Origin of the sequence: Chitinophaga sp. H8 (assembly GCF_040567655.1) — a bacterium.
GTDB lineage: Bacteria > Bacteroidota > Bacteroidia > Chitinophagales > Chitinophagaceae > Chitinophaga > Chitinophaga defluvii.
On sequence record NZ_JBEXAC010000004.1, the window covers coordinates 115343 to 173013 of the forward strand.

Genomic DNA, 57671 nt, shown 5'->3' on the forward strand with positions numbered 1-57671 from the left:
GCTTTTTTATAAAACAATAATCCTGAAGATATATTGTACACCGGGACCATCATGGCTGCATTACCTTATTCAATGCACCGGGTAACTGCAGCAGGTCAAAATCATGCTCATATACCAGATACTTATTTGTCCACATAGTGGCATACTTATCTTTAAACTCCCGTAACCCTTTATAATGCCGGAAATGTTTCAGCTTTTCATAAGCAAACTTCACCACTTTTTCTGCCGTGTTTTGCGGTTGTATAATTCCCGACATAGGTACCAAACCCAGATTAAGGTATTGCATTCCCTTTTCCTGCGCATGCTGTACCAATGCAATGATCAATGCATCCATACACCCACCGGGCGCATCTGTCCTTTTCCGGATAAGGTCATAGGTACATTCCCCTGGGGCATAGCTGGGTATGATATTTAAAAAAGCAACCACCTTGTTTGTTGCGTCTGTAACTGTAATCACATCCTGCTGCCGGATCATGTCCTCATCAAACCAACCCTGCGAAAAGGTCATTTCTTTCACTTCATACTGTTCCAGCCATTCTGCAGAAACCGATTTTAGTGCCGCCAGCATAGCAGCCGATTGGGGAGCAGGATGCAAAGTGGTAACATATCCCTTATTCATCAAGCTGTTTAACCCATTGCGCAAAGACTTCTTATCCTTACCACTCAGGGTAAAAGTGCGCAGGTCCATAATCGCTTCCTGCCCTATCAGTACCGTTTTCTTTTTAAGCAGATTAAAGTAATAGGTACTGTCTTCTGCTACCCGGTAAAAAGCTGGCTTTAATCCCATCTTCCGGCATTGCTGATCAAATTCCTGTAATAATGCCAGCTTATTCTCCTCGCTGCAAACAGGCTCCTCCAGCACTATCGCAAAACCATTGGCTATCCGGTAAGCGATAAATCCCTCATAAGCATCTGATATGAATAATAACTTATCTGCTCCCATTTTAAAATAATCCATCGCAGAATCACCATACTGACTCAGGTAAAACCGTGCTTTCTCCCACGCACTATTGGATTGCCGGGTTACATGAAGATAGGGGCGTATGATCGTATAAAATAAAAAAGCCCAGGCACTCACTCCCAGAAAATGAATCACCGACATAAACTCTTTTCCGAAACGTGTTATCGGCAATAACCCATCATCTTCCAGTAATAAAAAACCATGCAGCGCATGACGCAGGGACTGTATCCAGGTAAACTCCATCCCAAAGTGCCGTACATTCAGAAAATAAAAACCTATTGTCCCAAATATCAGTACCACCATAAAAGTGGCCAGTGCTGTCACGATACCAATATTCATCAGCTGAGGATTGCCTTTTACCCGGTACTGACCGGCAGTAATCAACAGGATAATACAGGTAATCAATGCCAGGGATGCTTCTTCATAATCTAATGCTTTACTGATATGACCAAAAGCGGAAAGCAAGGATACCAGCAAGGCTACTACCCAGGCACTGCGCAATCCCCTGAACAGAAAGGTAGCCGTTACCAGCAGCACAAGCCCCGAAAATACCACCAGCAAATTAGACGCATGTATGGAAGTACCAGGTATATAAGCCCTCAATAAATGCATACGGCTGGACAAAGGCGGGGTAAGTACAGAGAACATGTTGACCAGCCCCAGTAAAAAAATAAGCACCGGCGGCACCAATCGCAGTACGAGGTTACGTCCTTTTAATCCAAAGGCCAGCAACCCTCCGATCAGCGGTAACCAGAATTCAAATAGCCGGAACAAAAGCGTGATTTCCAATGCTTCCAGGGTAGTAAAACCATAGCCGGTCAGCAAATAGGCCAGCGACAGCTCTATAGCACCCAATCCGCGTAAAAAAGGAGAGATGATCAGAAAAATGGTGGCTACGATATACCCCACACAAGCCGCTTCCAGGGAAGGGTGTACCCCTACGGCCAACATGCTGATATATAAATGCGCAACGCCTGCTATTTCTATACACACTGATGCCAGTACCGTTTTTACAAAAGCACCTCCTGCAAGCTGGAAACTGAACAGTTCATCGACCTGTAAAGCTACCCTCGGAAAATATTTTACCAATTGCCGGTAAGCCAGCCCCCTGGTTTGCATAGAACGTACCATCCACACTACCGCCAGCAATAATATGCTGATTACAATCAGCCCCCATATTGCATCTTTCATCGCGGCTGCGTGCAGCATAGCATATACCACTACCGGAATCCCTACTACAAACACAGATAAAATGCCAACAAAACCGTAGATGCCCGACGCCTGATGCACTTGTTGTTTATTCACCTGCGTACGGCGTATATTTTCCGGCAGATAAGCCAGGGAACTAATGCCGCCGGCAGGCAGGAAAACAGATAATAAATTGCGTTTCAGGAATAATTCGGCCGACTTACCCAATCCCAGCTTTCCACCCACGGCACTGAAACTGTACACATACATCAGCGCCTGCAATAAAATATAGACAGCAGTAACAAAGATACCTATCCATACCCAGCTACGGTCGGCCTTCCTGATAGCAGGGAGCAGGGAAGATAATTCATGCCGTTGCGACCTGAAAAAATAAATAGCCAGCAACAGGAACAATATGGCCAGCAATTCTTTCCAGTGAAGTTTTTTTATAAATCCAGCATTCATAAACTTAATTTTCGCAGGCATAATGGTTATTACAGGTAATGGTTAACCATCAAAGCTAAAGCCATATTTATGGGTAAAACGCAGCCTGACAGTATTTTAAGGGGATTTTAAGGCCAACCGGACACCGCTGCTGCCTTCATCAGTTTTGAATAACAATGATCTTTTCTGCATGTATGATATTATTCGATTCATCCAGGAACTGAAGGAAATACACCCCTTTAGCCAGGTTAGGTACTGTCATCTCGTAATAATTCCGGGCTTGTAATGGCTGACTTAATGTTTGTGTCAGCAAACGGCGGCCAAGTACATCTATAAGACCAATCGCTTTTATATGAACGGCTGCACCATAATAGATATGTATGGTATTTCCTGCCAGTGGATTAGGCCATACTACCACATCGCCCCTTGTCCGGGTACCTTTTACCACTCTTATCTGACTGTAAAAGAAAGTACCATCTTTCATCTCTACCTTCAGCCTGTAAAAGATAAATCCTTCACTGCGTTGCGGATCTTTATAATCATATCCCAACGGAATACTGCTATATCCTCCGGGTGCAGTACTGCGCACATAACCAATTGCAGTAAAGCCGGTATCTGCCGGAAATCTTCTTTGCACTGTAAATCCTGCACAGTTATTTTCCTTGCCGGTAATCCATTTTAACAACACAGTGTCTTCCGATGTTCGGTAAGCCTCAAAAAAATCAAGCCGGGTTGCTTCAGGGCTGCGTACTTTATCAGCTATCAGCTTAGTGAAGTAATGGTTGCTGCCCAGGTCATTTACCTGCCGGACATTCATGGCTCCCTCAGCGAGCGGGGTACCTGTTGTAAGCGTATTAGGTGATACCGGCGTACCATGTTCCTGAATAAGGTCCCAGGCGCCGTTATTAAACCGGGCAATATAACTGCTGTTACGATTTGCAGCAAACAAAGGACCTTCCTCTCTCACCAAATGTGCCAACGTTAATGTAATGCTGCTGCCCGGCTGGCTGCTGCCTGTTTCCCAGGTTTTATTCACACTTCCGGTGATGAGCGAATCCCCTGTTGTAAGCCCTGCCAATACACCATCGGAAACCCCTACGTTAAAAGTAGCTGGTTGTCCGTTGTTATGAACTCCTGCGGGGGTGTAGCTGTCCGGACGGGTACCCACAGGAAACACAACAGTACCACTGGCGCCGGTAATGTTGCTCCGGTATAAACGTCCGCCACCAAATGCGCCACCGGTAACAATAAAGTGTTGGCCGGAATAATGCAGGATATTGCCGGGAGTATGATGCCCCACTACCAGATTCCAGCCATTCAGGAAAACATGCCCTTCCTGCAGGTCCAGGGTATTCACCACCTTCAGGTCACTTAAATCGTCCAGCACGATACCAGGGCCGGATTCAACCCTGATATTCGGGAAGCTGCAGCCCCGCTGTGCAGCAGCATTATACCCTCCCTTTATAAGCTGATAGAGGATATTCCCGCTGACCGGATCAGGCTGTATAAAACGAAAGATGCCGCCATCTCCGCTATACCCATCACTGCTGCCATCTTTAATAGTAGCGGCCTCATCATTACGCCACTTTAAGCCGTAGAAGTTGATCACCGCTCCTTTTGGCGCAGTCATGTTCCCCTCGTTGATCATGTCTCCGAAAATAGCGAGGGTGTCATTCCCGTAAATATATACGTTTCCGTTAGCAGGCACATAGGTAGTAGATTGTGCATACAAAAGCTGCACACTGACAGTGAGTAAAAGAAGGAGTGATATGGAATGTTTATAGCGGATAAGTACACTTTTATTAATACCCAATAATCGTAACAGCAATACGCGTAGTAGTACGGTTATCTACAGCGATTTGCCCAATTGTCAATCCAAGTAAGCTAAGCAGCGTTTGCGTGCTTTTTCCCACGATCAGGGAAACACTGGTATTGGTGTAAGACGCTACTGCTACAACAGGCATATCTGTTGAATTAGTTCCTCCAATCGCGGTTGCATTTACATTTAATACTTTGGTGAATATTCCTGCCGGAATGGACACTACTGGTAACCCGGTAGCAATATTGGTAATGGTATCCGCCCATATTACCATCGTGTTATTCACCAATCCTGATTTGTTATAAAGCACCGGCGCAGCTGCTGTCCGTACTACTACGCCCTGCGCATCCACCCCTAACCCTCCCGCGCCGGCAGTAACCGGGGAAGTGCTTGTCAGGTTTTCTATCCTCACACCCGACTGGTTAGCTGTAGTGCTCTTAATGTGCAGGGTAGTAGAGGCAGCGGATGTACCTATACCCAGGTTACCTCCTGCCAGTAAGCGCATCCGTTCTACATTGTTTGTGATTACAGGCAGATCAGCATTACTGGTAGTGCCAAAATTTTGGGCAGGACTTACCGCATTCCCCCCATAGTTCCAGGAATTAGCCGTTACAGCAGTGATATCTATCAGCCTGCGCCAGAAACCGCCTTTGCGGATAAGCAGGGTTTTATCCACCGTAAAATAAATGAGCATCCCATCCGGTGCTGTATTTAGCGGAGCGGCTGTGGTGTCCGACACACGGGTTAATAACAGCCCCTGTTTAGTACTCTCCAGCTCTAATACGGAGGCCTTGTTAATTCCCGAGGGGTTAACCCCCAGCTTTAGCTGTTGCGCAAATGCTGGCAATAACCATAACAGGAGCCCTGTTATCAGCAAACACTTTTTGAAATAAAATTTGCACATGGAACCATTGATTATAATAACTAATTACAATACCGCTCATTACAGCAAGAGGGCTGTAATGAGTACACTTCCATGATTGTTTTATTTCTTGATCACATACCAGTCAGTACCATCTGTCTGAAGCGTTACAAAGGTCCAGTCGTTATAAATAACATAATTGTTGCCACCATCTATAGTACCGGAAGAAGGGGTAATCATAATGGCATTATCAATACCACCGTTACCTACTTTCTTGATGGTATATATCCTGCCAGCAATGGTGGAAGTAGCTGGTAAAGAGATGGTAAACCCACTGGTGGAAGCATCCGCCAGTATGGTATTATCCGCTACGGAAGCATTATAGGCCGCGTTTACTTTGGTAATATTGGTAGACATGGAGCCATTCAGTTGCAGGGTGGAATTTCCTTTGGTCCCTTCTGCCACACCTATGCCCAGGGTGTCCCGGATATTTTTAGCTCCCCCAAATGTTTGGGCGGCGGTAGATATACCACCGGGAGTACTGGCAGAAGCCGCATGGAGGGTCAGTGTACTGTTGTTAATACTGATCCCGTTGGGATTGGCAGTGTTATCAAATAATGTATGCAGGATCTGAAAACGGGCAGAAGAATCAAATCTTAGCCAGTCTTTCTGGGAAAGCAGCCCGCGGGAAGTAATACTGGTTCCTGTCTGGGTAGGAATATTAAAAGTATGTTTTCCACTGGCAGAGGAAATGGTAAAATCAACTGTTACCGCACTATCCACAGCAAAGGTCTGAACAGAATCTCTTAGCCCGTTCAGGGAAGTAATGGCAGTACTGAAAGCAGTGGCTGCAATCTGCCGCTGCAGCAGATTGCCGGTGGCGGGATCAATTACCAGCACCTGTACCTGGTCTGTACCCGCAGGAATAGTACCCGGAGCAACTTTAATGCTTCCTCCTGCCGTGATCCTTACCCTTTCTACATTATTGGTTTTCAACAACAGCGCCTGCTGATCGATAGTACCCAGGAAGTTTTTGGTGGAGTCCAGTCCGGTGTTTCCGTTAATATTCCAATTGCCGGTGTTGGATACACTATCTGCCGACATCCGCTGCCACAGGTTATGCTTACGGATAAACAGGCTGGCAGAGTCCACCACATAAATGATCATCCCATCAGGGGCCGTATTTAATGGGGACAGGTTCAGATTACTGCCGGGTATGCGGGGTAATAAAAGCCCCTGCCGGGTGCTTTCTAACTCCAGGATAGATGATTTGTTGATCTGGCTGGGATTGGATCCGATTTTCAATTGTGCAAATGCAGTGCTGCCAGCTAAAAGCAGCATAAGGGAAAGTAACGCGTTTTTCATAAGTCTTTTTTTATTGGATGTAGAATAATGATACAGCCCCTCAGGAAAGGGCGATGGTTGATGCTTTGGTGTTATACGGCATAAAAACTAACTAACAAGTACTCAGTGACATCAGCATTTAAAGCGTAATAATAGGATTCTGATAGCATGAAAACATTGTTCTGGTGAAGTAACCAAAATGGGGCAATGGGGGGCTTAAAGCGCGGTTATTTTATTGTACTCGCTGTAAATTTAAGGGATTCCTGCATGTAATCGCTCACATCTTTGTTGGACCCGCAAATTCAGTGGCATCCACCGGTTTTTAACCGGGAATAACCTGCAGGCAGCTATTCCCGGTCGGCTTATATTTTAATGTTTTCCTTTGTTAAAAGGCACTACCAATACGGGTATTGTGGAGTGACGAATGATGTATTCTGCGGTACTGCCCATTAGCATGTGCTCCAGGCCAGTGCGGCCACGGGTACCTATTACCAGCATCTCTGCCCCCTTTTCCCGTGCTGATGCCAGTGTATCCTCCTTTGGACGGCCCAGCATCACTTCTGCCTTTATATCCACACCGGCATGCTCCCGGGTAAAGTCCTTCATCCGCTCTTCTGCGAGGCGAAGCCGCTCTTCCCAGTCATCTATAAATGCGGGACCTGCTTCCGGCAAGGCTACGCCCAGCGACTGCTCCACAATTGTCAGCAAGGTAACCGGCAATTGTAACTTGCGGGCCAGCTCAACGCCTGCGTTAACTACATCTACAGAAAATGGGCTGAGATCTATCGCAATCATTATTCCTGACATATCCTTAAGTTTTTAGGTTCCAAACGCTTTTCAGTACACTTCAAAGGTAAGTATCCTCCGGCTTTTTTAGAGGTTTAACCAATATACCAGTTTAAGTACCAATGCCCTGTTCTTTACAAAGAATGGTTCGGGCAGGTAGTTATCCGTGTATACGATAAACAGATCGGAAGCAGGCCGATAACGCCATTGGAACCTGGTATTGAGGTTAATATTTTTTTGCTGTTCATTATACTGCATGAACCCGGTAAAGAACAGCGTATTGGTCATGGTTACATCCAGCCGGGGCCCCACCAGCCAGAAAGAAGTATTTCTCCAGGGTTGGGGAAGATCAATATTATTGTATACTGCAGTCATGGCAATGCTTACATAAGGCTGGAAACGGTATCCCAGTTCACTGCTGGCCATAAAACGTTTTCCATCTGCATAATAGCCTCCATAACGGGTAGAGAAAGCATAAGTGAATAAACTCTGCGGCATGGATACATAATCCGCTCCTACGGTGCTCCAGCTATGTTCCGTACCTACGGCCAGACTGTCTTTTCCGGTATTGGTGGGATCAAAACGCTGCAACAGCTTTATATAAGTATTGGAAGACCATAAAGTTAAGGTGTTCCTTTTACGGAATACAAAAGCATAGGACAACTGTGTTTCATTGTCTGTCCGTTTCATATGCTCATCAAAGAAATTGGTGGACATTATCTGCGGACCATGACTCAGAATATTACCGCTTTTAGGAAAGAACAGTCGTGTTACCTGCGGTGCCATTTTAATATACCCGGTACGTGGCACATATCCCACCTCTGCATTATAATTACGGCCTACATATTCATGCTGCCAGCCAATGTTCCAGGTACGGCTGGTATACTGCAGATTAGCCGCATGTGCAATGTCCTTACCGGTTTTATCAGGGCTGAACGATTTCAGCACCAGTGCCTTGCCCGTCCAGAAGTTGTTGGAGGATGCCAGGTTATATTCCACTCCCATGTTACGGTTGTACCTGGAATAGATAGGTACATCAGGTACTTTGCCCGGTTCATAATTCAATGATTCTTTGTTGATAAACAGGAATCCGATATTAGAGCGGGAAAACACCCGGCGTTGTAAGGCTGCTACGGTAAAGTTTTGTGCAGGCAATCCGGTCTCTTCCTGTTTGCCGGTTTGCATATTCATCAACCCCATACGCCAATCTTTGTTCAGCTTTCCGCTCAGGCGGGCGCCAAAGTGAATGGGTACCCCCAGCCCAATACGCCGGGAAAAGAAAGGCCGCAGGGTAGCATAACCGAAATTGGTAAACTGGTCTCCGTTTTCCAGGAAGAACTGCCGCTTTTCCGGGAAAAACAGTTCAAACCTGTCCAGGTTAGTAACCTGCTTATCCACATCTACCTGGGAAAAATCCGGGTTTACTGTAAGGTCCAGGTTAAGGGAAGAAGTAACCGCTACTTTGGCGTCCATACCTACATCACGGCGCCACTTGGGGGATGAGTTGGCTATATAATCCTTCGCTACCCCACCCAATGCATATGGGATCAGGGAGATATTGGGGCCCGCATCCGGAGGAGGCGCATCCCATTCCAGGATACCGGTATAAGCCAGGGAAGCGCTGGGAAACTGGCGTGGCACCGGTGCCCAACTTGACTTCTCGGTTGTTCTCAGGTCATTCCTGCCAAAGTTAACTCCCCATTGACGGATGCCCTTTTTATAACGGATGCTTTTAAACGGGATCACCGCCTCAAATACCCATTTATCATCGTAGTTTTTTACTACAGAATGCCATTTATTATCCCAGCTCAGGTCTACTTTTCCACCATCATACATCAGGCCATCCCATTGCGCTCCTGCAGCATTGGCCCCAAAAGCAAATCCATTGGTCTGGTCATCAAAAGGATCCATGAACATGAGGAAGTTATCATTCTTCAGGAAAGCAAAATCACGGCGCAGCGATTCCACCATATAACCTTTGGCAGGGATATAGTTTTCTACCAGCAGGTAAATGTTCTTATCATCATAGGCCATGCGCACCGTAGTACGTAAATTGGCATAACTGGTATCCATGGGCAGGATCATGTAAAAATCGGATCCCATCTCTGCATCTGCCCAGGCTTGTTCATCCATTACACCATCGATCTTGATCGCACTGGTAGCTCTCTTAATATGTAATTTATAGGATGCATTCTTTTTTTGGGCCAGCAGTGGTAAACTAATCAGGCAACAACAAAGTAAAAGTAAACGTGGTATAATCTGCACAATTAAAAGTTTCCGGGTTTAGCGGGCCAATATACAAATTGACATCAGAAAAGGAAGAGATTAAATGATGAGCGCGCACCGGCCGGTATGCCACTAATAAAGCGGGGCTGCACCAGTTGGTACAGCCCCGCTTTATTTTAATATTTGTGTTTATAGCAACGCTGCTATTTCAGATTATTTGTTTTAAGTTCTGTAACAGGTACCGCCTTCACCTCCACACTACGGCTGCTTCTGCCGCGTACATCAAATACTTTCAGCTTTACCTTACCAGTAACTGGTACAGGTCCTGTGTATGCTTTACTCTTCAGGGAAGGCTCCTTCCCGTCTGTAGTATAGCGGATAACAAAACCTGGCAGTTGCACGTTAGCTTTCAGTACCCCGTTTTCTATTACCGCCCCTGCTGTAGGGATGCGGTAGTTGTATCCACCATTCATATAAGCCAGTCGGGGCAGCTCCCGTTTGCCCAACACATTGGCAAATATGCTCCAGGCTTCTTCATACATTTTTTCTGACTTCGCCGCGTCTTTCTCGGTAGCCCAGGCAGGATCCTGTGCCCACGCACGCTCTGCCAGCCCCAGCAATTTAGGCAGGATCATATACTCCATCCGCTGGGGATTGTTCACCGTTTCACTCCACAGCAGCCCTTGTATACCAATGGTATTAGAAGCACCATAAGCAGTCAGCCTGTCTTTACCCACAAACAGTTCTGGGGTAACGGGATTGCCGGTGGCATCCACTTTGGAATTCTTATAATAATCTAATGGAATAAAATAAAAAGGCTTGTCTACATCTACAAAACCTCCCCAGTAAAATCCGGGTTCATCAAATGACTTCATATAAGCCATATCAAAATAGAAGTTGCTGACACCAGATAGTACCACTTTATAACCGGCATTAGCCATGCGATAGGCCAGGTCTTCCGCCCCACCGCCAATTACATTATTCCACACATTTATCTGGAAGTTATCGTTTACAAAGTCCGGGTTGGGAATACTTGCATTTTCACCGTTGATCTTTGTTTTACGCATGCCGGCCTCTTCCCAGCCTGCCAGCTGTATACCTTTGGCCTTTAGCATAGTATGCAACTTGCGGTAGTAGTAATACCACAGGTCATTTACATTTTCAATGCTTTTATCTTTCTCCATCAGCGCCAGGCAGGCAGGAGATTTTTCCCAGGCCCCTCCAGGTACTTCATCACCACCCATATGTACGGTAGTCAGCTCAATACCGGCCTCTTTATACATCTGCTGCATTTCATCCACCACTTTATCCATAAAGCGGTATACAGAAGGGAGGGCTACGTTCATCACGTTATCATTCCAGTATTGTACGGAGCGGTACTCGGATTTATCTGCTGCTTCGGAAAGTACATATTCTTCCGCGGCTTCCTTATTACCAGCCTTCATCAGCCTGTTGTAACGGGCATCCATTGATTTTACTGCTGCACGGGCATGGCCTGGGCTTTCTATTTCCGGTATTACACGTATGTGCCTGGCCGTTGCATACTTTAATATTTCGATAAAATCCTGGCGGGTATAATATCCGGTACCGGCATTGTTCGCCGTGTCCGGACCGGAGCCATAAGATGGCGGCAGGCACAGGTCAGGGTCTGTGCTATGACCCCGTTTGCCTCCTACCTGCGTCAGTTCGGGCAGGGAAGGAATTTCCAGGCGCCAGCCTTCATCATCATTGAGATGAAAATGCAGTACGTTCAGTTTGTACGTAGCCATCACATCCAGCAATCGCAGGATATCACGCTTGCTGTGAAAGTTGCGCGCCACATCTATCATAAAAGCACGATAGCCAAAACGGGGTGCATCCTTCACCTGCAAGGCCGGCATGCTGATAGACTTTTGCACGCCGGCCCAGGCAACAGGTGTTATGAGGGAATTCAAGGATTGTATAGCGTAAAAAGCACCTTCATTGCTGCTGGCACTTATAGTAATATTTTGTGAGGTAATTTCCAGTTCGTAGGCAGGAGCAGCCAGTGCGGCGTCTACCTTAAAGCGGATCGCACTGTTGCCGCTATTGTCAATGGCCGGGCGTTTGCCCAAAAACCGCGCCAGCTCTCCCGCCAGGTAATCGGCTGATTGCTGCAGCGCTGCATCCGTTGAAATACCCGCAGCACTGGTCAGGGTAAATGTACCGGTACCAGCCTGATAAGATACCGGGCTGGGGAAAATCGGAGGCAATGATGCCGCCGGAATATCCCGGGTAGTTTTATTCTGGTTGTAAATATCTACAGGGGTAATCAGCCCTGTCTTATCTCCGGGAAAACGCAGGTATTGTTTGGGTTGAGTAGATGGCCGGATGCTGTAATTGGTAATGGAATAACCTTTCTCTGGCTGCTGGTCCCATACCATATACAATCCCGAAGGCGCATCTGTAAAGTTGACCGCCCAGGCATCCCCTACCAGCTCTACTCGCAGGGAATCGCCGGGAGCTACCCCTGCAAAGTCTGCCGCCGGTACCAGCTTGTAAAGATCGCCATTGATATGCGACACTTCCAGGTTTCCTTTTACCCGACCAGGATTTACAGAACGGATAAAGTTAAAATATAACTGCCATCCCTTTGCCGGCAGCGCTGTACGTCCCGTATTTACAAAAGTGAGTGCACTCAGAAATTCCGTTTTACCCTGATGATTATTTTCTACTACTTCCCAGGTAGTTCTTAGTTGTGCAGCGTTATAGGGCACGCTTGTTTCCTGGGCACTTACAGACAGGGCCATACACATCAGCCAACAGCCTATTGTTAATTTTTTACTGAAATAAAGGATGCTCCTCATTAATTAAAAGTTGCTAGGGTATTGAAAATGAATACTATACTGAAATTATAAACAACAAAACAATTGACATTTCCCGTTATCTGACTCCGTGTTCAACGTATAAAACAACTACAACGATACGACATAGTTTCTTTGATCATAACGGGGTGGGATACTGCTACAAACATCTGCGGGCGTAAGTTAATTATATTTTTGTGGAGTTGGTAATATTTGGAAGGAGAACCACAAAATATTGTAGGGTTTATAGTGTCATAAGTTAATTCCTTAACTTTAAATATCAAATCTGAAGCTATGGTTAAAGCATTTATCGCATTTTCATGTGTCAGTATTCTATTGATTGCGGGGTTAGGCTTGTTGTTTCCCTGGGTATGGTGGTTATACATCCTGGTACTGCCGGTAGTTATTATGGGATTCCTGGATATGATGCAAACCAAACATGCCATTATCCGCAACTATCCGGTAGTAGGACGTATGCGTTACTGGATGGAAGCATTAAGACCCAAAATTTACCAATACTTTGTAGAAAGCGATATAGATGGCAGTCCGGTAAACCGGGTAGACCGCTCTACCATTTACCAGCGGGCCAAACGGGAGCTGAACAGCCAGCCTTTTGGCACCCAGTTTAACGTATATGCGGAAGGGTATGAATGGATGGCACATTCCATACAACCAAGAGCATTTGAAAAGATGAATAAAGATCCCCGGGTACAGATAGGCGGACGGGATTGCAAACAACCTTATGCTGCCAGCATCCTAAATGTGTCGGCGATGAGTTATGGATCACTCAGCCCCAATGCTGTAGAAGCATTGAATGGCGGTGCCAAAATTGGCAACTTTGCACATAACACCGGTGAGGGAGGGATCAGTGAATACCATTTAAAGCAGGGCGGAGATATCATCTGGCAGATAGGTACCGGCTATTTTGGCTGCCGGGATGAGGCCGGTAATTTCTCTGATACGTTGTTTGCCGAAAAAAGTGCCCTGCCACAGGTCAAAATGATTGAGCTCAAGCTTTCCCAGGGAGCCAAGCCTGGTCATGGCGGTATCTTACCTGCAGCCAAGAACACAGCAGAAATTGCCGCTATCAGACACGTCACACCACATACGACGGTATTTTCTCCACCATATCATAGTGCTTTCAATACCCCCAAAGAGATGATGCAGTTTATTGCCCATCTGCGCCATCTTTCCGGTGGCAAACCAATAGGTTTTAAACTTTGTATAGGTCAGAAAAGGGAGTTCTATGCAGTATGTAAGGCCATGATCGAAACCAATTGCTATCCGGATTTTATCACCATTGATGGTGGTGAAGGCGGAACAGGTGCAGCACCACCGGAGTTTTCCAATTCAGTAGGCATGCCGCTGATGGATGCACTTTCTTTTGTACATGACACCTTAACAGGGTTTGATATCCGTCATCATATTAAGCTGATTGCTTCCGGCAAAGTACTGACCGGTTACCATATTCTCCGTGCCATTGCACTGGGGGCAGATACCTGCAACAGTGCACGTGCCATGATGATGGCCATCGGATGTATACAGGCGCTGGTGTGCAATACCAACAAATGCCCTACGGGCGTAGCCACACAGGATAAATGGCTGGCTGCAGGGCTGGTGGTGGAGGATAAAAAACACCGGGTAGCCAATTACCATCGTGACACGATAGAGAGTGCAGTGGAGCTGACTGCCGCCGCAGGGCTGACAGATCCGCACCAGGTAACCCGCCAGCATATTTTCCGCCGTATTTTTATGAACCAGGTACGCAGCTTTGAAGAAATATATCCCAGCACTTCACAAGGTTACCTGCTGGACGGACAAATGCCTGAAAACTTAAAGAAAGAAATAACTGCGGTGAGCACCAGCAGCTGGAATTAATACTTATCATGTTGATGATCTCCTTGCGGTAAACATGACCATAAACGAATAATACGTAATTTCGCGCCTTGCGGAACTGGCCATGCTATCAAAAACCAGCGTATACCTGAGTACCATGTAGCTTCATACTATACTGGACTTGTTAATCCATTCCGCCCCTGTATTGTTAAATAACAATGATTAATATGACCAAAACACTCCTATTATTCATCCTGTTGTCAGGAGGAATAATAAACGGCGCATTTGCCCAACAGGACACCAGCAAGACGGCGCTCCGTGATAAAGGCCGCAAACTGACCAAAGGTACCTGGCATGTTGGGGCTACCTTGTCTTTGAAGTCCAGGGATTTCAGTAATACCGACCTGGTACTGGTGAACATTATCAATTTTAAACAAAATGCTTTCGTTATCAGAACAGAGGCCGGGTATTTCTTTAAAGAAAACCTGAGTGCGGGGCTGGCAGTAGAATACGGACAGAAATTGTTTGACATCAAAGGCAACGTGTATAATGATAACGACATCAAAGGGTATCGTGATTTCAGCCGCAGCTTTGCGATAACACCGTTTATCAAAAACTATATTCCCATGTCGGCCAACCACACGTTTTTTATTACCAACCAAACGGAACTGCAATACCTGCACCGGGAAGGCACTTCCGAGAATTTAAAAAGCGATAACCTGAACCGTACTTACACTACCCGCAATCAATATGGGATAGGCATCCGGCCAGGCATCATGGTATTCTTTACCAAAAATCTCGCCTTTGAAACCAACATGGGCATACTAGGGCTTTATCATTCCAGCGAAAAAGCCACCCATACCGACAAAGCTGACAGTAAAAGAACGGAAACCAGTGTGGACTTTAAATTCGACCTGCTGAAACTGGGTTTTGGATTTTCTTATTACTTCTAGTAACCATTAACGACAATCATCATGAAGAAAAATATTACACTTTTTGTCAGTGCTGCCTGTATTTTACTGACTACATCCTGCGTAAAGGAAGATCACTTTGGCCCTACTGATGGTAAAAAGATCAAAGAATTTGTATTGGAAGAGCAGGCTGGCAATGCCAATATAGATAATGATGCCAAAACGATCAGCATCACTGTTTCGGCAGATGCCAACATTAAATTCCTGAAAGCTACGAAGATCGCCTTATCTTCTTTTGCTACGGTTAAACCTGCTGCAGGTGAGCCACAGGATTTTACCCAGCCGGTCACTTATACCGTCACCGGAGAGGATGGCAGTACCGCAGTTTTTAAAGTAACGGTGAGCAGACAGGGTGGTAATCCACAAATTCCTAACTCCGATTTCAACAAATGGTATACCATTGCCAACGAGTATCAGGGAGATGAGTACCAGGAGATCGGAGAAAATGCGAATGATAAAACCTGGGGCACCGGTAATGTAGGTGCAGCCATGATGGGCTTATATCCTACCAAGCCACAAACCATCAGTGGCAATATCGCTGCCTCGCTGACTACTACAGACATGGGGGCACTGGCGGGTTTCCTCGGCAAACAAACCGCTGCCGGCAATCTCTTTACTGGTTTCTTTGATGCCTCCGGCCCAGGTGGCGTGATCACCGGCAAACCCGCTTTTGGCATTCCTTTCAGGACCACTCCCAACGGATTCCGGGTTAAATACCAATATGCTCCCGGAGATATTGTACGAGACGGGAAAGGCCAGGTAGTCCCTAATATGAAAGATTCCTGCGACATCTATGTACTACTGGAGCACCGCGAAGAAAACAAAACCAAACGCCTGGCTACGGCCTGGTTCAGAGGTGGTGATGTACAAACCGGTTGGAAAACATTGGATATGCCGCTGGTGTATGGAGAACTACCTGCTGGTACTCCTGCTTATATGCTACTTAAAACAGGGGAAACCTGGGGTGATATCACCAAAGATAAACCTACCCATATTACAGTAGTGTTCTCTGCCAGTTCCCGTGGAGATGACTTCATCGGCGCCTGGGGGAGCAATTTGATTGTGGATGATTTTGAGTTGGTGTATTAAGGAAGAATTTGCTGTTTCAGCTTAACCATATCTATAGTAGTATGGTTAAGCTGAAATTATTTTAAAGAGAGAAATTATCATAAGTAGGTACCCTCTAAGTTTAGCATTTAATCCTTCACATCCTTAAATAAAAAGCCTTCTACATTGTTACTTAAAATAAAATCTTGATCTTCAGATGCTATTATCTCATCCTCACTAGCCGGATCTAAACTTATATAGAATCTTTCCTTATCTCTGAAAAACTTATAACGCTCAATATTACCAAAATAACATGTGTGATGATAGTATAGAGAAAACTCTTCAATCCCACTAAATACAAGCTTTACGTGATTATCTCCCTTGGCATACAACAGCTCAATATATAACTCAATCGTCAAACCTAAAACAGCATCATCGTGAATATTAATTCTATAAAAATTAGCACTTAGTAAAGTAAAATCAAAAGATAAAAACCTAATTAATTCATCATTTTTTCCAATACTTTTCATATTATCTATTTAAAGTCCAAAATCTTTTTTTGCTTCATTCTTTTTAGGAGGTCGTCCTGGTTGTCTTTTGCCCCTACCACTAGGATTTCTAGGATCTGGTTTATAATCATGCACATGATCACGGCGTTCGTTTTTAGGTACATTTTTTCCCGGATGTCCTTTATTATACTCTTTTTGAGTGTTTCCATCCGGGCCATACTTTTTTGTCGTTGTTCCAGGTGCATTAGTCTGAGTTGAGTTAGGCTCACCTTTGTCTGATAAACGATGCTGGCGTCTTGTTCCTTCAGTTGTATTGTTAGATACATCTGTATTATTAGAAGTAGGAGCATCTGCACTACCATCAGCCGGGGGAGCGGGAAGCACAATAGTTTCCGGCCCTTTTTCTAGTTCATCCTTAGGTATATCTTTAGCAACTACTGTATTATCCGCTGGTGCGGGATTTACCATTTGCATAGGTGTTCGAACATCCCCCCCTTTACCCGCAAGCTCAGACATTACGTTTAACACAGTTTGCACAGCTTTTGCTGACCTTCCCGCACTCCATGCTATTTCAGCTCCCTCAATTATATATGGAATAACCGGGCAAATAGGACATTTCCCATCCGGATCATTATATCTTATTGGGTTATTAAGCGAAAACTGATATGGCGTCAATATTTCTTGACTACCAAATTCTATCCAAGGATCGATTTGTTGAAATCTTCCTATTTGTTGATCATATAGTCTTGCGTTAAAATCATACCACTCTAGTCCGCTTTCATCACTGAACTCTTTTGTCTGTAATTCATTCCCATTATACTTTATCCGATTCTCCGGATAATTCGTCCCCTTCAACGCATTGGAGCTAATCCCCGCCATCGTCAACCCAAACGGATAATAATGTGTTTCCTCCAGAAATGGCCCATTGGCTAGCGCTACTGTTACATTATCAAAGAACACATCTTGTGGGCTTTCATTGCTGGTGTATACATACAGGAAACCACTCTGTTGCACCACCATCTTATCCTTAGCAAGTGTCTGTAATTGATCTGGCTCTCCTTGTACCTGTTTTACCCCACTATTCTCTTCTACTAAGTTAAACTGATCATTGAACAGTACAAAATTCAGGTAGGCTTTTGGCTTATCCTGTTTAAACTACCATCACGGCTAAATACCAATATACACCCTGCGATATCGTACGTGATGGAAAAGGCCTGGTAGTACCCGATATGAAAGACTCCTGCGACATCTATGTATTACTGGAACACCGCGAAGAAGGAAAAACAAAACGCCTGGCTACGGCCTGGTTCAGAGGCGGTGATATACAAACCGGCTGGAAAACATTGGAAATGCCACTGGTGTATGGAGAACTGCCTGCCGGCACTGCCGCTTATATGCTACTTAAAACAGGGGAAACCTGGGGTGATATCACAAAAGAAGTACCAGTGAGGAGCCAATCTTCCTCCATCCTTGGCATTCAGTTTGGCTACGAACTCATTCTGTGGAGTAGTCTGATTTTCCGGGCACCCTACCGGATTTTGGAAATTCCCGATTTGTATACCCAACATAGCAGAAATTCTGCAAATTCACTCATATTGTTTTAGTACAGTTCGCTCTGTATGCGTGTCTGGCCACACTTCTATTATGTAATAATCATTTCCAGCGTCTCCCTCAACGCTATTAAGATTTAAAGAATAAACCCTCACTCTATAAATTCCTGGATTTAGTTTCAACTCCAATTCGACATTTAAATTAGGACAATCTAACACTTGCAATATCCCCGATCTTACATTCAGCCCGCCTTCTACAATATGATCATATTGGCTATATTCTACACCATTCCTTTTTTTATCTAATAAAACAAGTTCTCCTTTGAATGGCCCATAACATTCCAACCCTATACCTAAAATACCTTCACCAATGGCTAGTCTTGAATCAGTTGCATCTTCCGTCCAAAAATTACCATCATCTGTACCCTGAGGAGATTCTTTATCGCCTATATAAAGCTGATGGTATTGAGTATAAAAATCAAGTTTATGATTCATGGGTGCAAAAATTTTATGTTTATGAAAAATGTTGCATTGAAATAAAATACAACATATAAAAAATAATATTTCATCAATTATGGTATGGGGATTAAATTTCTTGGGGGGAATAACCTGCTTCCTTCTGATATTATAAGGCATAAGGTTGGTGTATTAAGGGGAATAAGACCCATAACTCTTAAGTAGAAAAGCCGCAGCCTAATGGTTACCGCTTTTTCTATTTTCAAGTATTATTCATACTGATAAAGCCTAGCATCATCTTGGAGGTATAAATCTATAAATACAACAAGTGAAGTGGTTATTGATTTAAATCGCTCTTTATCTGGTATGATGCCGATCTCATAGGTATCATTCATATCATTCAGCTTCACCCCATACCACCAACTTTTGTGCATATATTCTGCAAATATATAAGTACGGTTTAGGCCGGCATTTTCAGGTTTAACCATAAACTCATCTTCGAATGAGATAAAATTCTCTAATGGATAAAACAAAAAGCCCTCCGCATCAGTATCGTTGGGATAATAAGACTTCATCCCATTGGCTCTTTGATAATATTCTTTAAAGTCATTCGGAAGCCTTATCCTTCGCCATTTTTCAAATGCTTCAATTTCATACGGACTTAATTTATCAACAGCTATTTCCTGATCATTCCAATAGACAATTAATCTTTCAATATTAGCTATAAGGTTATTTCTGGTGCTCATTATCTTTCCAAAATGTGGGTAATATCTTGAAATAGAGTTTAGTATTAGATGGCAGCTTACATAACATTAACTTGTGTCTCATTGTAAAATGCTTTAAACTTATGCGTTTCTGCACAAACAACAATGTAAGGTTTTGACCCATCCATTTTAAACGCTATGCTTACCCAATGGGTACCTAAGCCACTATCTGGATCATAAGGAATAATTCTAAGTAATTCATTAGCTGGCAAAACAAATGTATCCCCTATTGGCTCAAAAACGATTAACATACTTTCTTCATGACTATTTAAAAGCTTAAATCCTTCCATATATTAATTAAATAAAGTTAAAATCTCTTTTAATTGCTGAAAGCGTATGTATGCGCTAGGATTACTACCACTATACTGAGCTACCTGGAAGCTTTCACTTCAAGACTTATGGAGCAACGCTGCCTTTCAGCTCAGGAGATACCTCTCTATAAATTGATTGTTCCAGCATATCTGGCAAAATAGTAGACGCTATTTGCTTCAGTTCTTCATCAACAATTTTCTTATTTGCAGATTCACTTCTCAGCACTTTAAATGCTATTAGCTCCCATTCACTTAACGGAATGTTTAAGTTTTGGCGTTTAGCTTCAAGCTTCAGCAGCTCTACCACTATTCTAAGCTTTGTTGAATTCTCCCCATAAACATATGACCATTCCAAATGTGCAACTTTTTCTTTTGTGGACTTTATACCAGCAAATGCATGGTAAACACCATCCTTAAGATAGAACCAACTATCTTTACCGAATTTCAAATGAGGCAATCTAATATCCACAGAGCCAATTGGCTGTTTTCCTATAGTACCCCATTTGCCTTCTTTCCGTAAGGGAGGATTAAATGAAAGCACTTCCCCAAACAACCATTCCTGATTTAGTAAAACCGAGTAATCTGCAATGGGTTCATTACTGAAATAATCATAAACCCCCAAAATATTAAAATCTTGTTTCTGTTCGGTTAACATTAAAGTATTGAAGAATCTACAGTAAGCGTATTTATAACTGATCTGAAGAGGAAATTCTTCAAATGGGATATTATGTAATGGTATCCTGAAATAAGATACTTCTGAAACGTTTAAAACACTCATTATAACCTATGTTTTCCATAATTTTCAGTTCAATATAATTTTATATCACCCTGATCAACAGCATCCGATCACAAAGCACATTGCTGAATTCACGGTATGATCACAAGTATAATTTTGGATCATCATGAAGATATAAATTCATAAATTCCGTAAGATACATTTTCATTTGTTGCAAGTACAGAAAGTTGAATTCCCTCTTTCTTCCAACTTTCCCTTATTTTATAAATGTAACTATCCATAAATATTATTTCATCATCTCTAATACCTTGTTAATTTGTTCCAACCTTTTTTGGGGCTTATAATAACGCTGAAATAGAAAATACCATTATACTACTCTTCAGTCAATTCAATTAAATTAAAGTCTATAATCCTATCTGATTGAGATTGCTTATCTATAGATGGAATAAAATACTCCTTATTAAGTAAGCCCTGTATATCTTCCAGCTTATTATCATTAAAAATAAACATATTCCGTTGGTCTACTCTATAACGAGTACCGTCCTCTTTTATAGTTGAAATACCATTTCTATTACAATAGGCTGCAATTATTAAGCTTTCAAAGATATTTACAAAATCCGCCTTATTATTATTGAACAAGTGATTTGAGTCGTTCCAAATAATAAATCTCCCTTGCGGTTCTGTTTCAAAATTTAACAACAAATCATAAAGTGCATCTAATTTTGTGCCCAAATGATAACCTACCGGCAAACTTAAATTCACCTGATAAATAAAGGTCTCCAAATTGCTAATCGCTTTTCCAAATAGTGGAACGACTTCGTTACCCCCATTTCGGATCAAATATTGAGTGTAATTAGTAATAAACCAAATTAACCTATCCCGGTCATTCTCAAACAAAAGAAAGTCATTGATACAATTATTATTCATTAATAAATCATGCCAATTATCGACAGGCTCATTGATATTTATTTTGAAATGCTTAATGCTCATATTAGGGGGCAATTGTCAGCTTTTAAAGCTTACTAAATACTAAAATCTTTTATTAATCATTTAGGGGCTTAATATAAAAACCCTATAAAGGATAATCACATTTCCATGGATAAGTAAACTTGCCAATATCAATATTTAAAGAATTTAATATACTTATAAGTTCTTCTTCACTATTCGCATAAAATCTTTTCTGATTCAGCATATCTTCATCTCCAAAATACTCATCCACTTTATTAACATTAAGTTCAAATTCCAAAACTGTATATATACTTTTTGGAATATTTTTATCAATGGGTTTCTCTTTTGGTTGATAAATTGCAATCCATCTCCTAAGATGCTCAGAAGTTGATTTTAACTCTAAAGCTATATACTTTCCGCTTTTCAATCTATTATAGATTGCAAGATCAAATTTATTTTCCATATTTATTTTACAACAATAAAAAACCGCAGGAGTACTCTGCAGCTTTCCCATATCAAAGTGATAAATTACTCTTAAACTGAATGACACTCCAAAAAGTAATCATACTTTTCGAGCTCTAGCTTTTTACACAATATTTTTTCCACCTCCCCTCTTTGCCCTTCTCCAACAGGATATATTTTATAATACAAAGGATCACCCTCATAAGCAATCCAAATATTACTTAATATATCTAAATCTATCTCAATTACATATTCATCAACAAATTTGTCGCTTTGCTTCTCATAGTAGGCAATAACTCTTTCATTTTCCAACATAACATTCGAATTGATTTATTAATAATATTAAAACACTACACATTCTAGTTCTCCGTCGATCTTGTATTATCTGGTAGGATCATACTCTCCCTGATGTCTGCGACCTGTTTTATCATACATTTCAATTTTTCCATGTTGATAGTCCCATTCTAGAATCCTGCCATCTGGCAACCTCCATCTTTTCCTATTAGCTTTTGGTTTCTCTCGAATCGCATCAGGAAACCCCGGCAGGCTTTTCGGTGGTGGTATATACGCCGGTACGATCACTGGTCTTACAGGCGCATAATCACTACTTGGTTGTCCATAATTTTGCGGTAGAAATATAAGCATAATCACTAACAATATAGGGTTAGGGGCTGGAACAACTACTGATGGAAGCCTTACCCTAGGAAGTGGTATTGCAGGACCATTCAATGGTATACCCGGAGACATCGGTACCCCAGTAAGCGCAACACTTCCACCAGACGAATTTGAGGCACCTGCATTATTATTAGGTCTGTTATCATTACTTGACTTAACAGTAACAGTATTTAATTGAACCTGATCTGTAGCGGGATTAAAATCAGGCCATTGATCTGGCAAATCATTAGAAGAGATTATGGTATCTCCATACATATCGCTGTACTTAATTGGATTTAAATCCATCGAAGCGTAAGGACTTAACATAACATTGGACCTAGGATCAATCTGCCACTATCTGCCTATTTGTGGGTCAAGGTTACGATAGAATGCGTCATACTGATTAAGATCAAATTCTGATGTTTGCTCTATTCCATTATACTTCATCCGATTTTCCGGATAATTCTTTCCTTTCAGCGCATTCGCACTAATCCCCGCCATCGTCAACCCAAATGGATAACAATGTGTCTCCTCCTATCTCAGCTAGTTAATTAAATTCAGGTTTTCTTTTTTGTAACTGTCTTTATCCAGCAATTTCATCATTTCTGGGTTATGTAACTCAATCTGTTTTACGTTAAAAGAATTGATCCAATTTGGCGGAGTTATTGATGCCACGGAACAGAATACATAAATGGTATCATTACTTTGTTTATAGAAAAGTGGTGAAAACCCCTTAAAAATATAATCCGTATTCTCATTAGGGCCGACATTCTCGTCTCTATTAGTGGTTATATAAACAAGGCGATGATCAGCATTCATTCCCCATACCTTCTGCTTTATGAAAACAGAGGCCTCCTTATTGGTTGTTGTTATCTCAATAGTTTTATACTGGGTAAATGTGTCTTCTCCCGGAATATATATCCATAACGCTACCACTACAATTAAAACTAACAACAAAAGAAAAGTGATAAATACTTTGAGATAGTTCTTCATATTATTCTCTATTTTCTTGAAGTTTGTCAGCCTTTACCATTCTACCTGTATATTCCATTTCTCCAAACCATGGAGCTGGTCCATATTCGGTTTTAAACAGCGTTGATGGCTTCCAACCTGTACGGCTAAGGGCTGAAGAACCTGAAGACTGTGAGGTTTCTAACTGATCAAATTTATAGACAATGCCATTATCATCTGTGATTTGAAAAGTATCAAAATTTGAATTGGGTGTAATCTGCAATTTCTTCTTGGGGAACATTAGAAATTTCAGATCGTTTTCAAACTGTGGCCGTTTTAGCATAAATGAGCCAGAAGCCCCTAAGAGAGAATAATAAAACTCATCTGGCTGCCCATCCCGGCCTTGTTTTAGATAGGAGCCCATTATAATATCATTAAAAGTGTAAAAATCAGGATCATAGTTTTTGTATCCTGCCAATGCTTCATCAGCCACACCATATATAATTCTGTTCAACAATGGCTCTGCTAAAAGGCTCCAGCCTAAGCCTATTGCCCCACTTGTTTCACCGACCTTTATACCGGATGCCCTATAACTTATAGCAATGGGTATTTTAATATCCCCCTGCTGGATATCAAAAATCGGAAATGAAATTTCAGGAGTGCCTGTCACCATGTTAACAGGAGAACTTAAGGATTTTATAAGCTCAGCGGCTTGTGGAGTAATCGCTTTTAATTGATCCGTACTCTGTGCCATAATACTGGTGGAACACAGGCATACAAAGAAACTGTAAATAGGTAAAAGGAATGATCTCATTTTGGTTAACGCTAAAGTATAGGTAAATTAAATCGGGTCTACATACATTTGCAGGGATTCTACAAACAAACTCACATCGAGTATAAATATATATAAACATTTTTTAAAAAGAAAGATACTATCCTATTTTTATTGTTTTCAAAGCACCATGTTTTGAAGAGGAACCCTATCCACCCAAAAGTGCATTATAATACCACTCTAAGAAACATTTCTGAATACTCACTACATTTACACACAAAAGCGCACTACAATGCCTTTTTCAAAACAATATTAATGAAAAAGAAAGCACATTCTGCTATCGTCTTGTATAACCATGTACCTGCTGGCACATTGAAAAAACAAGGCAACCGATATTACTTTGCTTACCTCCCCGCCTACAAAGGAAGACCGGTAAGCATTACCATGCCTGTACGTACAGCTCCTTATGAAAGCAGTGCTTTGTTTCCTGTATTTATAAACATGCTCAGCGAAGGCGCTAATAAACGATTACAAAGTAGACTGCTTAAAATAGCTGAAGATGATTATTTTAGCCTGTTGCTGGCAACGGCACATACTGAAACCATCGGCCCTATTACAGTATCAGCTGTAACTCCTTCTTCGATATGAGCTTAACCATTATACACTGTCCACAAGATAAAAACTGCCTCTATCAGGTCACAAAAAAAGCGGGCGCATCAATGATACACCCGCTTTTTTATTTTTTTATCTCCTTACACTTCCATTGCACTCGCTGCAGCTTCATCTACAAACCAGTGTAATTCTCCGTCTTGCGGACGGATCAGTTGTGAAGGATATTGTTCTGCATTAAAAGTACCTTCAATCACGTTTTTCAGCGTCATCGCTTTCCCTTCGCCGGTGGCCAGGAATACCACGCAGGCGGCTTCATTGACGATCGGTGCAGTGAGCGTAATGCGGTACATATCCTGTGCCGGCAGGAAAAAGGCTTTTACCCAGGCCTTTTTCTCGTGTACTACTTCCGTACCGGGAAACAGCGACAAGGTATGTCCGTCATCTCCCATCCCCAGCAGTACCAGATCAAAGGTGGTTTCAGTGTTTTTAAAATAATGACGCAGGATGTCTTCATACTCTGCAGCGGCTACTTCCGGTGTAATATCCGTCCGCATTACATGAATATGCTCCGGCAATACGCCTACTTTATCCAGCAGCACTTCAAACGCCATACGGGCATTATTACGCGCATCTTCAAAAGGTACTGCTCTTTCATCTCCCCAGAAGAAATGGATCTTTTCCCAGGGGATCATTTGGTTATAAGGTGATTTTGCCAGGAGGGTATACAGCAGTTTGGGCGTACTACCACCGGAAAGTACCAGGGTAAAACGCTCCTGTTCCTGTAATACCTCCAGGATATAATTACTCAGCCATGCTGCCAGGTTTTCGCTCAGTTGCTGTGCGTCTTTTGCTATATGGAGTTCCATATTCTTATTGTTTAATTGCTAATCTACCGGTTTTAATACAGCGAATCCTGTTATACCTTTTCTATTTAGCAGAGGAAGGTACGTTGATCCAGCTATGTCCGTCACGGGCAATGAGTGCATCTGCATCTCCAGGACCCCATGAATCAGGTGCATAGTTGGGGAAATCCTGCGGCGCACGGTTTTCCCATGTTTCCAGTATAGGCATGATCACTCTCCAGGCAGCTTCTACCTGATCCCCACGCATAAACAGGGTAGCATCTCCTTCCATAACATCCAGTAACAGGGTTTCATACGCTTCCGGCGCATGATCTCCATTAGCTTCATCATAGTTGAAGGTCATATCTACAGGATCCAGCGTCATCGTCTGACCAGGGCGCTTGGCCTGGAAGCGGATACTGATATCCATTTCCGGCTGTATGCTGATGGTAAGACGGTTGGAGCGCCAGGTTTCGGCAGATTCAGGCGGGAAGGCATAATGCGGTGCTTCCTTGAACTGCAGAGTGATATGCGTATCCTTCTGATGCAGGAACTTACCGGTACGTACATAGATAGGTACGCCCTGCCAGCGCCAGTTGTCAATATAAAACTTGGCAGCGGCATAAGTGTCGATATTGGAGTTAGGATCTACCCCTTTCTCTTCACGATAGCCTACCACTTTTTCTCCCTTTTTCCATCCACCGGAATACTGGCCGCGTACTGCATATTCGTGTACGTTTTCTTTGCTGATACGACGGATTGCATTCAATACATCTACCTTCTTATTCCGGATCTCGTTGGCATCAAAAGATACCGGTGCTTCCATCGCAATCATACATACCAGCTGCAGGATGTGGTTCTGCACCATATCACGCAATGCCCCGGCATGTTCATAATAGCCACCCCGGCCTTCCAGGCCCACACTTTCTGCGGCAGTGATCTGGATATATTCGATATAGTTCCGGTTCCACAGCGGCTCAAACAATGCATTGGCAAAACGTAAGGCCAGGATGTTCTGTACCGTTTCTTTACCCAGGTAATGATCAATACGGAAGATCTGTTCTTCGGAGAACATACCGGACAGCAGCTTGTTTAATTCATGCGCACTTTCCAGGTCGTGTCCAAAAGGTTTTTCCAATACAATGCGGGTGCAGTTCTTATCATTACAGAGGTTAAGCGATCCCAGCTTGGTAGCAATGGCAGGTACCAGTTGTGGTGCTACTGCCAGGTAAAAGATCACATTGGGATGTACGCCCCACTCGCTTTCCTTTTCCTTTACCAGGTCGGTGATCTGGGAATAGGATTCCGCCTGCTCTGCGTCCAGCTGCAGATATGAAACATGTTTGCTGAAATCCTTCCAGTGACCATTCTGTTCTCCCTTACGGCGGGAAAATTTGCTGATCCCTTCCAGCAAATGTGTACAATAAGCTTCGTCGGTATACGCACTTCTTCCGATGCCGGCAATAGCAAATTGCTCCGGCATCCACTCATCTAAAAAGAGGTTGTATAATGCAGGTGTAAGTTTCCGGTAATTTAAATCGCCACTGCCACCAAAGATGAACAGGATGGAAGCAGGTGGGCGTTTATGAGTTTGCATAAAAAATGAACTTTAGTGTTGATGCCACTCCGTATGAAAAGTGCCTGAAATATCTGTACGTTGATAAGTATGCGCACCAAAGTAATCACGCTGTGCCTGTACCAGGTTGGTAGGCATACGTTCACTGCGGTAGGCGTCGAAATAAGCCAGTGCCGACATAAATCCTGCTGCGGAAATACCAGCCTGTGCGGCCTGGGATACTACCGAGCGGGTGTTAGCTTCCACGGACTGTACCAGGTAAGCTACGCTTTCATTCAATAATATATTGGGCAATGCAGGTGCCTGCTGATATGCTTGTGTAAATACTTCCAGCAGGGAAGAACGGATAATACAGCCGCCTCTCCATACTCTTACTACTTCCGGCAACGGAATTTCCATGTTCAGGTCTTTGGAGGCCTGGTACAGCATGGCCAGTCCCTGCGCATAGCTGATGATAGTGGCGAAGTACAGGGCATCATGCACCTGCTTGATCCACATTTCCGCAGGCGTATGTACGGCCTGGGTAGCTGTTTTATACAAGGCAGCTGCCTGTATGCGTTCGTCTTTGTAACCGGATACGGTACGCATCGCTACCGCAGTGTCGATCACCGGTACTGCCACCGGCAGCTCCATCGCATCCTGGGAAGTCCATTTACCAGTACCTTTGGAACCGGCTTTATCAGAGATCACATCTATTAAACGCTGGCTGGACTTATCATCCGGTTGCAGGAAAATATCTTTGGTAATTTCTACGAGGAAAGATTGCAATACCCCTTCATTCCAGCTTTTGAACACGTGGTGCAGCTGGTCATTGTCCAGCCCGGCACCCTGTTTCAGCAAAGCATAACTTTCGCTGATGAGCTGCATGATAGCATATTCAATACCATTGTGCACCATTTTCACATAATGACCGGCGCCTTCCTTACCCAGGTAAGCTACACAGGGGGAGCCTTTTACTTTGGCTGCAATGGCTTCCAGCATAGGCTGTACCAGTGCATAAGCTTCCTGATCGCCGCCCGGCATAATACTTGGACCGGTACGGGCGCCCTGCTCTCCACCGGAAACGCCGATACCCATAAAATGAATCCCTTTTTCGCGCAGGTATTTCACCCGGCGTAAGGTATCTGTATAGTGGGAGTTGCCACCATCAATCACCACATCCCCCTGCTCCAGTAATGGCAACAGTGCTTCGATCACCTCATCCACCGGCTTGCCTGCAGGCACCAGCATCATCAATTTGCGGGGGCGTTGTAATTGCTGCACCATCTGCAGCAGTTCAGGAACGCCTTTAACCGTAGTGCCGGCAGTAGCTGCGGCTTCCAATGCGGATGTCTTGGCTGTGTCTTTATCAAATCCGATAACAGAAAAGCCGTGATCTGCCATGTTGAGTAACAGGTTTCTGCCCATTACCCCCAGGCCAATCATTCCAAAATCAAATAAGCTTTGTGCCATATAATGAGTCGCTTAACTAAGAAGGTGTAAAATTAGGTATTTAGGCCGAATTTCTTCCGGCATTAATGATCCCGAAGGAGCATCGCATCACGAGTTTTTCATATACTTCCTTCCACTTACCGTTGCCGGCGTGCTCTTCCTGCTCCCGGATCCTGGCCAGCGCAAACTGCTGGGCGGTAAGCAAGGGAAGTACAATTCTTTCCCTCATCTGGATGGAAAGGTGATCAATAGGACTGCCGGCCATCAGGTCTGACTGACCCGACAAGCGGAGCAGATATTTTTTAGTGAGTTCAAATTCATCATAGATCATATTCCACACTTCGCCATACTGCGGATGCCTGGCCAGATAAGCGGTAAGCGGGAAATAGCTTTTCTTCATCGCCATTTCACAGTTGTCCAGCAAGGTTTTGAAAAAGAGAGAATGATCATACAGATTTTGTACCGCTTCCCATTTGCCGGCTTTATCTAACTGCTCCAAAGCAGTTCCTACGCCATAATAACCGGGTACATTCTGCTTCAGCTGGCTCCAGGCCCCCACATAGGGCACTGCACGCAGGTCGTTGAGATTCAGCTTGGCAGAAGCATTCCGCTTGGACGGACGGCTGCCGATATTCGCTTCTGCATAATAACGCAGCGGACTGGCATGATCCAGGTATTCGAGGAAATAAGGGTGCTCTTTCAGCTGGAGAAAAGACTTATATCCTTCATCGGCCAGCAACTGTAAGATGGTCTCATCTTCTTCAGACATCGTGGTTTTGCGGGAAGAGAATAACTCGTTGGCAATACCGGCATGAATGAGCTGCTCCATGTTGTACTGGGCGGCATCCACCGTACCAAAATTAGAGCTTACGGTTTGTCCCTGGATAGTTTGTTGTATTTCCTGGTTGGCAATATTGCGGCCCATGGAAGCATAAAACTGATGGGTTTTTCCTCCTCCCCGTGCTGGAGGACCTCCCCTGCCATCAAAAAACACCACATTTACACCATATTCTTTGGAAACACGGGTTAATTCTTCCTTCGCTTTATAAATACTCCAGTTGGCCATCAGGTAACCACCATCTTTGGTGCCATCTGAAAAGCCCAGCATAATCGTTTGTTTCTTTTGCCGCTGCTCCAGGTGCGTACGGTATGCTTCATTCTGATACAAAGCACGCATCACTTCTCCGGCATGACGTAAATCGTCAATGGTTTCAAATAAAGGCACAATGTCAATATGCAAGGTCTCTTTCTGCCAGCCGCTCAGTAAAAACATGCCATACACTTCCAGCACATTTAAAGCGCTGGTAGTATGACTGATAATATACCGGTGACAACCATCTTCTCCATTGGCTTCCTGTATCAGCTTTATACTGGCAATGGTTTTCAGGGTATCCCTGTGCAACTCATTTTCCAGTACCGCAGGATCTATAGGACCTGGAATATGGAGCAGGGCAGCCATTTTCTGCACCTCATTCAGTGATTTATAATCATCAGGTAAAGCATTGGTTTTAGCAGCTACGGCATCCAGCAGCGGACGGTGTACCGAGCTGTCCTGGCGGATATCCAGGGAAGCAAAATACAACCCGAATATTTCCACTTTGCTTACCAGGTTATCCACAAGGTGCACAAAGAGGCCGTTGTGGTCCTCCATGATGGTATGACGGATACCTGCCAACGTGTCCAGGATTTCCTGTTTGCTGATATCTACCTTATGACCAGGTATAAATAAGTTGCCGTAAAGTTTGTTTTCCAGTACACTCAGCACATTTTCCACCCCTTTAAAGGTGAGCCTGCGCCGGAGCTTGCGTACATCCTGGTAATAACACTTGATAATAGCCCCACGGAGCGCATTGGCCACTTCCAGGGTGATATTTGCATTCACAAAAGGATTACCATCTCTGTCGCCACCAGGCCAGAAGCCCATGCGGATCAGCGCATTGCTGGTGCTTACGGCTTCGGGGAACTGCCCCTTAAGGTAAGCCATAATGCGGCCTGCGGCCTGGTAAAAGATATTTTCCAGGAACCAGATCAGGCTCACCGCTTCATCAAAAGGGGTAGGCTTTTCCTTTTTAAAGAAAGGCGTTTTTCCTAATTGTTGCAGGTACATATTGACCTGTGCCGTATTATCGCTCACCAATGCCTTAGACAGGTCATTGATAATGCCTAGTACTTCACCAGGATAAAATTGGGTGGGATGGGCCGTTAATACGAGGCGAACGGCAAAATCCTTCAGTTTCTCCGCCAGTTCATCCTGCGCTTCTTCCTGCACCACTTCCGCCTGCAGGTGCTTCAGGCTTCCGGATCCGTTGATATCGCGGATATGACGAAAAGCAGCATCTTCCAGGGCATCGAATAACACCACCTGCCTTTCAGAGTATTGTACGAAGCGGAACAAAAGATCTATCTTCTTCTGCTCGTCTTCATAGGTAGTATATTGTTTGAAAAAGGAGTCCATGATTTCTACCGGACTCAGCCCTTTTGCATAACCTTCTTCACAATGCAACAGGAATAAAGAGAGGAAAACGCCTGTTTTTTCTACGCGATGAAATGGTAATGAAGTAAAAAGACTGTTGTATAGCTGAAACTTTGTCCCTACCAGATTCTTGAACTGCTGAAGCGTATTGTTAACCGGTGCTTCCATACTAATTTACTTTTATATACCATGACTATACCACTAATCGGCCGTTAAAATACTCATATTCCAGCGGGTATGCAAGTACGGCCTGGTTTTTGAGGCAGGCGCGGCCGCATCTCAGCGCATACAATAGCCTATAGGCGGGCCATTGCGCCAATAGTCAGATTTACGTTAAACTTACCACCTCCCTGCTGCATCGCCTTATTATCATACCCTATTGCCTTTCTTTTAACCCAAACGTTCGCAAGCATAATACTTCTTTTCCAACTGCTTTCTACCGGGGCAACGCCATGTCTTCCCCGGGGATGCATCGCCATTTCTCCAAGGATAATGCCATGATACGCCATAGATATTTCATAGATATCCCGTAGATATCCCGACTATACCTATTGTCGGGACATCTACGGGATATATACGGGACATATACGGAACATCTACGGGATATCCCTATGGAAACGTAGTATCATGGCAGGTTTCACCCTGATTTATCGATAAGCAGGTTCGGGCCGTGCAATGCTTTATAATAATTACCATGACATTATACATGAATATTATATAGCATAACTCAAAAGCACTGATCAGGCAAAAAAAATCCCCGCTGAAGAAACAGCGGGGAATTATCCATGAAAACCATATCAAACAATGGATGATTCCACGTATCACGGCACACGACAGATATATGGGATGATTGCCGTGGCCGGGTTAGGTGTAAACTGTATATCCCGTTAACCCAATATGCTATTCCTGCAAACGGAAATTGATCGGCAGGTTAAACTGCACGGACACATTCTGTCCGTTTTGGCGGCCCGGTTTCCACTTGGGCATAGATTTCACCACCCGCATTGCTTCTTCTTCCAGACCGGCCCCTTTATGCGCACCTACCGTTTTTACATCTTTGATATTCCCTTCATAGTCTACCACAAACTGTATAAACACCGTACCTGACACGCCATTCTTCTGGGCTACATGCGGGAAACGGGTGTTTTTGCTCAGATATTTCTTCAAAGCCTCCTGCCCACCTGGAAAAGAAGGACTGATTTCTACGAATATGAATACTTTGTCTTTATCTACTGGTTCCGGAACGGTTACCACTCCGGTACCAGTACCTGAGGTTAGTAAATCAGATTCCACTCCATTCACATCATCTCCGATGGTATTGCTTAAACCAATCGCTTTATTGCCGATATCACTGTTCTTAGGTGGCTCTTCTTCAGGGGGCACTTTATCATCCGGCACTACGGCCAGCGTAGTAACACGAATAGTAGATTTTACCGGAGCAGCTGCCGCAGGAGGTGGTGGTGGCGGAGGTATTACTTTGGTTTCCGGAGGTGGCAGTTCTGCCATTGGACGAAGAATAACATCCGGCTTAATTCGTACATGCATTTCCGATGCCATCAGATGATTATTGACTACATAACTTCCAACAAACAATAACGCAATAGCGGTAGTCCCTAAGATTGCGTTGCGTACGCGTTTATCATAGCGCCGGCGTAAATCATAAGCGCCATAATCTTTGTTCCTGCCATCAAACAGGATGTCGAGGAAATCGTTTCCTGAGATTTTAGTTGCGTTCATGGGTATATGTTTCTATATAGATGTGAACGCAATATTTTTTCCATAAAAAAAGAGGGTGTTTTTTCAAACACCCTCGCTGGCACTGGGAACCTTACCTGGCAAGCAAGTGGCTCCTTTTATCATAAAAAGGTTTTCAATAGCAATATCTTTTCAAAGCAATATTGCTTTTATAAAGCCATGTTACGATGAGCATCCTGTTAATAATATCATACGGCACTACAGTTATACTGAGAAAAATGCCAGGTGGATGCGGGTAGACACGTTACTGAAAAATTTACCACCAATAAATTTGCAGCGTGCCTTCCCCGCAAGCCTGACCGGGCATTCATTACAGCCTACAGAACATTAATTTCTTTACATATGGCCAGCTACATCCGCAGCAAGCCTGATCAGTGGAATGGAAACAGGTAGTGATGGTGGCAGTAGTTTTTATTAGTCTACTGAATTGGTAGACAAATATACATCAGGATTTATTAATTCCAAATAGGTTCCCTTCTTTTTTTTAAAAAATACCGGTAATAGCAAAATTAGCTTATAACGAGCAGGTTACGAGGCGGGTTATCGTTGTTGGCAACGATTTAGTATTGGTGAAAAAAAACACCTGCAAGTACTGACCTGCAGGTGTTTCATTATTTTTTGCCGGGCCGAAGTGTTCTGTTACGTCTAAATAAACGATAGAAGTTCAGCTATTCCCGCGTTTTCAAAATGTAATCGTAAGCCCTCCGTCAACAGTGATAACAGATCCTGTTATATAGGTAGCATCGGGACCGGCAAGGAAATAGGCAACGCCTGCCACTTCCTCCGGCAATCCCGGCCGCTTCAAAGGCAGATGATCGTATTTTACATAGTTATCATTAAACCATGTGGACTTCAGTTCGCTTTCTCCATTTTCCTTTATAGACATCGGTGTATCAATGAATCCCGGGGCGATGGCATTGGCCAGTATTTGTCTGTCTGCCAGTTCCAGGGCCAGCGATCTTGTAAATTGGGCTATTGCCGCTTTGGCCATTCCATAAGCAGAACTGCCTTTCTCAACCCGATCCTGGTGAATAGATGTGAGATGGATGATGCGCCCTCCTTCCGTCATCAATGGCACCAATGTTCTGCAACTTTTTACGGTACCGTATAGCATGACCTGCAGGGAATTGTCCCAGGTATCAAAATCATTCTCCAATACCGGGAAGCTTTCAGAGATGCCTATGCTGTTTACCAGTACGTCTATATGATCAATACCATGATGCCGCAGCTCTTCGAGCAAACGTACATGGTGTTGCTCATTTCTTACATCAAACTCAATAGCCAGATTCAATTCGCCTTTCAGGCTTTTTCCGACTGCTTCCGCTTTATGTTTATCAGATGATGCCACTATTACCCGCCAGCCTTCTTCAGCAAACCGGTGGGCGGTAGCTTTACCGATTCCTGATGAGCCACCCAGAACAATGACCGTTTTATTTATGCGCTGTTTCATTAATATGTAGCCCTCCCTCCTGATATATCGTAAACAAATCCTGTTGAAAAACTATTTTCTTTTGAAACGATGAATGCAACCATTGCGGCTACTTCTTCCACTGTGCCCAGGCGCCCCATGGGGATCTTGCTGGTCATATATGCCAGTTGTTCCGGGGCGGTATCTGCATTCATGGGTGTTTTGATCACTGCCGGCGCCAGGCCGTTAATGGTGATTCCTTTATCGGCAAACTCTTTGCCCAGTCCCTTTACCAGCCCTATTACACCAGCCTTGGTGGCGGAATACCCGGCCATAAAGGGATTGCCTTCTTTGCCTGCGATGGATGCAATTAACAGTACGCGTCCGTAGCCGTTGGGGACCATGTGTTGCAGTGCATATTTGGCCATCAGGAATGCTCCGCGCAGGTTTACCGCATATACCTTATCAAAATCCTCCGTTTTATAATCAAGGATGGATGTATTGGTGGCACCTACAATGCCTGCCGAATTAACCATGACATCCACTTTCCCGAATGCCTGTATCACAGCTTCAAACGCGTTTATTACATCCTGTTCATGGGCTACGTCAAGCCGCCATCCTTTTGCATCATATCCCGCTGCGGTGAGTTCGCTAACGGTGGATTGTAACTTTTCTTCATTCCTGTCAAAAAGCGCCAACCTGGCGCCACCAGCGGCCAGCCGCTGTGCGATAGCTTTTCCCAGTCCATCGGCTCCGCCGGATATCACCGCTACCTGCTGCTTAAATTGTGCTGTCATATGTTATAATAAATTGGGGGTTTGATAGAGTATCTTTCCGTTCACTTTAATTTCGGTGTTCACCAGATATTTACGAATACGTTCCGGATCTACTGTCAGCCCCAATCCTGGTTGGTCTGGCACATGGACGGTGCCATGCTCGTTTATGCTCAACTGGTTGGCAGTGATGTCCAGTGCCAGTTGTTTGGGCTCAAAAGGATATTCACAGATAATATCATTTTCAAGCCCTGCATAGGGTTGCAGCGATGCGCTTAATGCCAGGTGTGAAGTAAATGTGTGATTAACATAAGTAATTCCCCTGTTTACGGCCAGCTCCGCTACCCGTTTGGCGGCCGTAATTCCACCTATTCTTCCGGTATCAATTTGTACGAACCGGAGACCTGCATGATGGATCATGGCAGCCGCCTGTACAAAATTGTTACATCCCTCACCGGCCGCAAGCGGTACCTGTGGCTTGCTTCCGGCTAACTGGCTATAAGCATCCAGCGCCATATTGGCAAAAGGTTCCTCCAGCCAGTAGGCATTTATTTCTTTGAGCGCCTGCAGCCGCGCTGTTGCAGCCGTTACATCTTCTCCCCAACAGGTGCCAATGTCAATCATCAGGTAATGCTCTTTACCTAATCCTTCTCTTGCTGCCCGGAAGTGAGCTTCATCAACTGCTGCGGTACTACGCCCGATAGGGCCCCATCCAAATTTAACGGCCTTGTACCCGGCGTTCCGGGCCTGTACAGCCTTTTGATAAGTTTCCTCTGCGGTATCGCCAAACAACTGCGATGCATAAGGTACTTTGGAATGGGCCTTTTTATATCCGAGCAGCTTGTAAACAGGTTCGTTTAAGCGCTTTCCCAGCAGGTCCCAGAGGGCGATATCAATACCGGATAACGTATGATCTGCCTGCAATAGATCGAAACTGTTTTCGTGTACCTTTTTGCTGATCTTTAAAATATCGCCGGGCGTATTTAATTCCATCCCTTCTACAGATGCTTTCACCGGTTTACAAGCGCTGTGCGACATGGGGCATACATAAGCGGCAATAGTGGGCAAGGGAGCGGCCTCGCATTCTCCCCAACCTTCCAGTCCACCTGCGCGTACGCGTACCAATGCCGCATCCTGGCTGCCGTCACCAATGTCCAATACCTCCGGCATACTTAAATAAAAAAAGTCTATGGATTCAATTTTCATATATTACCTCCTGCATAAATGGTTATTGAAGTATTAATTGCTGCGCCTGGTTCCAGTACAGAACACTGGCCCGCCGCGGCGGCCTCCTTTACACTGACCGGCATAGCGGTTGCCGGCTCCAGGATAGCCGTGTAATGATCCCTGAACTGACCGTAAGAAGCAAAATACCACTGATAAGGAAACACCGCTTTATCATACTGATAACTGAAACGATGATCGCCTCCGGCGGATATCATGGACATCTTGCCTTCTTCTGCTCCTGACAGGTAAAAGAAATCCATGGTCTTGTTTTGAGGTGGCACTACTGATACATTTACCTGCTCAATTTCCGGCCACGCAAACTTTCCCGCTGTTGGAAAACGTGATGATTCAGGGTAAACAATTTCTCCGGTGGTAGCAGATGTTTCCAGCCGGTCGCCTGTTGCAATCTGTAAAGCGGCGTGCAGTTTCCATAGGAAATGCCTTACGGCGCCGCTGGTATTTTTGATCTTGTACGTGACATCAATGCCAGGGGCTTCTTTTTGCAGCGAGATTATTTTCTGATAAGATAGCCCGCACCGGGGAAGCATTCCTGTTAAGATGACCCGGTCCTCCTCAATGATATGCTCCAGCGCTGTGGTCCATAGCTCTCCATGATCAGGATACACAATGCCGTTTACTTCTTCCGGGATGTCGTTGGGAATCAGTTCATCAATGCCTCCCCAGAAATTGCTGTCATAATCTGCGCCAGGCGCGAGCTTTTCCAAGGTCAACGATTTGTTATGCCACAAAAACTCCTTTGCCAGTTGCTGATTGTATATACTTGTGAACTTACCGCCTAATGCGGGAGCCAGCTCCACGCGCAGCAACCCATTCTCCAGCACCAGTAAAGAAAGTCCGTTCTGTTGACGTTGCGTTATCATCGGCTTGTTTTTTTACGGTGAACAAAACCGGGTAGCAATTCGCTCAGCAAATCTGTTTGCGGATAGCTGAAACCCAGGTGCTGCCGGTATCCTTCGGCATATTGCTTATCAATCAACTGACCGTTACGCGCAGAAAAATTTTTCATCAACAACACAAACTCATCTACTTTGGAAATGGCACGTAGCCAGTCGCGCTGGCTCTCGTGGCAGCACAGCATTTGCTCTTTGGTATCCATTATGCTGGAAATATCTACCAGTATATCGCCGGTTATTTCGGCGCCCAACCGGTCTTTCCCCTGAACCGGATCTGCATAATACAGGTGTGGAACGCTGTGTAAGACCGGCTGATCAGGAATGTCGATATTGGGAATGGTAGCACCCATACAAGCCGTTTGTGCCAGCTGGCTGGTTATTTCGTGATCCAGCATATAATCATTCGGGCTGGCGGTAATAACCAAAGAAGGCTGTACCCGGCGAAATAACGCAATCACCTTCAGCAGGGTGGGCTTATCATACATGATAAAAACATCTTCCGACTCCATACACGCGTGGGTTCCGTTGATCACCGCTGCCGCTGCTGCGGCTTCTTTTCTGCGAACAGCGCTGATCTGTTCCGCATTGAGCACTGTTGATCCCGCCTGTCCGGGCGTCATGGTGGCAATGACCACTTTCCACCCGCAATGGGCCAGCAACGCCAGCGTACCGCCGCTTAAAATTTCTGCATCGTCCGGATGTGCCATCAGGCATAATACCGTTTTATTATTTGTTGTATCGTGTAGCTCCATTGTGTATGCTTAAAACCTTACCATAAAATGATATAAAATAGCGTATAGATAACCGCAATCAATCCCCACCACAACCCGACAGACTGCCACCATGGCCGCCGGGGCTCGCCTTCAGGGAGCTTTAAAAGTTTGGGCGTCCATAAGTAGGACCGGATCTCGCTGAGTTCCCGGGGTTTTGTATTTAAGCTCACCACAATCATTAACAGCGCGCAGAAGAACTGGGTAATACCGCCGGTCACATAAAAATTCGTGAGACTGTATGCCTTGATGGTTTCCGCAGAAAACAGACCGGGTATGACCAGCAACTGAATAAGCGCGCCTAGTGGAATGCCCGCAACCATTACGGTTAAAGCGGCTGTGGGCGTAGCCTTTTTCCAGAACATGCCAAATAAAAAGCAGGTGGCAACAGGTACGGCCAGGTAAGTAGAGAGCGATTGAAAATACAAAAAGATGCCTCCGAAACGCTCAATCACCGGCGCATAAAGAATACTGAACACCATCAACGTAAGAGTGGTTAATGCTCCAATCCTTACCAGTTTTTTATCATCCGCTTCTTTATTGATCCATTTTTTATAAACATCATACGTAAACAGCGTGGATATGGAATTGAGAAAAGCGGCTGTTGTAGACATGACCGTGGCCAGTGTACCAATCAGCACCAGCCCTTTTAACCCTGCAGGAATGAGATTGTTGATCAGCAAAGGATAGACGCTGTCCACTTCTCCGGGGGATATATGAAATTCGCTATGCCCAGTAAAAGCCAACGCCCTGGCTATCATACCCGGGAAAATTTCAATGAAAGGCCGGAACAATACAAATATGGCAGCCAGCACAATCGCCATGCGCACATCCCATTCTGTTTTTGCACCAAGACCTCTTTGTACCAGCGCCTGGTTGATACAGGAGTAGAATAACTGCAGGTTAAACAGCGAAAATAAAACAGCGTGCCACGGCATTACAGGCGTATCCGCCGGCTGCATCAGGTGAAATCCTCCCGGGGCGTGTTTCATAACATCGCTCCAACCATTATCTAATTTTAAATATCCCAAAACAAAGAGGATGGCCCCGGCGGCAAATACCAGCATAAAATCAAACACCGCAGCGTTGATCACGAATTTCATTCCGCCATACATCGTGTAAGCGCCTGCTATTATGCCCAGGATCAGCACGCCTAACCATACCGGCACACCGTAAATGCCCTGGAAAAGTTTTGCCCCGCCATATAATACAACAGATAAATTCAGCAGGATGTAACTCAATAATAATAAAACGCTAAAAATATTCTGACTCCTCACATCAAACCGGAAACCCAGGTACTGCGGCATTGTCATAATATTATTGCGCAGGTAAAGCGGGAAGAAAAAGAAGATCAACGCGCTGTACACCACAATGGCGATCAGATATGAATTCACCAGTGGCAATCCTACAAGGTATCCCATTCCATTCATCCCGATCAACTGTTCAGGATTTAATCCGGATGCCACGTAAGCGGCGCCTATGGCCCAGAACGGGAGCGTTCCTTTTGACACGAAATAATTCGCAGCGGTGCCTTTCTTACCACGCCCGGACCATAATCCTACTGACAGGATCAGTATAAAGTATCCTGCGATCGTTAAAATGTCTAGTGTATTTGTTGTTCCCATCGTATAGTTTACATCTTTTTCAATACTACAACATGGCAATTTGTTTTAGTCTGCACGTTTAACGTGACGCCCTGTTGTTCATCCGCTTTTATCTGCCGGGAACCGGCCGGCTCCCATGCATGATCATATACTGCCAGTGACCAGTTGCCCGAAAGGCCCTGCAGCCGGGTGGCTGTATGATTATTATATGCATTGATGATTGTAATGGTATTTACATTTTCCACTTCCACCATCCCGGTTACGGCTTCAAAAAAACCGATGAAGACCTGTTGCTCCCCTTTTGTATACAACACGGCAGAGGGAGGAGTCGGCAACAAAGGTTTCATTTTCCCCATCACCAGATCTCTTTTGTTTTTTTCATAGAAGGAGAGCCAGGCTTTTATTATACGTTTATGCGATGCCGTGAGCAGGTTCAACAATGATGCAAAGAAAGGAACGCCCGCCATCACAATGCTGGACATATGCCTCGCTACGTTGATATCACTTTCTGAAACAGGCCAGCTGGTACTGCACGCATGCGTTAATATACCGTCGCCAAGGCTTTTTAAGTAAAGCACATCTCGCCGGTTCATATTATAATCCTGTGGTACATCCTGCGGCCACATGTGGGTACAAAACGATTTTGCATTGAGGTTCGCAGATCCCCGGCGAAGTACTATCACTGCATCTGGCTGAATGGCTATTGCTTTTTCGTATAGCTTCTTCATGAGATGCGTATAGGCGGTATGCACGTTGTCATGAAGTATTTCAGGTCCCTTTACCGGATCGGGCTTTTCCGGGATCTCCAGGAAATCATAAAACATACCGTCTATCTTGTAATAACTAAACAGGTACTCCCACGCATTCAGCAGAAAGTCTTCCACTGGTTTTAGTCTTGGGTCGAGATAGGTAGTTGGTTTCCCGTCTACTTTCAGCAGGCAATTTTCCAGTTTCTTCCGGGAGTTTGCATTCACGCCCATCACTAACGGGGCCACACGCAGAATGATCTTCATCCCTTTGAGATGCATCTCATTGATCAATTTTTCGGGATCCGGAAAACGGTCTTTATTAAAATAGTAATCCCCGTCTTCATCAAGATGATAACTCACTCCTTTCCTGGTATTCCAGCCAGCGTCAATTTCAATGGTGGTGACTCCCAGTTCCCTTGCCAGCCGGGCATCTTCAAGTAGCATTTCCTGGTTGATGTCGCTTGCATGGGCGTACCAGGTTGACCATGCGGGGTTCAATGCCCAGGCGCTGGTTTTTCTCCTGCCGTCAAATCCGGTGAAGCGATCGGCGGCTTTGCTATAGTTGATCAACGATTGAAACCAGGAGATGTCCGCATCTGCTTCCGCATACAATCCATCTGCAAATTCCGTTACCTCATTGTGTTCATCGAATATTCTTTCCAACGATACGCTTGCATATTTATTTGCGATGCCTGGCGCTTCGCCACCTTCATTACCCAGGTAGGTGGTGCCCCGGAGCGTAGTGCATTGCACCTGATCCAGCAAGCCTAGTGTAAAGGTATTAGCACCGTCTGTCTGCTGCATCCAAATGACCGGTTGATCAATTTCGGCCCGGCTATGTGCAATAAAATCATATGGTAGATCAATCTGGTAGTTTTGCTGCATCATGGAGCCAGGGGTAAAGATCTTGTACACCCCTGACTGGCTGGTATTGCATGCTATTTTATATGCATGCATACGGAAATGAGCTTTGTCTTCTCTCCGGATATTAAATTGAACAATTGCGGATCTTTTCCCGTTTTCTTTTACTGCTATCTGCAATATGTAGCCGTTACTCCGGTAAGTACCCTGAACGCTATCCGCTATTGTGTTTTCCTTTATCCATTTTCCTGCTGCGGGTTCCAGCGTCCAGTTCATTTTGAAACTACCGCGTAATAGTTTCCAGCTGATGTCTTCGGACGGAGCCGGCAAATGCCGGGGCTTGGCCAGTGGCCGGTTTTGACCAGGTGCAGCTAATACCAGTCCGCTGCCTGCCGCCACTGCAGCAGTAGTTCCGCCTAAGTTCCTGATAAAGTTTCTTCTTGTAATTCCCATGCAACTATTCAAATGCTTTCATTAATACTGTACAACTATCCTGGCATCGCCGGTAAACCCGTTTATGGTGATCATTCCCGTCTTTTTATCATAAGTGCCCCCGGTAACGGTCACAGGTTCTTTCCCTTCGGGATGCGGTAAACGGATCGTTACTGTTCCCGGTTTCCTCGTAAATGCTCCGCCGATGGCAGCTTCTATAAAGCCCTGGTTGACGTGCGAAACAGCTTTTACATTCAGTTTGCCGAAGTAACTGCGTACACCGTCTAATACAATAGCTTGTCCATCTTCGAGCCATTTTTTCGGAATGGTTTTGAATAAATTCAAAGTATCGTTGTTTTCCATGTACAACATCCAGCGGGTTTCCATCAAAAACCAACCTTCTTCATGTGTTTTATGCGGACTAACCTTATACATATGTTCCCAGAAAGTATAGGTTTGCCTGTCTGCGTGCGCCGATACGGTATGGTAATAAGTATTCAGGAAAGGCTTTACCATACCCAGCCTGGCCTGCAGCCAGTTATGCCGGCTGTAATAAGGCTGGCTAAAGGCGGCGTTGCCCTGGTAAAAAAGCTCGCTGTGATAACGGAGCATACTTTCAGCAGCAGGTTCCGAAGGATCCAACACTTCACAGAAGACCAGGTATAAGGGTCCCAACAGTGCGTCGGGCGCTGTAAAAGTTCCATGTGACCAGAATGCTTCGTGTTTTTGATAAAAAGCCCTTATACCATCGGCCTCTGTCCACGGCGGCGCCGTAGGGCACCAGGTGCCGTCGCCTAAGGGCACAACCGGCGATAACCCCATGGCATTAAAAAAAGACTGCCTGATATCTGCTTTCCAGGCATCCGCCTCTGACCTTATCTGTTTATACGCGGTTGGGGCTATTTCCTTTAAGATCTCCGCCGCCCGGTTCATTCCCAGGTATGCATACCCGTTGAGCATAAATTGGTGAAAATGATCTTCCGGATCGGCCACTTTCCCATCGATCATACCATATCCTCTTCCTTTGAGCGCTTCTTTTTTATTTTTATTCCGCCATTCGAGCAGGTAGTTACAGGATTTAAGTAGTTTGTCCTTCACGCTCCGCGCCCAATCCAGGTCCCGGGTATATCTGAAATATTCCCCGATATTCCATAACGCAGCGCCTGTTTCCACCATATAACCGCCAAAATTCTGGATGAAGCCATCTTCATGCTGTTTATCTAAAAAATAGTTGAGAGAACGTTTGGCTTCTTCCGTTTTCCCCATGGACGCATAAAATTGAATAATGGGAGCGCTCTCTGTTGCGATAGGGGAATAAACGCCGATATTAGGCGCCAGCGTACCGTTGGGCTCATTTCCGAAAGTGATCAGATCTAAATGTAACAATCCGGCCTGTATCATTTCGTTGATCCTTTTCTCCGGCACTTCAATATGAGCGGCATTTTGCAGCTTACCCAACCAAAAGTCCTTACTCTCCCGGAGCTTTTGATCAACATCTATGGCTGCCATGGCAGCGGCCCTTTCCCTGGAAACAGGGCTATGGGGCAGATAAAACTCAATGACCGCCTGTTCGCCCGGTTGAAGCAATATTGAAATTTCCTCATTGGGCAACGGTTTTCCATTCAGTTTGGATATACAAAAAACCGTACCGGTATCATAAACCGAGAAGCCGCTTTTTTCATCGAATTGATACTTCACCCCGTTCCACCAGCCTGTACCCGGCCGGGGTGTTTTAAACCAGGCATACCTGGGCACTGCACCGTTATTGATGATCTTTGATCTGAAGATCAATACAGTTTCTTCCGTGGTATTCAGTGCTGCAGGCGTTCTGGTCTTTAATTGCGTCAATTGTTCTTCTGTAAACATATGGCCGCCGCTGTACTGATCTGCCACCAGGAAATCTGTACCTTTCAATGCATGAAGAGGCGACTTTTCAAGCGCTGCGAATACAGTGGAATTATATTGCACATCATCATCCACCAGTGTGGAATTGAGAATAGGCAGTACACCTTGTTCCAACCGCCGGGTTAAATTATTCCGGACGCCCACTCCACGGCCTACAGCATAGAGATAGTTGGCCGGGTCATTTTTCGTTTCCCTGAGACGAAGTGGGGTGGAGGAAAGTTTGGGAGAGATAATGTTTGCTTCCCCTATGGCTGCATCCGGCAGGCTTTCCGACACCTCAAATATTCTCATATCCCGGCTGATGCCCAGCCAGGTAGGCACGCTCATGCTACGGGTAACCTTTGCCGCAGCGTCGAAAGATGTTTCTTTTTCTTCTTCAATATGCTGCACTTTCGTTTTAGACTTTCTCAGCAAAATTTCCCGTTCAACCGCGTCGTACGCTCTTGTATCATTCTCCGGCAGCACCACTACCTTATAGCCTGGTATAAAAATGGGGTACTTGTTGTTCACATCCCTTGCAAAAAATGAAAAAGGCTGGTCGTCTGTTTTAACTGATATCACCGTTGGTTCAGGTCCGGCGGCAAGATTTACATTTTCTACTTTAATTTTCAGGCGCACGCCTTGGGCGGCCTTTATCTCAAAGGCATTTCCCTTTACCGTTCCTTTTCCTTTCACAACCTGGATGTCCTTAATAGTCCCATTTCGCAGGTTAATATTGCCTTTTACCAAAGGTTTATTCCACTCTATTTCCATGGTCAGTGATTTGCTTTGCGCAAAACTGTCCTGGGCGAAAAGCAGTGCCAGCAGTGGAAATGTGAACAAAAGGAAGGTACGCATGATTATTTTTTTACTGAATATGCAATTAATTTTCAAGATTCGCCTAGTTGTAGTTCGGGTTTTGTTTAAGTTTACTATTCCTGTCTATTGCATCCTGCGGAATAGGAAACCAATAGTTCTTTTCGGGATGGAAGGCGCGTGTCCCGCCTGGCGCCGGCACATAGCTATATTGCCATTTCCCGTTCACCAGGTTGATCACAACTGCATGCAGCGGGCCATTCAGCTTTTGATCCGCCTGTTTCAACCGTACCAGGTCGAGCCATCTTTTTTCTTCTAATGACAGCTCTACACGGCGCTCCCTGAGAATAGCCTTACGCATTTCATCTTTACCAAGACCCTTTTTGAGTTCCGGCAGCTTTACCCTTTCCCTTACTTTGTTTACAGCATCGTAAACAGATTGATCTGGCCCGGCAAATTCATTCTGCGCTTCTGCATAACTTAGCAATACCTCAGCGTAACGGAACAGGATAAAGTGAGCGCTGTTCTGGCTATTACCTACCGTTGCGTACTTCGGATCCATCATTTTTTTCCAGTAATATCCTGTATTCGTTGCCTCGTTCAGGTTACTTAGGTCGGTGGCGCTTTTGCTGCCTACTCCTTGTTTCATAACCATTTCTACACCCAACCACTCGGCGCCGTCGTAAATGATATCGTCATAAAACCGTTGCTCACGGCCTATGTAGGGGTGCATTGGATCATACCCGGAATTTGGATCTGAAATAGGCAATCCGTTCGCCATCACATACTCGTCTACCAGCTCCTGGGTAGGATTGGAAAGGCCGTAGCCGCGATAATCTGCGCCCACATAAGACGGTCCCTGTAAAGCTGTTTGTGAGTTATTCCGGTAGTAGGGCTTATCAAAAATTACTTCTACGTTGTTGTTATTGTCTTCCAGGAACAGCGTACGATAATCGGGAAACAGGTCATATACTCCCAGGTCCATCACCTGTTTGTAGGTCTTGGCAGCAAGCTCCCATTTTTTCACATCGTTGGCGGCATTGTTCAACGGACTGGCCGCAAAAAGCTCGCACCAGGCTTTTAAAGTAAGCGCGGCCCCCCGGGATACGCGCCCGGATTCAGGTTTTAACACCAGGTCTCCGGCTATAGCGCTTAATTCATCAGTAATAAATTTAAAGGTTTCATCAAAAGTATTCCGGGCATAGAATATTTCATCGCCTTGTTTCGCTTGATTTAAAACCTTGGTAACGATTGGAACGCCGCCATAGTAAGACCATAGCTGGGCATAAAAGTACGCCCTGAGATACCTGGCTTCCGCCAACCTGCTATTTTTCCATTTATCTGCAAGACCGGATGCGGTGACGTTCTCAATAAAAATATTGGCTTTTCTGATGTTGTTATAATTACCCCAAAGGCTGGGCGCGTTGGATGGCGTATAATTTCCTTCTGCAAACACGGTGGCGCTGTAGCCACCGGCAACGCCATTTATAGCATTGTCGGAAAAATTCTCCCAGGTATCGCCAACGTTAAACGGACCAGTTACTGTACCATAAATGTTATTCAGAAAAAGATCGGCATTACCGGTACTGGTCCACAGGGTAGCATCTGAAACCTGATCTTTTGGAACAACCTCCAATGAGTTTGAACATCCGGATAACATGGCTACAACGGCAATTCCAGAAAAAAAGCTGCTCCACTTAAATATTTTAACCATATTGATCAATATTAAAAGGTAATGTTAAGACCTACAGAAACTACTTTCTGTTGAGGATATGTCCACGCGCTGGTAGGCGTATAAGAAGTGTTGTTGCCGATTTCTGGATCGTACAACAGCTTTGTCCAGGTAACCAGGTTTTGTCCTGATACGTATACTTTCGCAGCTTGTATACCAATACGGCTTACTACATTTTCCGGCAGCTGATAGTAAACATTGATCGTTTTTAATCTCAGATACGCCGCATTGCCCATCCAGAACGAAGAGGTTTGCATGTTATTGACGGTAGGGCTGGAAGTGAGTCTGGGATAGGCAGCGTTAGGATGTTCCGGCGTCCAGTAATCGAAATTGAACGTATAGGCCTGCATCCCGTTCCAGAAAGGCATGATGGAGGAAGGGTGATAATAATAGTTCACTTTAGCTGCTCCCTGGAACAAAAGATCCAGGCCAAAGTTCTTATAGGTGATGGATGGAGAAAAACCGTAAATGATCCTGGGCGCAGCTACCGGATCTCCGATAGCAGTGAGGTCGTTTTCATCAATTCTTCCATCCCCGTTCATATCCTGGTAGCGGATATCGCCAGGGGATACTTTTCCCCAGGGCTGTGTAGGAATGCCATTTTTAAGGCTGCCATCCTGGTTAAAATCGTCTGTTTGAAAGAAGCCCAGGGCATTATAGCCAAACTGTGTACCCAGCGGCCTTCCGGTGATGCGCCGGTTAGGATTGTTATATGTAACAGGCGTTTCGAATACCTGCAGTAATTTGTTTTTTGCATAGGTAAGATTCCCGGTAAGAGATACCGTAAGATCTTTTGTAACGGCGTAGCGCGAGCTTACCATCAACTCAAATCCCTGATTCTCCATAACGCCGGCATTCACCTGGCTCAAGCCAATCCCGTATTCCAGGGGCACCACCACATTGGGACTTACCAACATATTTGAGCGCTTTTCGCGGAAATAATCAAACTCCGCGCTGAGCAAGCCATCCCACAATCCCAGCTCCAGCCCGATATCTGTTTTCTTAGCTCTTTCCCAGGTGATATTGGAGTTCGGCTCAATGCGCTCGCTAATACCCATCATCGGGCTGCCACCGATCACATAGTTGCCTCCAATTACATTATAAGTACCCATGTATTGAAACGGGCTGCCCGCCAAAGCGCCCACCTCTCCGTAGGATACTCTCAGTTTAAGATTGTTCAGCGCCGTTACATCCTTCAAAAATTCTTCTTCGGATAAACGCCACCCGGCAGAAAATGCAGGGAAGAATCCAAACTGCTTACCCGGTGCAAAGTAGTAGCTGCCATCATATCTTCCGCTTGCCTCCAGCATATATTTCCCGGAATAATCATATGCTACCCTGTAAACTAATCCTAGTTGTTTTGCGTTCCCGGAAGTACCGCTGGTACCCCAATCCTGGGGATTGGAACTGCCCATGCTAATTTCATCTATCAAAAGATCATAATTCCTTCTGCTCACGCCAATACCGGTCCAATAATTATTCTTAGCTTCAAATACTCCTATTAAATTCAGTTTATGTTTATTGAACTGCCTGGAATAATAAAGCCCGGCCTGATAGGTGAGTTGTTGCGTACGGTTATAGTTCTGGTTTAAGCTCGATTTCGGGTCGTTGAATATGCCATCGGAGATCACATACGGATGTTTGGTAGTATCGATAGTGGCCACTTGCATGGGCGTTCTCCAGGTTTTATCGTCCGCGAAAGTGGGGTCAAAGGCAATCGTGCCTTTGAAGCTCAATCCCGGAACAAATGGCAGCTGTTGGGTAAGGGTTAATTGCGTGTTTACCGCCGTTGTGTTACCCTGGTAATACCCGGTACCAAAAATTGCTGATGCCACGTGATTACCGAACATGCCGTTACTAAACCGGAATGGTCCGTACAAAGGCGTTGCAAAGCCCGCCAATTCAAAAACGCGGCCCGTTCCATTTCCCGGGTAGTCAGACGGGGGTGCAACAGACTTTTGTACACGCCCTATTAAACCCAATGAGAGCTGTGTAGTATTAGAGACCTTCGCATCCAGGTTCATAGATAAATTGTACCGGTTATTCGACGCCGTCTTCCACATCCCTTGCTGTGACTGGTATCCGAGGCTTCCGTAATAGGTAACCTTGTCGGTTCCCCCGCTTACTTCAATATTGTGGGCGGTCAGTACCGAATTTTTATTCACCAGGTAATCCCATACATATTTACTTGGAAATGCATCCGGATCGGAGCCGTCTTTAAATTTCTGTAACGCCTGATCGGAGTATGGTTGTGGTAATCCGTCGTTTTTAGCTGCTGCATTCCTTAACCGGGCGTAATCGTAGTTGTTAACGTATTTAGGCAAAACGGTAGGGTTCTGAAAACCGACATATCCGTTATAACTGAGCCTGGGTGCACCGGATTTTCCCCGTTTGGTCGTAACCAGGATCACCCCGTTGGCACCGGCCACCCCATAAGGTGCCACCGCAGCAGCATCTTTCAAAATTGAAAACGATTCAATACTGTTGGGATCCAGTTGTGAAAACTGGCTGTAGTCGCGGGGAATGCCATCAATGATCACCAACGGCTGTGTAGATCCGGTGGAGGAGATGCCCCTGATATAAATATTCGAGCCATCTTTTCCCGGTTCTCCGGAGCCTTGTTTCACAATTACGCCCGAAACGCGGCCCCCCAGGCCGTTACTTAGATTTGTAATAGGCACCTCGCTGATCTCTTTCCCTTTAAGGGTAGATACCGCGGCGGTAAGAGATGTTTTCTTCTGGCTGCCATAGCCTACAACTACTATGGCATTCAGGTCCTGCGATCCCTGTACCAGGCTAACAGACAGCGCTCCACCGGTACTTACCCTAACGGTTGAGGACAAATAACCTACCGCGCTGAATACAAGATTGGCAGGAAGCTTCAGCTGAACGGAAAATGCGCCAGCCGCGTCGGTTGATGTAATAACAGTTGATCCCAGTACAACTGAGACGCCGGCAACGGCTTTGCCTGATGCCGAGTCCTTTACAACTCCTTTGATGGTTGGCTCTTGTTGGGCGAATGCTGAATTACCCAGTCCAATCCCTCCCATTATCATAATAAGGAGCAGTAGTCTGATGAATAAGTACGATGCAATCTTTTTTTGCATTTCTACTGATTTTGATTGATTGTTCTAATAAAATGAGTGCGCTCTATGAGGCATCTATGTTCATAACGTCTCTCCAAAACTAAACATCAGAATATCAATTAAGCGTCACGCCGCTGGCTAATCCAGATACAATATTGACTTTTTACGCGATGAATAGCTTTATTATGACAGAAGTGTATCAGACCAAAGCTCAGTTGAGAACAAAAATTGCACAGAACGATACAATATTTGCAAAGTAACCTATTGTAGGATTGAAGAATATTGATTTCTTTTGTAGAAAGGGGTTTACGTTATGAAAGTTATTTTTGAGCACCAGTCAAATCCATCAGGCGCCGGCTTTTTGGTAAAAGAATATATTCAAACGCATTTTACATCTCCCTATCATTTTCATGATTTGTATGAATTGATCCTGATAAAAAAGAGCTACGGTAAGTTGTATGCCGCTAAAAAAATCATCAACTTCCAGGATAACGACGTATACCTGTTTGGGCCTGACTTTGCCCATTGTTTTTACAATGAAAAAAGCTTTATTGAAAAAGGTGAAAAAGCGCATGCCATCGCAATTTTTTTTAAAAAGGATTTCCTGGGAGAAGGTTTTTTTGAAAACGCGAAATATGTAAAGGTCAACGAACTCCTTGGTAAATCAACATCTGGGCTACATCTGACAAAAACAACACCCGTAATACAGGAACTATTTTCAAATATTACAAAACAGCGGGGGCTGGATGAACTGATTACATTTTTAACGCTGCTAAGCCAGATCTCCCAGCTTCCGCAGTCTTCACTGGGCGTAATTAACGAAACGCAGTTCGTTACTAAATTCACCAATAAGGATTCAGCGCGGCTGGAGCCTGTTATTAATTATGTAATGGAAAATTTCAGAGAAGAGGTGGATAGCAAAACGGCTGCAAAGCTGGCGCATTTGAGCGAATCTGCTTTTTGCCGGTATTTTAAAGGCAGGATGGAGCAAACCTTTTCCCAGTTTGTAAATCATGTGCGGGTGGCTCATGCTACTAATCTGTTGTTAACGGAAGAGTGGGATATACTGCGTATTTATTTTGAAAGCGGGTTTAAAAATCTTTCCTATTTTAACCGGCAATTCAGGCATTTTACAGGGCAGAGCCCGAAAGAATACAGGAGGTCGTTTTATAGCAAGAGTGAAAATCTGGTGATGGATTCCAGGGAGGATTAAGGTTATTAGCTATCTTTTTGCCGGAAAAGCAGGCGTGTTAACCTGTTAAAAATTAATACCCCTGTTAATAAAAATTAATGCAATGAAAGCGGCTTATTGCATGTAATGCCCACCTGTTATTGTGTCTGCACTACCGTTTCATAAACTACTGTGTTTTAGCGGCCTTCAACACTTTGCTTATTCTTGCTTTTATCTTTTATTTAAAAAAAAGTTACCTTTTTAGGGTGATATCATGACGCAACAAAGCACTTATTAATAAAGGCTGCTGTATGACGATGTTTAATACGATTATTTCCGGCAAAAATGCGGCACAGCGCGAGACCGCTTTTACCGCACTTTATCAGCGGGCCTTCCCGATGATTGCACGCTATGTAAGCAAAATGGGCGGCTCTCTGGAAGAGGCTAAAGATGTGTTTCAGGATGCCCTGGTGGTCTATTATGAAAAAACACGAACTGGCGCCCTTACGCTGCAGTACAGTGATAAGTCCTACTTATTTGGCATTGCAAAACACCTGTGGCATAAACGGTATCATATGCTGTCCGCTACCGGTACAGGCAGTCCTCTCTTTCCGGAAGCAGCCACTTTCCTGCAGGAAACGCCCGTTGAGGAAACACCTTCTACCAGCCGGCTCCTGCAGCTGCTCCATACTGCAGGGCATAAATGTATGCAGCTGCTCAAAGCATGCTATTATGACAAGCATAACATGAAAACACTGGCAAACAAATTCGGGTTTTCCAGTGAGCACTCTGCTACTGTCCAGAAATTCAAATGCCTGGAGAAAGTAAAAAATACCGTAAAAGAAAAATCCCTGCGCTATGCGGACTTCCTTGAATGAGCTACAACAGATAGAAGACTACCTGTTGCGGCAGGAGAACAATCCCGCCGCGGCCGGATTTGAGGTGCGGCTGGCGCTACAGCCTTCCCTGCAGGAAAGTGTGCTGTGGCAACAGCAAACATATGATCTGATACAGGCATATGGCCGTATGCGCCTGAAAGCAGAGATAGAAAACGTACATCAAAAACTCTTTCATTCACCTGCACACCAGCGTTTCAGGCAAAGTATCCTGCAGCTTTTTTCCCGTAAATAATCCACTTCTTTAACCGGCTTCCGGCCAGGGCAGATACCCGCTACGTATCAGCAGGGGAAACCTATGGCCGGGCCACAACCCAATCACTGATGAAACTTACCAAAGAAGAGTTCCGCAAGTATGCTATCCGGCATCAGGGTATAAGTAGTTGTTATGTAGACAATTTCCTGCTGCGCACAGAAAGGCAGGCAGTACACATGTCCATGACGCCGTACATTACCGAAGAACGGACGCTTAATGTGGCACAGATGGACGTATTTTCCCGGCTGATGATAGACCGGATCATCTTTCTGGGTGAAGCGGTAGACGACCGCATAGCCAATATCATCCAGGCACAGCTGTTATTCCTGCAATCGGCCGATGCTCACCGGGATATCCAGTTGTATATTAATTCACCCGGAGGATCGGTATATGCTGGCCTGGGGATTTATGACACCATGCAATACATCCAGCCCAAGGTAGCTACCATTTGTACGGGCACCGCCCTTTCCATGTCGGCAGTATTATTATGTGCCGGTGCTGCCGGCAAACGGGCAGCCCTGAAGCATTCCAGAATCATGATCCATCAGCCCTCCGGTGGTACACAGGGTACCGCAGCAGATATTGAGATCAGCGCACGGGAAATCATGAAAGTACAGAAAGAGCTCTATGACATTATTGCACAACACAGTCATCAGGAATACAAAAAAGTACATGCTGCTTCGGCCCGTGATTACTGGATGACAGCGGCAGAAGCCAGGGAATTTGGTATGATAGATGAAGTACTGGTAGCAGAACGGATGCAACCGCCCATATAGTTTTTCCTGCATAGTATAAAAAATACGGATAGCATATCAACCTACTTTCCATAACTTTATAGTTTATACTAAACCTATAAAATAAATAACAAGTTCATGTACAAGCAAAGGTGGGTGACCCGGCTATCCGTATTTTTTTACGTTCTGCTACTTTCCGTTTTATTGCAAAACCCTGTCTTCAGCCAGTCAGCAGTGATCTCTTCGGGCATTGACTCCATCCTGAAGCTCACTGTACCCCATAGTTTCAACGGCGTAGTAACGGTGGCCCAAAACGGGCAGACGATCTATCAGCAGGCTTATGGCTTTGCAGACAGGGATCAAAAAGTGCCTTTGACACTCAAAAACCAATTTATAATAGGCTCCATCAGCAAGCAGATGACAGCCACATTGATCATGCTGGAAGTTGAGGCCGGACATATACAGCTGAATAAAACCATTAACCATTACTTACCCCAGCTGAAGCCGCGGTGGAAAGATTCCGTAACGGTAGAACAGTTACTGAATCATACTTCCGGTATAAAAACCATGGAGCTTCCCTTACAAAACCGCCCTGGCCGGGTATTTGCCTATACCAATATTGCATACGAGCTGCTGGCACAAATACTGGAAAGCGTTACCCATCAATCATATGCCGCGCTGGCAACAAAGTTGTTCGACAAATGTGGTATGCGTAATACTACCGTTCCTACTGCTTCCAGGGCTATACGTACACTGGCAACAGGCTACATGGAAGAAGAAGATCATACCCTGACTCCCACCGGCAGCGATTTGTTAACATTGCTCAAAGCACCCTCCGGAGGAATGATTTCTACAGCAGCCGACCTGCAGCGGTGGAATATCTGTCTGCACCAGGGAAAAATATTGAAGGATGCTACCTACCGGCAGATGATTACCCCTTCTTCTGAACGTGATAGCCGTTGGGGCAGGCTGAGTTACGGATATGGCGTACAGGTAGACGAACTGGATGACATCCGGGAAATCAGTCATAACGGTTATGTGCCCGGATTCATATCCACCAACATCTATTTCCCGGAAAAAAAGCTGTCGCTTATCGTACTGGAAAATACCAGTTGGCTGCCTGCTGATATGAGTTATACTTTTTTCATAGAGGATAAGATCCGGGAACTGTTAAGAGCACAGATCACAGACAACGTATTATAGGCAGGTCAACTGCCAGTAAATCCACTGCCACGATGAAGTACATACGCCCTATATTTTTGTTGTTGCTGGTATTCCATATTTCCGGCAAGCCGGACAATACCGGACATAAACTGCAGGCTGTTCTGTGGCCCATGTCTCCCCCCGGAGCTATCGCACAGGTAGATGATGCTGTATATCATTTTATGCAGCAGTATAAGGTACCTGGTATGTCTGTAGCCATTACCCGCAATGGGAAACTGGTATATGCCAAAAGCTACGGGAAGGCAGATATTGAAAACAACGTGCCGGTATCCAATGCGAGCTTATTCCGCATTGCCAGTGTATCAAAACCAATCACTGCTACGGCCATACTAAAGCTGGCAGAAGCTAAAAAGCTGAACTTAGACGACAAGGTATTTGGTGAAGGCGCCTTATTGGGTAACAAATATGGCAAGCAGCCTTATTCTGCAGGCATCCGGCAGATCACCGTCCGGCATTTACTGCAGCACACGGCAGGCGGATGGCCCAACAATGGTGCTGATCCTATGTTCAGCCAACCTGAGCTGAATGCAGCTGCACTGATTTCCTGGACACTGGACCATGTACCGCTGGATACAATTCCCGGAACGAGGTATGCGTACTCCAATTTTGGTTATTGTATTTTGGGCAGGGTGATTGAGCAGGTATCAGGGCAACCTTATGCACAATATGTAAAGACAGCAATCTTGCAGCCTTCCGGCGGAAGTACCATGCAGATTGGCGGTAATACGCTGGCAGAAAGAAAGCCCCTGGAAGTAAAATATTACGGACAGCTTGGGCAGGATCCTTATTGCTGTGATGTAACGCGGATGGATGCGCATGGTGGATGGATCGCTTCCGCCACAGATCTGGCCAGGTGGCTGGTAAGCATTGATGGTTTTGATTCCAAACCCGATATCCTTAGCAAAGCCAGTATTGCTGCGATGACGACTCCTTCTGCTGCCAACCCCAACTATGCACTGGGATGGCTGGTCAATGCCTATCACAACTGGTGGCATTCCGGTTCCCTGCCAGGAACAGCCAGTGAGGTGATCCGGGCATCTAATGGTTTTAATTGGGTAATGCTGTGTAATACCCGTACAGATAAGGGCTTCTTTAATGACCTCGATGCCCTGATCTGGAAAGCGGTAAGTGATAAACAAACCCCCTGGCCGGCAGAAGACCTGTTCTAAAAAAGTATCACACCCGCACAATCATATACAACAGCCATAGTACAGCAGTGCCTGCAACGGTAGGCCAGTTCAGCTGGTACACCAGGGGCTGCGCCGGTGAGGACAGCCGCCATCCGGCATCCCTTTTTAAGTTTACCCTGTTTAATACCAGGTATAACAATGATCCCAGGCAAAGCACCATCAGACCGGTACGGAGATAGGTAGCTGCAGTAACAGAGAGCCCCAGGCCAGTGCCCAGCGCTATATAAGCAGCAAAACAGATGGGGCATTTAGGTAAAAGTGCCAGGATGGCCCCGGGAAGGACCCACCTGGCAGCCTGCATCAATTTCCGTAAGAAAGTAGGGCGGGCAGTATGGCCTGCTATTGTAGTCTGTGAATTATTCATTTTACTGCCGGAGGGTGATACACCTGTTCTGCAGCAGTGGCAGCTGCTCATGATTGTTTCCCCTCCCCTTCGCTACAGCAGGTACGCGGCTTTTTGCCGGCCCGGTATCGTCCGGTAGTATCTACAAAACCATCGTCGTCATATTTGTCGTGATGCCTTACCCAGTCGGTCAGGTTTTTACTGGGCCCATTTTCATTACGACCTTTGGGGGTGTAATCCAGGTAATTGTAGGTACCTATCAGCACCTCATCTGCATTGCCATAAGAAGAATAAGTATGGAAGATATTTCCAGCCTCATCCTTATAGAATACATTATGGCCCGACATTTCCTCGCATTGCAGCTCTTTATAATCGCGGAGGCCATAGTTATAAAATACTTTGCCCGAAGCGATCTCTTCCTGACGGAAGGATACGTGATAGTCGTAGTTAAAGTCATTGTTATAGGCCGACACCCATCTGAACTGCCATCCCATCCGTTTTTTAAACGCATCCAGTTCAGGAAAGGGAGCACGGGATACTACAACCAGGGAAACATCATGATGTTCCAGGTGTACCAGTGCCCCGTCAATATGATCGGAGGTAAACGAGCAGCCCACACATCCCTCTTTCCATCCCGGACCAAACATAAAATGCTGGATGATCAACTGGCTGCGGCCCTCAAAGAGATCTGCAAGAGATACTTTGCCATCGGGTCCTTCAAAAACGTATGATTTATCCACTATTTCCCAGGGCATATCCATCCGTTGCTGGTTTACCTCATTACGCAGGCGGGTGAGGGTCCTTTCTTTTATGAGCAGTTTTAAACGGGCATCCATCCATTCATCCGGTGATACAATCCAGGAGGGGCGGCGGTTGTCATCCATTTCCCTGTAGGAAGCTTCCCCTCTAAAACCAGTTGATTCATTGGGATTCATGATTTGCGGGTTTTAATGTCTTACAAATCTCGACAAGAAAAACAGGAAGAAAGGTGTGTGGTTGTGCCGAAATTGGGGGGTTTTTGTGACAGGATAATTAGCTATATTCGTGATACAACCATAATACTCCAAAAACCATGATGCAGATAGCCTTACTTGTTTATGAAGAAGTGATCCAGTCTTCTGTTTCCAGTGTAATAGACATTTTGATGGGATCCAACCAGTTTTTAGAACGGATGGGTAAACCACCCATGTTTAATGTAGAGCTGGTGAGTGAAAAGCTCCGGAACATTCAACTATATGCCCCTGCGCAGCTGCTATGTCACAAAACCATCAGTGAGGTGGTAGAGGCAGATCTGATCATTGCCCCTGCGTTTCATGGAAGAGCTGAGATGGTATTGGAGAAAAACCATGTGCTGGTAGACTGGATCCGGAAAATGCACCGGACAGGCACAGAAGTGGCCAGCTTATGTTTTGGCAGCTATTTCCTGGCAGAGGCCGGGCTACTGGATGGCAAACCCTGTACCTCACATTGGTCAGTGATAGATGATATGAAACAACGCTATCCTGAAGCCGAAGTACTGGCAGATATGGTTATTACAGAGAAAGAGGGTATCTATACCAGCGGAGGGGCTTTTTCCTCGCTCAATCTCATCCTGTATCTGATTGAAAAGTTCAGCGGCCGGGAAACCGCCATCTGGGCCAGCAAAATGTTTTCTATTGATCTGGACCGGGTAAGCCAGGCGCACTTTGCTATATTTCAGGGGCAGCGCCAGCATGAAGACGAAGAGATTTTAAAGGCACAAACCTATATAGAACAGCATTATCACCTGCCCATCTCCATAGAGCAGATTGCCGAGCAGGCCAATATGAGCAAACGTAATTTTATACGCAGGTTTAAAACAGCCACCTGTAATACACCATTGGAATACCTGCAGCGGGTAAAGATAGAATCGGCCAAGAAAGCGCTGGAAAAGAACACCCAGAATATCAGCTCCCTGATGTATAATGTAGGATACAACGACATAAAGACCTTCCGCAATGTATTCAAACGGGTAACCGGGCTTACCCCCCAGGATTACCGCCGGAAATACTGCCGTATGGAAGCCGTATAACACCCTTTCAGTTGCCGTGTGCGTACCTGCGTAGGCAACAGTGATCATTTCTATATTATAACTATGATTTAGTCCTTTGCAATCAAAATTGCTATGTGTGGGAGAACCCCTAATTTTGCAGCACTATCTGCTTACCTGCAACGCACATACACCATTATAACTATAGATCTGACAAATGAAAGAGCATGTAAAGAATGTACTGCTGATTATCGTAGGAGCCCTGATTTTTGCTGTAGGCATTAATTATCTCGCCATCCCCAATAAGCTGTCTGAAGGCGGTGTGATAGGGATTACCATTGTTACTTATTATTACCTGGGATGGTCGCCGGGTATTACCAACCTGGTGATCAATGCCATCCTGATAGCCGCCGGATATAAATTACTGGACAAACGCAGCACCTTTTATACCCTGCTGGGCATATTATTTTGTTCGCTGTTTCTGT

Annotated in this window: 50 protein-coding genes (1 of these 50 cut by a window edge); 13 read left to right on the forward strand and 37 right to left on the reverse strand. The window is 45.0% G+C overall.

Going from position 1 to position 57671, the window contains the following annotated elements:
• Positions 1-49: 49 nt before the first annotated feature.
• The 7 genes from ABR189_RS29465 to ABR189_RS29495 all read right to left on the reverse strand — a co-directional run bounded on the left by ABR189_RS29465 (position 50) and on the right by ABR189_RS29495 (position 12455).
• A complete protein-coding gene (locus tag ABR189_RS29465) occupies positions 50-2614 on the reverse strand; it encodes a phosphatidylglycerol lysyltransferase domain-containing protein (protein WP_354664120.1) in 2565 nt (854 codons plus the stop codon).
• Between the two features lie 139 nt (positions 2615-2753).
• Positions 2754-4334, reverse strand: a complete 1581-nt coding sequence (locus ABR189_RS29470) for a T9SS type A sorting domain-containing protein (protein ID WP_354664121.1) — start codon at positions 4332-4334, stop codon at positions 2754-2756.
• Positions 4335-4395: 61 nt separating this feature from the next.
• Complete coding sequence (locus ABR189_RS29475; protein ID WP_354664122.1) at positions 4396-5316, reverse strand: phage tail-like protein; 921 nt, start codon at positions 5314-5316, stop codon at positions 4396-4398.
• An 81-nt stretch (positions 5317-5397) separates the two neighbouring features.
• The gene (locus ABR189_RS29480) at positions 5398-6639 is read right to left on the reverse strand and encodes a phage tail-like protein (protein WP_354664123.1); all 1242 of its coding nucleotides are present in this window, start codon (positions 6637-6639) and stop codon (positions 5398-5400) included.
• A gap of 348 nt (positions 6640-6987) precedes the next feature.
• Complete coding sequence (locus ABR189_RS29485) at positions 6988-7425, reverse strand: universal stress protein (RefSeq protein ID WP_354664124.1); 438 nt, start codon at positions 7423-7425, stop codon at positions 6988-6990.
• Between the two features lie 66 nt (positions 7426-7491).
• Positions 7492-9669, reverse strand: coding sequence for a carbohydrate binding family 9 domain-containing protein (locus ABR189_RS29490; RefSeq protein WP_354664125.1), 2178 nt, complete (start codon positions 9667-9669; stop codon positions 7492-7494).
• Positions 9670-9833: 164 nt separating this feature from the next.
• Positions 9834-12455: a beta-N-acetylhexosaminidase gene (locus ABR189_RS29495; RefSeq protein WP_354664126.1), complete on the reverse strand. Its 2622-nt coding sequence runs from the start codon at positions 12453-12455 to the stop codon at positions 9834-9836.
• Between the two features lie 291 nt (positions 12456-12746).
• Here ABR189_RS29495 and ABR189_RS29500 point away from each other — a divergent pair, with 291 nt between their 5' ends.
• The 3 genes from ABR189_RS29500 to ABR189_RS29510 all read left to right on the forward strand — a co-directional run bounded on the left by ABR189_RS29500 (position 12747) and on the right by ABR189_RS29510 (position 16348).
• Positions 12747-14330 (forward strand): FMN-binding glutamate synthase family protein, encoded by a 1584-nt coding sequence (locus tag ABR189_RS29500; RefSeq protein WP_354664127.1) that lies wholly within the window; start codon positions 12747-12749, stop codon positions 14328-14330.
• A gap of 185 nt (positions 14331-14515) precedes the next feature.
• Positions 14516-15241, forward strand: coding sequence for a DUF3575 domain-containing protein (locus ABR189_RS29505; protein WP_354664128.1), 726 nt, complete (start codon positions 14516-14518; stop codon positions 15239-15241).
• Between the two features lie 21 nt (positions 15242-15262).
• A complete protein-coding gene (locus tag ABR189_RS29510) occupies positions 15263-16348 on the forward strand; it encodes a PCMD domain-containing protein (protein WP_354664129.1) in 1086 nt (361 codons plus the stop codon).
• Positions 16349-16455: 107 nt separating this feature from the next.
• Here ABR189_RS29510 and ABR189_RS29515 read toward each other — a convergent pair whose 3' ends face one another.
• Together ABR189_RS29515 and ABR189_RS29520 are read right to left on the reverse strand one after the other, a co-directional pair.
• The gene (locus ABR189_RS29515) at positions 16456-16836 is read right to left on the reverse strand and encodes a hypothetical protein (RefSeq protein ID WP_354664130.1); all 381 of its coding nucleotides are present in this window, start codon (positions 16834-16836) and stop codon (positions 16456-16458) included.
• Positions 16837-16845: 9 nt separating this feature from the next.
• Positions 16846-17835 (reverse strand): RHS repeat domain-containing protein, encoded by a 990-nt coding sequence (locus tag ABR189_RS29520; protein ID WP_354664131.1) that lies wholly within the window; start codon positions 17833-17835, stop codon positions 16846-16848.
• 209 nt (positions 17836-18044) lie between these two features.
• On the opposite strand from ABR189_RS29520, the gene ABR189_RS29525 reads away from it, so the two are divergent.
• Complete coding sequence (locus ABR189_RS29525) at positions 18045-18419, forward strand: hypothetical protein (RefSeq protein ID WP_354664132.1); 375 nt, start codon at positions 18045-18047, stop codon at positions 18417-18419.
• On the opposite strand, the gene ABR189_RS29530 is transcribed toward ABR189_RS29525, so the two are convergent.
• The 10 genes from ABR189_RS29530 to ABR189_RS29575 form a co-directional block, all read right to left on the reverse strand.
• A complete protein-coding gene (locus ABR189_RS29530; protein ID WP_354664133.1) occupies positions 18402-18860 on the reverse strand; it encodes a hypothetical protein in 459 nt (152 codons plus the stop codon). The two genes, ABR189_RS29525 and ABR189_RS29530, sit on opposite strands and share 18 nt — an antisense overlap.
• Positions 18861-19090: 230 nt before the next feature.
• Positions 19091-19567, reverse strand: coding sequence for an SMI1/KNR4 family protein (locus ABR189_RS29535; RefSeq protein ID WP_354664134.1), 477 nt, complete (start codon positions 19565-19567; stop codon positions 19091-19093).
• Positions 19568-19623: 56 nt separating this feature from the next.
• On the reverse strand, positions 19624-19875 hold the full coding sequence (locus ABR189_RS29540) for a hypothetical protein (RefSeq protein ID WP_354664135.1): 252 nt from the start codon (positions 19873-19875) through the stop codon (positions 19624-19626).
• A 106-nt stretch (positions 19876-19981) separates the two neighbouring features.
• Positions 19982-20674 (reverse strand): hypothetical protein, encoded by a 693-nt coding sequence (locus ABR189_RS29545; protein ID WP_354664136.1) that lies wholly within the window; start codon positions 20672-20674, stop codon positions 19982-19984.
• Positions 20675-21004: 330 nt separating this feature from the next.
• On the reverse strand, positions 21005-21622 hold the full coding sequence (locus ABR189_RS29550; RefSeq protein WP_354664137.1) for a barstar family protein: 618 nt from the start codon (positions 21620-21622) through the stop codon (positions 21005-21007).
• 82 nt (positions 21623-21704) lie between these two features.
• Entirely contained in the window at positions 21705-22094 is a 390-nt protein-coding gene (locus tag ABR189_RS29555) for a hypothetical protein (RefSeq protein WP_354664138.1), read from the reverse strand.
• Positions 22095-22114: 20 nt separating this feature from the next.
• Positions 22115-22357 carry a DUF7683 domain-containing protein gene (locus tag ABR189_RS29560; protein WP_354664139.1) on the reverse strand — a complete coding sequence of 81 codons (243 nt, stop codon included), beginning with the start codon at positions 22355-22357 and terminating at the stop codon, positions 22115-22117.
• Positions 22358-22423: 66 nt separating this feature from the next.
• Positions 22424-23002 carry a colicin E3/pyocin S6 family cytotoxin gene (locus tag ABR189_RS29565; protein WP_354664140.1) on the reverse strand — a complete coding sequence of 193 codons (579 nt, stop codon included), beginning with the start codon at positions 23000-23002 and terminating at the stop codon, positions 22424-22426.
• 237 nt (positions 23003-23239) lie between these two features.
• Positions 23240-23689, reverse strand: coding sequence for a hypothetical protein (locus ABR189_RS29570; protein WP_354664141.1), 450 nt, complete (start codon positions 23687-23689; stop codon positions 23240-23242).
• Between the two features lies 1 nt (position 23690).
• Entirely contained in the window at positions 23691-24401 is a 711-nt protein-coding gene (locus tag ABR189_RS29575; RefSeq protein ID WP_354664142.1) for a hypothetical protein, read from the reverse strand.
• Positions 24402-24734: 333 nt separating this feature from the next.
• Between ABR189_RS29575 and ABR189_RS29580 the strand changes: the two genes are divergently transcribed.
• Entirely contained in the window at positions 24735-25067 is a 333-nt protein-coding gene (locus tag ABR189_RS29580) for a HipA N-terminal domain-containing protein (protein ID WP_354664143.1), read from the forward strand.
• A 104-nt stretch (positions 25068-25171) separates the two neighbouring features.
• On the opposite strand, the gene pgl is transcribed toward ABR189_RS29580, so the two are convergent.
• From pgl to ABR189_RS29660, 16 genes are all read right to left on the reverse strand, one after another.
• Complete coding sequence (gene pgl, locus ABR189_RS29585) at positions 25172-25897, reverse strand: 6-phosphogluconolactonase (protein ID WP_354664144.1); 726 nt, start codon at positions 25895-25897, stop codon at positions 25172-25174.
• A gap of 61 nt (positions 25898-25958) precedes the next feature.
• Positions 25959-27470 (reverse strand): glucose-6-phosphate dehydrogenase, encoded by a 1512-nt coding sequence (gene zwf, locus ABR189_RS29590; protein WP_354664145.1) that lies wholly within the window; start codon positions 27468-27470, stop codon positions 25959-25961.
• Between the two features lie 12 nt (positions 27471-27482).
• Entirely contained in the window at positions 27483-28901 is a 1419-nt protein-coding gene (gene gnd, locus ABR189_RS29595; protein ID WP_354664146.1) for an NADP-dependent phosphogluconate dehydrogenase, read from the reverse strand.
• Between the two features lie 40 nt (positions 28902-28941).
• Positions 28942-31521, reverse strand: coding sequence for a phosphoenolpyruvate carboxylase (locus ABR189_RS29600; protein ID WP_354664147.1), 2580 nt, complete (start codon positions 31519-31521; stop codon positions 28942-28944).
• 128 nt (positions 31522-31649) lie between these two features.
• Positions 31650-31862, reverse strand: a complete 213-nt coding sequence (locus tag ABR189_RS29605; RefSeq protein ID WP_354664148.1) for a hypothetical protein — start codon at positions 31860-31862, stop codon at positions 31650-31652.
• Between the two features lie 391 nt (positions 31863-32253).
• On the reverse strand, positions 32254-33090 hold the full coding sequence (locus ABR189_RS29610; RefSeq protein ID WP_354664149.1) for an energy transducer TonB: 837 nt from the start codon (positions 33088-33090) through the stop codon (positions 32254-32256).
• Between the two features lie 700 nt (positions 33091-33790).
• Positions 33791-34558, reverse strand: coding sequence for an SDR family NAD(P)-dependent oxidoreductase (locus ABR189_RS29615; RefSeq protein ID WP_354664151.1), 768 nt, complete (start codon positions 34556-34558; stop codon positions 33791-33793).
• Positions 34558-35313 carry an SDR family NAD(P)-dependent oxidoreductase gene (locus tag ABR189_RS29620; RefSeq protein ID WP_354664152.1) on the reverse strand — a complete coding sequence of 252 codons (756 nt, stop codon included), beginning with the start codon at positions 35311-35313 and terminating at the stop codon, positions 34558-34560. Before ABR189_RS29620 ends, ABR189_RS29615 begins: the two co-directional genes overlap by 1 nt.
• Positions 35314-35316: 3 nt before the next feature.
• Complete coding sequence (locus ABR189_RS29625; protein ID WP_354664153.1) at positions 35317-36495, reverse strand: mandelate racemase/muconate lactonizing enzyme family protein; 1179 nt, start codon at positions 36493-36495, stop codon at positions 35317-35319.
• Positions 36492-37397, reverse strand: a complete 906-nt coding sequence (locus ABR189_RS29630; protein ID WP_354664154.1) for a hypothetical protein — start codon at positions 37395-37397, stop codon at positions 36492-36494. The genes ABR189_RS29625 and ABR189_RS29630 overlap by 4 nt, the downstream gene beginning before the upstream one ends.
• The gene (locus tag ABR189_RS29635; RefSeq protein WP_354664155.1) at positions 37394-38182 is read right to left on the reverse strand and encodes a PIG-L deacetylase family protein; all 789 of its coding nucleotides are present in this window, start codon (positions 38180-38182) and stop codon (positions 37394-37396) included. The genes ABR189_RS29630 and ABR189_RS29635 overlap by 4 nt, the downstream gene beginning before the upstream one ends.
• A 17-nt stretch (positions 38183-38199) precedes the next feature.
• A complete protein-coding gene (locus ABR189_RS29640; RefSeq protein ID WP_354664156.1) occupies positions 38200-39825 on the reverse strand; it encodes an SLC5 family protein in 1626 nt (541 codons plus the stop codon).
• Positions 39826-39833: 8 nt separating this feature from the next.
• Positions 39834-41867, reverse strand: coding sequence for a TIM-barrel domain-containing protein (locus tag ABR189_RS29645; RefSeq protein ID WP_354664157.1), 2034 nt, complete (start codon positions 41865-41867; stop codon positions 39834-39836).
• Positions 41868-41888: 21 nt separating this feature from the next.
• Complete coding sequence (locus ABR189_RS29650) at positions 41889-44588, reverse strand: hypothetical protein (RefSeq protein ID WP_354664158.1); 2700 nt, start codon at positions 44586-44588, stop codon at positions 41889-41891.
• A gap of 43 nt (positions 44589-44631) precedes the next feature.
• Positions 44632-46260, reverse strand: coding sequence for a RagB/SusD family nutrient uptake outer membrane protein (locus tag ABR189_RS29655; RefSeq protein WP_354664159.1), 1629 nt, complete (start codon positions 46258-46260; stop codon positions 44632-44634).
• An 11-nt stretch (positions 46261-46271) separates the two neighbouring features.
• Complete coding sequence (locus tag ABR189_RS29660; RefSeq protein WP_354664160.1) at positions 46272-49385, reverse strand: SusC/RagA family TonB-linked outer membrane protein; 3114 nt, start codon at positions 49383-49385, stop codon at positions 46272-46274.
• Between the two features lie 292 nt (positions 49386-49677).
• Here ABR189_RS29660 and ABR189_RS29665 point away from each other — a divergent pair, with 292 nt between their 5' ends.
• From ABR189_RS29665 to ABR189_RS29690, 6 genes are all read left to right on the forward strand, one after another.
• Positions 49678-50577: an AraC family transcriptional regulator gene (locus ABR189_RS29665; RefSeq protein ID WP_354664161.1), complete on the forward strand. Its 900-nt coding sequence runs from the start codon at positions 49678-49680 to the stop codon at positions 50575-50577.
• Between the two features lie 269 nt (positions 50578-50846).
• A complete protein-coding gene (locus ABR189_RS29670) occupies positions 50847-51413 on the forward strand; it encodes an RNA polymerase sigma factor (protein WP_354664162.1) in 567 nt (188 codons plus the stop codon).
• Positions 51394-51666, forward strand: a complete 273-nt coding sequence (locus tag ABR189_RS29675) for a hypothetical protein (RefSeq protein WP_354664163.1) — start codon at positions 51394-51396, stop codon at positions 51664-51666. The genes ABR189_RS29670 and ABR189_RS29675 overlap by 20 nt, the downstream gene beginning before the upstream one ends.
• An 89-nt stretch (positions 51667-51755) precedes the next feature.
• A complete protein-coding gene (locus ABR189_RS29680) occupies positions 51756-52463 on the forward strand; it encodes an ATP-dependent Clp protease proteolytic subunit (protein ID WP_354664164.1) in 708 nt (235 codons plus the stop codon).
• A gap of 96 nt (positions 52464-52559) precedes the next feature.
• Positions 52560-53624: a serine hydrolase domain-containing protein gene (locus tag ABR189_RS29685; protein ID WP_354664165.1), complete on the forward strand. Its 1065-nt coding sequence runs from the start codon at positions 52560-52562 to the stop codon at positions 53622-53624.
• Positions 53625-53656: 32 nt separating this feature from the next.
• On the forward strand, positions 53657-54814 hold the full coding sequence (locus ABR189_RS29690) for a serine hydrolase domain-containing protein (RefSeq protein WP_354664166.1): 1158 nt from the start codon (positions 53657-53659) through the stop codon (positions 54812-54814).
• Positions 54815-54821: 7 nt separating this feature from the next.
• On the opposite strand, the gene ABR189_RS29695 is transcribed toward ABR189_RS29690, so the two are convergent.
• Together ABR189_RS29695 and ABR189_RS29700 are read right to left on the reverse strand one after the other, a co-directional pair.
• Positions 54822-55199: a hypothetical protein gene (locus tag ABR189_RS29695; protein ID WP_354664167.1), complete on the reverse strand. Its 378-nt coding sequence runs from the start codon at positions 55197-55199 to the stop codon at positions 54822-54824.
• Between the two features lie 47 nt (positions 55200-55246).
• On the reverse strand, positions 55247-56113 hold the full coding sequence (locus ABR189_RS29700; protein WP_354664168.1) for a DUF899 domain-containing protein: 867 nt from the start codon (positions 56111-56113) through the stop codon (positions 55247-55249).
• Positions 56114-56250: 137 nt separating this feature from the next.
• On the opposite strand from ABR189_RS29700, the gene ABR189_RS29705 reads away from it, so the two are divergent.
• Both ABR189_RS29705 and ABR189_RS29710 read left to right on the forward strand, forming a co-directional pair.
• The gene (locus tag ABR189_RS29705) at positions 56251-57228 is read left to right on the forward strand and encodes a GlxA family transcriptional regulator (protein ID WP_354664169.1); all 978 of its coding nucleotides are present in this window, start codon (positions 56251-56253) and stop codon (positions 57226-57228) included.
• A gap of 175 nt (positions 57229-57403) precedes the next feature.
• Positions 57404-57671, forward strand: partial view of a YitT family protein gene (locus tag ABR189_RS29710; protein ID WP_354664170.1) — the beginning only. 563 nt of this gene lie beyond the right edge of the window; the window shows 268 of its 831 coding nt (coding positions 1-268); its start codon is at positions 57404-57406; its stop codon lies off the right edge, out of view.

What these genes read in the sequence shown, in the direction of transcription:
- ABR189_RS29465 (WP_354664120.1), bottom strand. Translation starts at nt 2,614, where the DNA reads ATGAATGCTGGATTTATAAAAAAACTTCACTGGAAAGAATTGCTGGCC.
- ABR189_RS29475 (WP_354664122.1), bottom strand. Translation starts at nt 5,316, where the DNA reads ATGTGCAAATTTTATTTCAAAAAGTGTTTGCTGATAACAGGGCTCCTG.
- ABR189_RS29480 (WP_354664123.1), bottom strand. Translation starts at nt 6,639, where the DNA reads ATGAAAAACGCGTTACTTTCCCTTATGCTGCTTTTAGCTGGCAGCACT.
- ABR189_RS29485 (WP_354664124.1), bottom strand. Translation starts at nt 7,425, where the DNA reads ATGTCAGGAATAATGATTGCGATAGATCTCAGCCCATTTTCTGTAGAT.
- ABR189_RS29495 (WP_354664126.1), bottom strand. Translation starts at nt 12,455, where the DNA reads ATGAGGAGCATCCTTTATTTCAGTAAAAAATTAACAATAGGCTGTTGG.
- ABR189_RS29500 (WP_354664127.1), top strand. Translation starts at nt 12,747, where the DNA reads ATGGTTAAAGCATTTATCGCATTTTCATGTGTCAGTATTCTATTGATT.
- ABR189_RS29505 (WP_354664128.1), top strand. Translation starts at nt 14,516, where the DNA reads ATGACCAAAACACTCCTATTATTCATCCTGTTGTCAGGAGGAATAATA.
- ABR189_RS29510 (WP_354664129.1), top strand. Translation starts at nt 15,263, where the DNA reads ATGAAGAAAAATATTACACTTTTTGTCAGTGCTGCCTGTATTTTACTG.
- ABR189_RS29515 (WP_354664130.1), bottom strand. Translation starts at nt 16,836, where the DNA reads ATGAAAAGTATTGGAAAAAATGATGAATTAATTAGGTTTTTATCTTTT.
- ABR189_RS29520 (WP_354664131.1), bottom strand. Translation starts at nt 17,835, where the DNA reads ATGGTGGTGCAACAGAGTGGTTTCCTGTATGTATACACCAGCAATGAA.
- ABR189_RS29525 (WP_354664132.1), top strand. Translation starts at nt 18,045, where the DNA reads ATGAAAGACTCCTGCGACATCTATGTATTACTGGAACACCGCGAAGAA.
- ABR189_RS29530 (WP_354664133.1), bottom strand. Translation starts at nt 18,860, where the DNA reads ATGAATCATAAACTTGATTTTTATACTCAATACCATCAGCTTTATATA.
- ABR189_RS29535 (WP_354664134.1), bottom strand. Translation starts at nt 19,567, where the DNA reads ATGAGCACCAGAAATAACCTTATAGCTAATATTGAAAGATTAATTGTC.
- ABR189_RS29540 (WP_354664135.1), bottom strand. Translation starts at nt 19,875, where the DNA reads ATGGAAGGATTTAAGCTTTTAAATAGTCATGAAGAAAGTATGTTAATC.
- ABR189_RS29545 (WP_354664136.1), bottom strand. Translation starts at nt 20,674, where the DNA reads ATGAGTGTTTTAAACGTTTCAGAAGTATCTTATTTCAGGATACCATTA.
- ABR189_RS29550 (WP_354664137.1), bottom strand. Translation starts at nt 21,622, where the DNA reads ATGAGCATTAAGCATTTCAAAATAAATATCAATGAGCCTGTCGATAAT.
- ABR189_RS29555 (WP_354664138.1), bottom strand. Translation starts at nt 22,094, where the DNA reads ATGGGAAAGCTGCAGAGTACTCCTGCGGTTTTTTATTGTTGTAAAATA.
- ABR189_RS29560 (WP_354664139.1), bottom strand. Translation starts at nt 22,357, where the DNA reads ATGTTGGAAAATGAAAGAGTTATTGCCTACTATGAGAAGCAAAGCGAC.
- ABR189_RS29565 (WP_354664140.1), bottom strand. Translation starts at nt 23,002, where the DNA reads ATGGATTTAAATCCAATTAAGTACAGCGATATGTATGGAGATACCATA.
- ABR189_RS29570 (WP_354664141.1), bottom strand. Translation starts at nt 23,689, where the DNA reads ATGAAGAACTATCTCAAAGTATTTATCACTTTTCTTTTGTTGTTAGTT.
- ABR189_RS29575 (WP_354664142.1), bottom strand. Translation starts at nt 24,401, where the DNA reads ATGGCACAGAGTACGGATCAATTAAAAGCGATTACTCCACAAGCCGCT.
- ABR189_RS29580 (WP_354664143.1), top strand. Translation starts at nt 24,735, where the DNA reads ATGAAAAAGAAAGCACATTCTGCTATCGTCTTGTATAACCATGTACCT.
- pgl (WP_354664144.1), bottom strand. Translation starts at nt 25,897, where the DNA reads ATGGAACTCCATATAGCAAAAGACGCACAGCAACTGAGCGAAAACCTG.
- zwf (WP_354664145.1), bottom strand. Translation starts at nt 27,470, where the DNA reads ATGCAAACTCATAAACGCCCACCTGCTTCCATCCTGTTCATCTTTGGT.
- gnd (WP_354664146.1), bottom strand. Translation starts at nt 28,901, where the DNA reads ATGGCACAAAGCTTATTTGATTTTGGAATGATTGGCCTGGGGGTAATG.
- ABR189_RS29600 (WP_354664147.1), bottom strand. Translation starts at nt 31,521, where the DNA reads ATGGAAGCACCGGTTAACAATACGCTTCAGCAGTTCAAGAATCTGGTA.
- ABR189_RS29605 (WP_354664148.1), bottom strand. Translation starts at nt 31,862, where the DNA reads ATGGCGTATCATGGCATTATCCTTGGAGAAATGGCGATGCATCCCCGG.
- ABR189_RS29610 (WP_354664149.1), bottom strand. Translation starts at nt 33,090, where the DNA reads ATGAACGCAACTAAAATCTCAGGAAACGATTTCCTCGACATCCTGTTT.
- ABR189_RS29615 (WP_354664151.1), bottom strand. Translation starts at nt 34,558, where the DNA reads ATGAAACAGCGCATAAATAAAACGGTCATTGTTCTGGGTGGCTCATCA.
- ABR189_RS29620 (WP_354664152.1), bottom strand. Translation starts at nt 35,313, where the DNA reads ATGACAGCACAATTTAAGCAGCAGGTAGCGGTGATATCCGGCGGAGCC.
- ABR189_RS29625 (WP_354664153.1), bottom strand. Translation starts at nt 36,495, where the DNA reads ATGAAAATTGAATCCATAGACTTTTTTTATTTAAGTATGCCGGAGGTA.
- ABR189_RS29630 (WP_354664154.1), bottom strand. Translation starts at nt 37,397, where the DNA reads ATGATAACGCAACGTCAACAGAACGGACTTTCTTTACTGGTGCTGGAG.
- ABR189_RS29635 (WP_354664155.1), bottom strand. Translation starts at nt 38,182, where the DNA reads ATGGAGCTACACGATACAACAAATAATAAAACGGTATTATGCCTGATG.
- ABR189_RS29640 (WP_354664156.1), bottom strand. Translation starts at nt 39,825, where the DNA reads ATGGGAACAACAAATACACTAGACATTTTAACGATCGCAGGATACTTT.
- ABR189_RS29645 (WP_354664157.1), bottom strand. Translation starts at nt 41,867, where the DNA reads ATGGGAATTACAAGAAGAAACTTTATCAGGAACTTAGGCGGAACTACT.
- ABR189_RS29650 (WP_354664158.1), bottom strand. Translation starts at nt 44,588, where the DNA reads ATGCGTACCTTCCTTTTGTTCACATTTCCACTGCTGGCACTGCTTTTC.
- ABR189_RS29655 (WP_354664159.1), bottom strand. Translation starts at nt 46,260, where the DNA reads ATGGTTAAAATATTTAAGTGGAGCAGCTTTTTTTCTGGAATTGCCGTT.
- ABR189_RS29660 (WP_354664160.1), bottom strand. Translation starts at nt 49,385, where the DNA reads ATGCAAAAAAAGATTGCATCGTACTTATTCATCAGACTACTGCTCCTT.
- ABR189_RS29665 (WP_354664161.1), top strand. Translation starts at nt 49,678, where the DNA reads ATGAAAGTTATTTTTGAGCACCAGTCAAATCCATCAGGCGCCGGCTTT.
- ABR189_RS29670 (WP_354664162.1), top strand. Translation starts at nt 50,847, where the DNA reads ATGACGATGTTTAATACGATTATTTCCGGCAAAAATGCGGCACAGCGC.
- ABR189_RS29675 (WP_354664163.1), top strand. Translation starts at nt 51,394, where the DNA reads ATGCGGACTTCCTTGAATGAGCTACAACAGATAGAAGACTACCTGTTG.
- ABR189_RS29680 (WP_354664164.1), top strand. Translation starts at nt 51,756, where the DNA reads ATGAAACTTACCAAAGAAGAGTTCCGCAAGTATGCTATCCGGCATCAG.
- ABR189_RS29685 (WP_354664165.1), top strand. Translation starts at nt 52,560, where the DNA reads ATGTACAAGCAAAGGTGGGTGACCCGGCTATCCGTATTTTTTTACGTT.
- ABR189_RS29690 (WP_354664166.1), top strand. Translation starts at nt 53,657, where the DNA reads ATGAAGTACATACGCCCTATATTTTTGTTGTTGCTGGTATTCCATATT.
- ABR189_RS29695 (WP_354664167.1), bottom strand. Translation starts at nt 55,199, where the DNA reads ATGAATAATTCACAGACTACAATAGCAGGCCATACTGCCCGCCCTACT.
- ABR189_RS29700 (WP_354664168.1), bottom strand. Translation starts at nt 56,113, where the DNA reads ATGAATCCCAATGAATCAACTGGTTTTAGAGGGGAAGCTTCCTACAGG.
- ABR189_RS29705 (WP_354664169.1), top strand. Translation starts at nt 56,251, where the DNA reads ATGATGCAGATAGCCTTACTTGTTTATGAAGAAGTGATCCAGTCTTCT.